Source organism: Buttiauxella izardii (assembly GCF_003601925.1).
In the GTDB taxonomy this organism is placed as follows: Bacteria; Pseudomonadota; Gammaproteobacteria; order Enterobacterales; family Enterobacteriaceae; genus Buttiauxella; species Buttiauxella izardii.
In genome coordinates, this window is record NZ_QZWH01000027.1 from 115344 (window position 1) to 173014 (window position 57671).

Sequence of the window (57671 nt, forward strand, 5' to 3'; positions counted from 1 at the left end):
CAGGCGATGGAAGATGCGTCGAATGTTGACCTGTCTCACTTCCGCCGTTGGTACAGCCAGGCGGGGACGCCAGTGGTTACCGTGCGTGATGACTACGACCCGGAAAAAGAGCTGTATACGCTGACCATCAGCCAGCACACGCCGCCAACCGCCGAGCAGCAGGAAAAGCATCCGTTACATATTCCGTTCGACATCGAACTGTATGACAACGAAGGCAAAGTGATTCCGTTGCAGAAAAATGGTCATCCGATTCACCACGTGCTGAATGTGACTCAAAATGAGCAGACGTTTGTTTTTGATAACGTCTACTTCCAGCCAGTTCCGTCTTTGCTGCGTGAATTCTCAGCGCCAGTGAAACTGGAATATAAATGGAGCGATCAGCAACTGACCTTCCTGATGCGCCACGCGCGTAACGATTTCTCGCGTTGGGATGCGGCACAAAGTCTGCTGGCGACCTACATCAAACTGAACGTTAACCGTAGCCAGCAGGGCCAGCCTTTGTCGTTGCCGCTGCACGTTGCTGATGCGTTCCGTGCGATTTTGCTCGATGAGAAAATCGACCCGGCGCTGGCGGCAGAAATTCTGACACTGCCATCGCAGAACGAAATCGCCGAACTGTTCCAGAAAATCGATCCACAAGCGATTGCTGCGGTACATGAAGCATTGACCCGCACGCTGGCGAACGAACTGGCTGATGAACTGCTCGCGGTTTACAACGCCAATAAACTGGATGCTTATCGTGTTGAGCATGCGGATATCGGCAAACGTGCTCTGCGTAACACTTGCCTGCGTTACCTGGCCTTTGGCGAGCAACAGCTTGCTGAACAACTGGTGCGTAATCAGTATCAAAGCGCTGATAACATGACCGATTCTATCGCAGCCTTGTCTGCTTCTGTTGCCGCGCAATTGCCGTGCCGCACCGAGCTGTTGGCCGCGTTTGATGAGAAATGGCATCAGGATGGTTTGGTGATGGACAAATGGTTTGTGCTGCAAGCGACCAGCCCGGCGGCGGACACACTCAGCAAAGTACGTGAGTTGCTGAACCATCGCTCGTTCAGCATGGGCAACCCGAACCGTGTTCGCTCGCTGATTGGTGCGTTTGCCTCAGCTAACCCGGCTGCGTTCCATGCGCTTGATGGCAGCGGTTATCAGTTTATGGTGGAAATGCTCAGCGAGCTGAACCACCGTAACCCGCAGGTGGCGTCCCGTCTGATTGAGCCGTTGATTCGCCTGAAACGTTATGATGAAAAACGTCAGGACATGATGCGTGCAGCGCTGGAACAGCTGAAAGGGCTGGAGAATTTGTCGGGCGATTTGTTCGAGAAGATTTCTAAAGCACTGGCGTAAAAACCACCCTCACCCTAACCCTCTCCCTGAGGGAGAGGGGATTATCCGGTGTTCTCCTGCTCCTGAGGGAGAGGGGGTTATACGATTTTCTCCTGCGCCGGGGGGAGAGGGGATTACCCGATTTTCTCCCTCTCCTGGGGGAGAGGGCCGGGGTGAGGGCGATACATCTAACCGGTGCGCACCACGCGCTCCGGTTCTTCAATAACCTGCCGTTTCATCACACGCTCAAGCACCTGCGCTTCCAGTTCAGCCAGCCGGACAGAGCCGAGCTTACGTGGGCGAGGCAAATCCACCGTCAAATCAAGGCCAATTTTCCCTTCTTCAATCAACAACACGCGATCCGCCATCGCAACAGCTTCGCTCACATCGTGCGTCACCAGCAGAACCGTAAAACCATGTTCCTGCCACAAAGAGACAATCAGTTCCTGCATCTCAATACGCGTCAACGCATCCAGCGCGCCCAACGGTTCATCGAGCAATAACAGACGTGGGCGATGAATCAACGCTCGCGCCAGCGCGACACGTTGTTTCTGGCCGCCGGACAGGGCAGCCGGCCATTCAGTCGCTCGATTTGCCAGACCCACCGCTTCCAGCGCATGAGTTGCCGCCTCTTTCCAGTTGCCTTTCAGCCCCAGACCAACATTGTTAATCACCGATTTCCACGGCAACAAACGCGCATCCTGGAACATCAAACGGGTTTCATCCTGGCTATCACGCAATGGGGCATTGCCCGCAATCAGTGAACCGCCATTTGGGTTTTCCAGCCCGGCCAATAGACGTAGTAGAGTACTTTTGCCGCCGCCGCTGCGTCCAACTACCGCCACAAATTGCCCGGCGGGAATGTGTAACTCCAGCTCATCAAGAATGGTTTTATCGCCGTAGCGTTTAGTCACGCTGTTAAGGAGTAGGGGAATCCCCTGATTTAAACGAGCGGTATTCATGCGGTTTCCTCCTGTAACTGATAAGCCGGGTGCCAGCGCAACCAGACTCGTTCGAGCAATTGCGCGGCGATGTCCGCCAGCTTGCCGAGCAGGGCGTAAAGAATAATGGCGACGACGACCACATCGGTTTGCAGGAACTCGCGGGCATTCATTGCCAGATAGCCAATTCCTGAGTTGGCGGAAATTGTTTCAGCGACAATTAAGGTCAGCCACATCAGGCCCAGGGCGAAACGAATACCGACCATAATCGAAGGCAGCGCGCCGGGCAGAATCACCTGGGCGAACAGGCTAAAGCCCGACAGCCCATAACTGCGAGCCATCTCCAGCAAACCCTGGTCGATATTACGAATGCCGTGCCAGGTATTGATGTAAATCGGGAACAGCGTGCCGAGGGCGACCAGGAAAATTTTTGCGGACTCGTCAATGCCAAACCACAAAATCACCAGCGGGATCAGCGCCAGGTGCGGGACGTTACGCAGCATCTGAATCGAACTGTCCAGCAAACGTTCCCCCCAACGCGACAGGCCGCTAATCAGCCCCAACACTAATCCCAGAGAGCCACCAATACTGAAACCGATCACCGCACGCCACGAACTTATCGCCAGGTGTTGCCACAATTCGCCGCTTGCGGAAAGACTCCAGAATGCGACCACCACTCCTTCCGGAGAAGGAAGGATGCGGCTGGAGAGCCAGCCCGCACTCGATGAGATTTGCCAAATCGCGATAATGGCGACGGGCAGCGCCCACGGAGCCAGTCTCAACAATAGTTTGTGCGTTGAAGGGGTCATTGGCGGCTCCTTAGCTTTGCGCGACTTTGCGTGGAATAAAGTCATTCGCCACCACTTCGCCTTTCTCATGAATCTGGCGCGGCTGTGGAATTTGCGGAATGGCGACATCCAGGTGCGGGAACAATAATTCGCCCACGCGATACGCCTCTTCCAGATGTGGATAACCGGAGAAAATAAAGCTGTCGATACCCAGATCCGCATATTCGTTGATGCGCGCCGCAACCGTTGGGCCATCGCCGACTAATGCCGTACCGGCACCGCCACGCACCAGGCCCACGCCCGCCCACAGATTCGGGCTGATTTCCAGATTGTCGCGCTTGCCGCCATGCAATGCCGCCATGCGGTGTTGGCCGACAGAGTCCGTGCGCGCAAAAGCGGCCTGCGCTTTGGCGATGGTTTCATCATCAAGTTGGGAAATCAGGCGATTAGCGGCATCCCACGCTTCTTCATTTGTTTCACGCACAATCACATGCAGACGAATACCGAAACGAACGGTGCGCCCATGCGCTGCGGCTTTGGCGCGAACTTGCTCGATTTTCTCTTTGACTAAATGCGGCGGTTCGCCCCAGGTGAGATAAAGATCAACCTGTTCAGCGGCAAGATCCTGCGCCACATCCGAGGAGCCACCAAAGTAGAGCGGTGGACGCGGTTGTTGAACCGGCGCGAACAGCAGTTTTGCGCCCTTGACCTTAATGTGTTTACCATCGAAATCGACGGTTTCACCTTCCAGTACACGACGCCAGACGTGGGTAAATTCTGATGACGCTTCATAGCGTTCTGCATGATTCAGAAACACGCCGTCAGCCGCTAATTCTTCCGGGTCGCTCCCCGTTACCAGGTTAAATAAAGCGCGTCCGTTTGAAAGTCGGTCGAGCGTTGCCGCCTGACGAGCCGCCACGGTGGGGGAAGTCACGCTTGGGCGCAGTGCTACGAGGAATTTCAACCGCTGCGTTACTGGGATCATGGAGGCGGCAACCAGCCAGGCATCTTCGCAAGAACGACCTGTTGGGATCAGTACGCCGGTAAAGCCGATCCTGTCTGCGGCCTGGGCAATTTGTTGCAGATAAGCATGATCAACCGGACGCGCCGCATCGTTGCTTCCTAAATAGTGGCCATCGCCGTGAGTCGGCAGGAACCAGAATAAGTTTAAGCTCATGATTTATCTCCAGTAGCGGTGGCTGATGGTTGCCAGATTCGGGTGCGGATATCGACTTTTTTAGGGACTAAATGGTTGTCATAAAACAGGTCTGCGGTTTGCTGTTGTTTGGCCGCGGTTTCTGCACTCACCGGGGTAATTACCGTTGGTGGGCGATGATCGAAATAGGTAGCGATGACGTTTTCAGGCAGGCCCATGGTTTTGGCTAACAAGGCTACGCTGGCATCGCGCTGGCTGCGGGTTAACGCATCGGCATCGCTGAATGCTTTAAGAACGTTTTGCAGGAACGGGCCATTTTTCTCCGCGTACGGACGTGAGGCGAGGTAGAACGAACCGGTTTGGTTCAGCTCGCTGCCATCAGTGAGGACACGAACGCCGCCGTTCAAAAGGGCTGAGGAATAGTACGGATCCCAAATCGCCCACGCGTCGACATTGCCTTGCTGAAATGCAGCACGCGCATCGGCTGGCGTTAAATAGGCGGGCTGAACATCAGTAAATTTCAGACCGGCCTTTTGCAGCGCACGCAGCACCAGGTTGTGGGAACTGGAGCCTTTCTGGAAAGCAATTTTATGCCCTTTAAGTTCAGCCACGGTTTTAATCGGGCTGTTCTCTGGCACCAGAATCACTTCGGCTTTCGGTTTTGCCGGTTCGGAGCCGACATACACTAAATCAGCGCCCGCCGCCTGGGCGAAAATGGGTGGAATATCGCCGGTACTGCCCAGATCGATACTGCCGATGTTCAGTGCTTCGAGCATTTGCGGGCCAGCCGGGAACTCAATCCACTGGAATTTTGTATTCGGATACTCTTTTTCCAGAAGCTGGTGGCTTTTCGCCAGCACCATACTCACCGAGCCTTTTTGGTAACCGATGCGCAGTTGTTCTGGCCCGGTTTCGGCGGCGTGAATTGTGGCGCTCAGGCTCAATGCACCCGTTAATACCAGCCAGGGAGCGGTTCGTTTGAGCAGATTAAACATGGGCGACTCCTTGCGTTTTAAAAGGGGAAGTGACGATAAAATCCCGGCGATGCAGAGCCTGCCAGAACGTATCCAGCGAGCTATCAAGACGCTGTTGTAAGTTGTTGCTGAAAACCGGTTTATGCTGGTAATCCGCGATTTGGCTGTCATCAGCAAACACGCCATGCAGAATTTCTTGTGCTTTCAGCGCGTTAAGCACCGGTTTTAAGGCGTAATCGACCGCCAACATATGTGCGACGGTGCCGCCGGTCGCCAGCGGTAGAACGACCTTTTTATCCAGCGCACGTTCAGGCAGCAGGTCGAGCAGGGTTTTCAACGCTCCAGAAAAAGACGCTTTATAAACAGGCGTTGCGATGATCACCCCATCGGCTTGCTCTAATTGTTCAATTAGTGCGAGCAATGCCGGGCTATCGAAACGGGCGTACAGCAAATCTTCAGGCGCGAAGTTTTGTAGATGCCAGTGACAGACCTCGATATCCAGGGCGCTTAACTTTTCGCGGGCATATTCCAGCAGCGCGCTGGAACGAGAGGGGAAGCGCGGGCTTCCGGCCAGGGTTATCACACGCATATTGTTTCCTTATAACTAAATGTTTGCTTTTAGGTAACATTGATAACAATTGAGTGTGATATTCGCGCAGAAGTGTTATTCCGCTAAATGATTTATCTGGTTTTCATTTGCCAGAAATCGCATAAAGGGCAAAGAGAAGAAAACGTTTGCGTTGATTCGTTGTTTTTTGTTGCAGGTCAATTCCATTCAGGGGCGTTATCGTTAATAATACTGCCCCGGTTTGCATACCGGGTATCCAGGAGAGTTCATGTACTACCCCTTCGTTCGTAAAGCCCTATTCAAGCTCGATCCAGAGCGCGCTCATGAAGTGACATTTCAGCAATTGCGTCGTGTAACAGGTACACCGCTCGAATGGCTGGTGCGGCAAAACGTGCCGTCTAAACCTGTGACTTGCATGGGACTGACGTTTAAGAACCCGCTGGGTCTGGCCGCAGGCCTGGACAAAAACGGTGAGTGCATTGATGCGCTGGGTGCCATGGGCTTCGGTTCCATTGAAATTGGCACCGTAACGCCTCGCCCACAGCCTGGAAATGATAAGCCACGCATTTTTCGCATGGTGGAAGCTGAAGGCTTAATTAACCGCATGGGATTCAATAACCATGGCGTTGATAACCTGGTCGAGAATGTCAAAAAATCCCATTTCGATGGCGTGCTGGGCATCAATATCGGCAAGAATAAAGACACTCCGGTTGAGCAAGGTAAAGACGATTATTTGATCTGTATGGATAAAATTTATCCGTATGCAGGTTATATCGCGATCAATATTTCCTCGCCAAATACTCCAGGATTACGCACGCTACAATACGGCGAAGCGTTAGACGATCTTTTATCTGCGATTAAAAATAAGCAGCAGGCGCTCCAGGCATTGCATCATAAATATGTGCCAGTGGCTGTGAAGATCGCGCCGGATCTTTCTGAAGAAGAATTGATCCAGGTTGCTGACAGTTTAGTTCGCCATAATATTGATGGGGTAATTGCCACCAATACGACATTAGATCGTAGCCTGGTTCAGGGCATGAAATATTGCGATGAAATGGGGGGATTAAGTGGTCGCCCGGTTCAGTTAAAAAGCACAGAAATTATTCGCCGCTTGTCGCAAGAATTAAATGGTCGCTTGCCGATTATTGGTGTGGGCGGGATTGATTCAGTGATTGCTGCTCGCGAGAAGATGGCGGCAGGAGCTTCACTGGTGCAAATATATTCTGGTTTCATATTTAAAGGCCCACCGCTGATTAAAGAAATCATTTCAGGTCTGTAATCATTTTACTTTCCAGACAACCGGAGCTTTATTTCCTGCTCCGGTTGTTTTATATTCCATCACTGTTGCTAATTTGAACATATTGGTCTTTTATTAATGTGTTCTTTTACGAGGCGGCGATAAGGATATTTGATATCGCAGTAATATGGATTAAAAGGTAAAGGGTAACTCATTATGCGGATTAAGCCGGACGATAATTGGCGTTGGTATTATGATGAAGAGCACGATCGTATGATGCTCGATTTAGCCAATGGTATGCTTTTCCGTTCCCGTTTCCCGCGTAAAATGCTGACACCCGATGCCTTTGAAAATACTGGGTTTTGTGTTGATGACGCCGCTCTGTATTTCTCCTTTGAAGAAAAGTGTCGCGACCTGGTATTAAGTAAAGAACAGCGCGCTGAACTGGTATTAAATGCGCTGGTCGCGATTCGTTACCTCAAACCGCAAATGCCCAAAAGCTGGCACTTTATTTCTCACGGCGATTGCTGGCAGCCTGCTTCTGGCGATGCGGCTTGCGTCTGGTTAAGCGAAGATATGCAGCAGGTGAATCTGCTGGTGGTTGAAACGGGTAACAACGCGGCGCTCTGCTTGCTGGCACAACCGGGATTACAGTTAGCTGGCCGCACAATGCAGTTGGGTGATGCAATAAAAGTGATGAATGACAGATTAAGGCCGCAACCGATAAGCGACGACCTCAATCTCGATCAGGCGGTTTAATTCCCTGCCAATTCCACGTCGCCCGCAGGAATACAGCTGCAACACAGAATTGTGCCGTCGTCATTGATAGCGCTTTTCTTCAACGCTTTGACTTCCCCGCTCACTAACTTAATTCGGCAACTGCCGCAAATTCCTGCTCTGCACGAGTAGGGCACACGAATGCCTTGCTGCTCGAGTTGCTCAAGCAAAATCTGCTGATTGTTACCGCGAAATTGCTGACCCTGCCAGTCAATGGCGACCGTGCTTTCTGGTTGCTCGAACGGTTCGAGTGATTCAACGCTGGCTCCAGCACCATAAATTTTGGCCGGTTTAGTCGCTAAAATTTCCAGTTCATCACCGACACGAATCACGCCGCTGTTACGGGCTATCAGGTTCTGGCCGAAATCGACATCACCGTTATCCTGCGCCGTACGGAATTTTTGCAGCGTAGCCAGCGGTTCGCCGCTCGGATGCTTACGTCCACGCTCAGGGCTGACGGTGGTGAAAATACAACGGCTGCAAGGTTTGGCGACATCAAACGTCACACCGCCTATTCGCACTACTTGCCAGGTATCTTCTTCCCAGGCTTGCGCGCCGGTGACTACCATATTCGGGCGAAATTGCGTCATTTTGACACTCGCCGGGCAACGGTTTTGTAAATCGCGCAGGGAAGCTTCGTTGGTCAGCAGGAAAGGATAACCGTCGGCAAAAGACAAAGGCACTTCTTGATGGCGTTTCACGCGGCGCGTTAACGTTTCGCCCAGCCAGCGTAAGTGCACCGGTCGAGAGAAAAATCCGCTCAACCACTGGTTGATTTCGTCCGGCGCGATTTGCGCGGTGAAATGATTTCCCCAGACTTCGGTCAGTTCGGCTTCAGGCTGGAAATCTGCAAAACGTACGGTGGCAGAACTACCATCAGGGGCGCTCAGGAACAGGCCATCGTGAGTAATGGCTGGAGTGAAGAGCACCATTTCAGGTGATGTACGGGCGGTAATAAAAGTGCCGTCGGGTTCCGTCACCATAAAGATGCGATCAAACGCTAAACCGCTGGTGGTTGCCTGTGCATGAGAGAGGGCCAGCCCGCGCATCGATTTCACCGGGTGGATGTAAAGCTGGGATAGGGTGATCATCGCATTCCCTGGGCAGAAATAAATAAACAATATAAGAGCCCAACTTTATGACATGCGTGGCGGATTGGCTATAATGCGCCACAATTTTCTTTTTATACCTGATTAAGTGACGATATGAATTCTCTGTTTGCCAGTACGGCGCGTGGGCTTGAAGAGCTATTAAAAACTGAACTGGAGGGCCTTGGTGCGCAAGCATGCCAGGTGGTTCAGGGCGGCGTACATTACCAGGGGGACTCACGTCTGCTCTATCAAAGCCTGATGTGGAGCCGCCTTGCGTCCCGCATTTTGCTGCCATTAAACGAATGCAGCGTCTACAGCGACCTGGATTTGTATCTCGGCGTACAGACCATCGACTGGCCTGCGCTGTTTGGCCCGGATGCCACCTTTGCGGTGCATTTCAGCGGCCTGAACGACGTCATTCGTAACAGCCAATACGGCGCGTTAAAAGTAAAGGATGCGATTGTTGACTCCTTCACGCGTAAAAATCTGCCGCGTCCGAACGTTGAGCGTGAACAGCCAGACCTGCGTATTAACGTCTGGCTGAATAAAGACACCGCCAGCATTGCGCTGGATTTAAGCGGCGAAGGCCTGCATCAGCGCGGCTACCGTGACAGCACCGGTGCGGCACCAATCAAAGAAACGCTGGCTTCAGCCATTGTGATGCGTTCAGGCTGGCAGCCGGGCACGCCGCTGCTCGATCCAATGTGTGGTTCCGGTACTTTGCTGATTGAGGCGGCAATGATCGCCACCGATCGCGCGCCTGGTTTGCATCGCAAGCATTGGGGTTTCCTGGGCTGGGCGAATCACGACGTCGATCTGTGGAAAGAAATCACCACAGAAGCGCAGGTTCGCGCCCGTAAAGGCTTAGGTGAGTACACCTCGCGTTTCTATGGTTCAGATAACGATTCACGCGTGATTGAACGCGCTCGCGCCAACACCCGCCGTGCGGGCCTAGGCGATATCATTAGTTACGAAGTTAAAGACGTAGCAAAACTGACTAACCCGCAGCCAGAAGGCCCGGCGGGTACGGTTGTCAGCAACCCGCCATACGGCGAACGTCTGGACAGCGAGCCTGCGCTGATTGCGTTGCACAGCTTGCTCGGTCGTAACATGAAGAACCATTTCGGCGGCTGGAACTTGTCACTGTTCAGCGCATCGCCAGATTTGTTGAGCTGCCTGCAATTGCGTGCCGAGCGCCAGTTCAAAGCGAAGAACGGCCCGCTGGACTGTGTGCAGAAAAACTATCAGCTGTCAGAAAACAGCACTGGCGCAGCATCAGGCCAGATTGCGGATGATTACGCCAACCGCCTGCGCAAAAATATTAAAAAGCTCGACAAATGGGCGCGCCAGGAAGGTATCGAGTGCTACCGAATTTACGATGCCGATTTGCCAGAATATAACGTTGCGGTTGACCGCTACGGCGAGTGGGTTGTGGTGCAAGAGTACGCCCCGCCGAAAACCGTTGATGCCAACAAAGCGCGCCAGCGTCTGTTTGATGTGATTGCGGCAACGCTTTCAGTTCTTGAGTTGCCATCCAACCGCCTGATCCTGAAAACCCGTGAGCGCCAGAAAGGGAAAAGTCAGTATCAGAAAATGGACGAGAAGGGCGACTTCATGGAAGTGAGCGAATACAACGCTCGTCTGTGGGTGAACCTGACGGATTATCTCGATACCGGTCTGTTCCTCGACCACCGAATTGCGCGTCACATGCTCGGTAAAATGAGCAAAGGGAAAGATTTCCTTAACCTGTTTGCTTATACCGGCAGTGCGACCGTTCATGCGGGTCTGGGCGGCGCGAAAACCACGACTACCGTGGATATGTCGCGTACTTATCTGGAATGGGCTGAACGTAACCTGCGCCTTAATGGTTTGAGTGGCCGCGCTCACCGCCTGATTCAGGCAGATTGCCTGGGCTGGCTGCGTGAAACCGATGAACAGTTTGACCTGATTTTCATCGATCCGCCGACGTTCTCAAACTCAAAACGTATGGAAGAATCTTTTGATGTCCAGCGCGACCACCTCGTGCTGATGAAAGACCTGAAGCGCCTGTTGCGCCAGGGCGGCACCATTATGTTCTCCAACAATAAACGTGGCTTCAAAATGGACTTTGACGGGCTGGCTAACCTCGGCTTGAGCGCTCAGGAAATCACCCAAAAAACTCTGTCGCAAGACTTTGCCCGTAATCGCCAAATTCATAACTGCTGGCTCGTTACTCACGTAGCCAAGGATTAATTGTCATGTCATTAATTAGTATGCACGGTGCCTGGTTGTCGTTTAGCGACGCACCGTTATTAGATAACACTGAACTCCATATCGAAGAAAACGAACGCGTTTGTCTGGTTGGCCGTAATGGCGCCGGTAAATCCACGCTGATGAAGATCCTGAATCGTGAAGTGCCGTTGGATGATGGCCGCATGATTTACGAGCAAGATCTGATCGTTGCGCGTTTGCAGCAAGATCCGCCGCGTAACGTGGCGGGCACGGTTTACGATTTCGTCGCCGAAGGCGTGGAAGAACAAGCTGAACATCTCAAGGCGTATCACGATATTTCTCATAAAGTGATGACCGATCCGAGTGATAAAAACCTCAATGAGATGGCGCGTATTCAGGAAATTCTGGACAACCAGAATCTCTGGCAGCTTGAAAGCCGCATTAATGAAGTGCTGCTGCAATTAGGCCTGGATGCGGATACCGAACTGTCAGCGCTGTCTGGCGGTTGGTTGCGTAAAGCGGCGCTGGGCCGTGCATTGGTTAGCTCTCCGCGCGTACTGCTGCTTGATGAACCGACGAACCACCTGGATATTGAAGCGATCGACTGGCTGGAAGGTTTCCTGAAAGAGTTCCAGGGCAGCATCGTGTTTATTTCCCACGACCGTTCATTCATTCGCAATATGGCGACCCGTATTGTCGATCTTGATCGTGGCAAATTGGTTTCTTACCCAGGCGACTACGACCAGTATTTGCTGGCAAAAGAAGAAGCGTTGCGCGTAGAAGATCTGCAAAACGCCGAGTTTGATCGCAAACTGGCGCAAGAAGAAGTTTGGATCCGTCAGGGTATTAAAGCGCGCCGTACACGTAACGAAGGCCGTGTTCGTGCTTTGAAAGCGATGCGTAATGAACGCAGTGCGCGTCGTGAAGTGCTGGGCAGCGCCAAAATGCAGGTCGAGGAAGCGGCCCGTTCAGGCAAAATTGTCTTCGAGATGGAAGATGTTTGTTACTCCATCGGCCAACGCCCATTGGTGAAAGACTTCTCGGCACAGGTTCAACGCAGCGACAAAATCGCGCTGGTGGGGCCAAACGGTTGTGGCAAAACCACACTGCTGAAATTGATGCTCGACCAGTTGCAGGCCGACAGTGGTCGCGTGCATTGCGGCACCAAGCTGGAAGTGGCGTACTTCGACCAACACCGTGCAGAGCTTGATCCAGACCGTACGGTGATGGACAACCTGGCAGAAGGTAAGCAAGAAGTGATGGTGAACGGCAAGCCGCGCCATGTTCTGGGCTATTTACAGGACTTCTTGTTCCATCCAAAACGTGCCATGACGCCAGTACGCGCGTTGTCGGGTGGTGAGCGTAACCGTCTGTTACTTGCCCGTTTATTCCTAAAACCAAGCAATTTACTGATTCTCGATGAACCGACAAACGACCTGGATGTCGAAACGCTCGAATTGCTGGAAGAGCTGATTGACGGTTATCAGGGTACGGTGATGTTGGTGAGCCACGATCGTCAATTCGTCGATAACACCGTGACCGAATGCTGGATTTTTGAAGGCGAAGGTAAAATTGGCCGCTACGTAGGTGGCTATCATGATGCTAAAGGCCAGCAGGCTTCTGCTCAATCTTTGCGCCAACCTGTGGCAGATAAAGCGCAAAACAACCAGCCTGCAAAGGCGGAAGTTGTTAAACGCGCTGCGAGCAAGCTAAGCTATAACCTGCAACGTGAATTAGAGCAATTACCACAGCGTCTTGAACAACTTGAGGCGGAACTGGAAGCGCTACAAGCGAAGGTCGGAGATGCGGAATTCTTTAACCAACCCCACGATGTGACGCAAAAAACTTTGGCTGATATGACCACTGCGGAAAAAGCACTGGAAGAAGCTTTTGAGCGCTGGGAATATCTGGAAGCTCTGAAAAACGGCGCGTAATACAAGGAGATCCGATATGTGTGCCACGCATCAACATCGTTCACACATATTGTGTTCGCAATGTGACTTACTTGTCGCTCTACCTGTTTTAGAAGACGGCCACAAGGCCGTCTGTCCACGTTGTGGGACAACACTTCTGACTCAGTGGGCATCACCACGTCAACGACCTACGGCCTATGCCATTGCAGCGTTATTTATGCTGTTGCTGGCCAATCTTTTCCCCTTCATCAATATGAAAGTCGCCGGCATGAGTAGTGAAGTTTCACTGCTTGAGATTCCTGGCGTCATGTTTGATGAAGACTACGCTAGTCTCGGCACTTTCTTCATGGCGTTTGTACAAGCGGTTCCCGCCTTTTGCTTGATCACTATTTTGCTACTGGTTAACCAGGCTCCATTATCACTGGCCGTGAAAAAGTGGCTGGCCCGAATCCTGTTCCAGTTAAAGTCCTGGGGCATGGCGGAAATCTTTCTTGCGGGCGTGTTGGTGAGCTTTGTCAAACTGATGGCTTACGGCGACATTGGTGTGGGAAGCAGCTTTATTCCTTGGTGTCTGTTTTGTATTTTGCAGCTACGTGCTTTCCAGTGTGTCGACCGGCGCTGGCTTTGGGACGATATCGAACCTGAGCCTGCGATTGCGGCACCGCTTAAAGTCGGTGTTGCGGGTATTCGCCAGGGGTTGCGTTCATGCCCATGCTGTACCGCCATTGTTCCTGAAGACCAAAAAATTTGCCCACGCTGTGAGACGAAAGGTTACGTCCGCCGTCGACACAGTTTGCAATGGACGCTCGCTCTGTTGCTGACATCCATTATGCTTTATCTGCCTGCCAATATTTTGCCGATCATGATCACCGAAGTGTTGGGAAGCAAAATCCCATCGACGATTATTGCCGGGGTTATTTTGTTGTGGAGTGAAGGCTCCTACCCGGTGGCAGGCGTGATTTTCATTGCCAGTATTATGGTTCCGACGCTCAAAATGTTGGCGATCGCGTGGTTATGTTGGGATGCCAAAGGCCACGGGCGTCGTGATAGTGAACGCATGCATTTAATCTACGAAGTGGTCGAATTTGTTGGGCGCTGGTCGATGATTGATGTGTTCGTGATTGCGGTTTTATCAGCGCTGGTGCGCATGGGAGGACTGATGAGTATCTACCCGGCAATCGGCGCTGTCATGTTTGCGTTAGTGGTTATTTTGACAATGTTTGCTGCGATGACCTTTGACCCTCGCTTGTCCTGGGATCGCGCACCGGATTCAACTCATGAGGAGTCGTCTGAGCATGGAAAATAAAAGCGGGGAAGCAAAAGTCGCAAAGGTTAAAAACTGGTCCCCGGTATGGATTTTCCCTATCGTTACTTTGCTGATTGGCGCGTGGATTTTATTTTATCACTACAGCCATCAGGGACCTGAAGTAACGCTGATCACCACCAATGCCGAAGGCATTGAGGGTGGGAAAACCATGATTAAAAGCCGCAGCGTTAATGTCGGCGTCGTGGAAAGCGCAGTGCTTTCAGATGATTTGCTACATGTCGAAATTACGGCTCGTTTAAATTCGGGCATGGAAAAACTGCTGCATAAAGACTCGGTGTTTTGGGTCGTGAAACCGCAGGTCGGACGCGAAGGTATTTCTGGCCTGGGTACGTTGCTTTCTGGTGCTTATATCGAACTGCAACCCGGGAATAAAGGCGCAAAAAATGAGCGCTATGATTTGCTGGATGCACCGCCACTGGCACCGCCTGATGCAAAAGGTATCCGCATTACGCTCGATAGTAACAAAGCCGGGCAACTCTCTCCGGGCGACCCGGTTCTGTTCCGTGGTTATCGCGTGGGTTCTGTTGAAACCAGCACTTTCGATGCGGCAAAACGTAGCATCAGCTATCAGCTGTTTATCAGCGCGCCAAACGATCGTCTGGTGACCAGCAATGTGCGTTTCTGGAAGGACAGCGGCATTGCCGTTGATATGTCATCCCAGGGGATGCGCGTTGAAATGGGTTCGCTCACCACGTTATTTAGCGGCGGCGTGAGTTTTGACGTGCCGGAAGGCTGGGATCTTGGTAAACCCGTTACGGCAGGGAGCGAGTTCAACCTGTTTGACGATCAGAAAAGCATTCAGGACTCCTTGTATACCGATCACATTGATTACCTGATGTTCTTCAAAGATTCGGTGCGTGGTTTGCAACCGGGTGCTCCAGTTGAATTCCGTGGTATTCGCCTCGGAACGGTCGCGAAAGTGCCATTCTTCACCGAAGGCATGCGTCAGAAAATCAACGATGACTTCCGTATACCGGTGCTGATTCGTCTTGAGCCAGAGCGTTTGCAAAATCTGGTCGGTGATGATGTCCATCTGCAGGACAACATGACTTCGCTGATCCAACGTGGTTTACGGGCTTCAATGAAAACCGGCAGCCTGGTGACGGGGGCATTGTTTATCGATCTTGATTTCAATCCTAAAGCTCCACCGGTTACCGATTTGCCGACGTTTAATGGTTATCCGATTATCCCAACGATGAGCGGTGGCCTGGCGCAAATCCAACAACGATTGCTGGAAACTCTGGATAAGATTAACAACTTGCCATTGAATCCAATGATTGAGCAAACCACGAGTTCGCTTGCGGAAAGTCAGCGCACTATGAAGCGCCTGCAGCAGACGCTCGATAATCTGAACAAGATTACCGCGAATAAGTCGATGCAATCGCTGCCTGAGGATATGCAGTCAACGCTTCGCGAGCTGAACCGCAGCATGCAAGGCTTCCAGCCGGGTTCTGCGGCGTACAACAAGATGGTGGCGGATATGCAGCGTCTTGATCAGGTTCTGCGTGAGTTGCAGCCTGTGCTGCGTACGCTGAACGATAAGAGCAATTCGCTGGTCTTTGAAGCGAAGGATAAAAAAGATCCCCAGCCGAAGAGGGCAAAAGAATGAAAAAATGGCTCCTATTGATTGCTGTATTAGCCTTAACGGCCTGTAGCAGTAGCGACGACGGAAAAACGTATTACCAACTGCCTCAGAGCTCAACGCCTGCTATGCAGGCTGTGAGCCAGCCTGGAACCCATTTATTATGGGTGGAACAGGTAGCGGTTCCTGATTACCTCGCCGGAAACGGCGTGGTTTATCAAACCAGCGATGTTCAGTATGTGATTGCGACGAGTAATTTGTGGGCGAGTCCATTGGATCAGCAACTGCGCAATACGTTGGTAAGCAATCTGAGCAGCGCATTACCCGGTTGGGTGGTGGCTTCACAACCGCTGGGCAGCCTTCAGGATACTCTGAATGTTAACGTGACGGGGTTCCACGGGCGCTATGACGGCAAAGTGATTGTGAGTGGCGAATGGTTGCTTAATCATCAGGGGCAATTGATAAAACGCCCGTTCCATTTGGAGCTCAAGCAACAAGAAGATGGTTATGATGCCATGGTAAAAACCTTAGCTCAGGCCTGGCAGCAAGAAGCGCAAAGTATCGCCAGCCAGCTAACGCGTATTAATTAATCTTCTGTGTAGCACAAAAAAGCTGCGTACTTCGATAGCAAATCGAAGCGCAGCTTTTCTTTTGGCATTAACCCATTACCCGCTTCATGTCTCATTTTTATCTCAAATTTCATCACGCGTAGCTCTCATTTATGACATTGGCGTGAATTTTGCGCATTGACGATGGCTGATTTTGAAGGTATTCGTTATATGTGCCTGCACATTTTGCAGACACTGTTTTCTTTCCACCAGATTAAAGAAATGAGGGAAACGAGGCATGAAGAGACAAAAACGAGATCGCCTGGAACGGGCTCATCAACGTGGTTATCAAGCAGGTATCGTCGGACGTTCCAAAGAGATGTGTCCGTATCAGGCACTGAATCAGAGGTCGTACTGGATGGGAGGCTGGCGAGAAGCCATGGAAGACAGGGCGGTTACCGCGTAATCACTGTCTCTTTAGAAAAAGAAACCTCCGCCATGCGGAGGTTTCGCGTTTTAGAGCTTAGAAGAACAGCTCTTAGAAAGCAGACGTATCTTTGAACAGACCCACTTTCAGATCGGTAGCGGTGTAAATCACACGGCCATCAACCAGCACTTCACCATCAGCCAGGCCCATAATCAGGCGGCGATTCACGATGCGTTTGAAGTGAATACGGTAAGTCACTTTCTTCGCGGTTGGCAGAACCTGGCCGGTAAATTTAACTTCACCCACGCCCAGTGCACGGCCTTTACCTTCGCCACCCAACCAGCCCAGGTAGAAACCAACAAGCTGCCACATCGCATCCAGACCCAGACAACCAGGCATTACAGGATCGCCGATAAAGTGGCAACCGAAGAACCACAGGTCAGGATTGATATCCAATTCTGCTTCAACGTAACCTTTATCGAAGTTACCGCCGTCTTCGGTCATCTTGACCACGCGGTCCATCATCAGCATGGATGGCGCAGGCAACTGTGGGCCTTCAGCACCAAACAGTTCGCCACGACCAGAGGCAAGAAGATCTTCTTTTGTATAGGATTCGCGTTTATCTACCATGTTTACAGTAAGCCTTTTTATAATGAAGCACGCATGTTAGCTAACACGTGTACGCTCAACAAGTCCGATCAGTTCGGGGTGAACCAGTTAAGCCAACGTAATGGCCACGGATAACGATGCCGAATATCTTGCGCGGATGCCTGAGCGATTCGCTCTTGTACCGCACGCAACAGCGTATTTTGCCCTTCGCCATCCCAGGGCAAGTTTGTTAATAAGGGTAGTGCATCTGTGACATCCTCGATGGCCCAAATGGTGAATTGCCCTTGCTCTACCGCATCCAGAACATCCTGATGCAAACAAAGGTGACGCACATTCGCAACAGGGATAATCACGCCTTGTTTGCCGTTAAATTCGCGTTGCTGGCAAATACGGAAGAAACCTTCAATTTTCTCGTTCAGACCACCAACCGGTTGTACACGACCAAACTGGTCGACTGAACCGGTCACCGCGATATGTTGATAAATCGGCACATTTGCCAGCGCACTGATTAATGCACACAGCTCGGCCATAGAAGCGCTATCGCCGTCAACTTCGCTATAAGACTGTTCAAAAGTCAGCGAAGCGGAGAAGGGGATTTGCTGGTCAAGTTGCAATTCAGACATCAAAAATGCCTGCATAATCATCATGCCTTTCGCATGAATATTGCCACCCAATTCAGCTTTGCGTTCAACGTCAGTAAATTCACCATCACCAACATGCACGACGCAACTGATTCGCGAAGGTTCGCCAAATGCGCGCGGATGGCCTGGGAATTCAATCACGGACAAGGCGTTGATCTGGCCGACCATTTCCCCTTCGGTTTCGATAAGGATTTGCTCGAGCAGGATTTCATCCTGCATGCGTTCAGCCAGATAACCTTCGCGCCATTCGCGCTGCGCTAGCATCTGCGTTAGCTCTTCGGCACCAAAGCTTTCATCTTCGGTGAAAGCGGCGACTTCACGCAGTTGGCGACCGATCCACGACGGACACAGCGGCAACGTTTCCTGATCGCCGGTATAACGCACGGCTTCACGAATTAAAACTTGCCATGCGTCATTTGCCGGGACAGGTAGCGATTTTGACTGTGCGACGGCATAAATCCACTGGCACCACAACGCCATATCATCGGCAGAAGTGATTTGTAGATTCTCTTCAAATTCGCTGTAAATAGCGGACGTCGCCAGCTCGGGTTCCATATCCTGGAAATCAGCCAACGATTCGCGCTCGCCAACCAGAACTAGCTTCAGGCTAAGTGGAAGTGAGGGAATGTTAACCGGCAGCGGACGCGTTTCATCCGGAGAAATCCAGTCGAAACGGCCTTGAATAACCATTTGTTTGAGCCGTAGCCACAATAGCGGTTGCGCTAAAACACTGCGCAACGACAGCACCAGAATGCCACCATTAGCACGGTGAACCAGACCTGGAGTCAGAGTGATTTCACCGGCGAACTGGCGCACGCATCCGAAGAGTTGGTCCGCTTCAATCCAGTCAGCCGCAACCACTTCAGAATGGCCCGCAAAGTTGTCGTCTGCTGATTCGGCAGGGCGCAACGTAATGCGCGAGCCTTCAATCAGGTAATGACCCCCTGTCAGGGCATTGTCCTGCGACCAGCATTCGCGTGCGGCAGCGGCAATGAGATTAAGGTATTCGGCTTCTTCAGCGGCTTTTACCAGCATCAGAACGGCCGAGGCTACCGGTTGGCTGAGCTGCACCAGGCCATAAGACAGGCGCGGTTGCACAGCGGAGAAAGGGGCAGTTTCGGAATCATAAGGCTGTGCGAAAATTTCCTGATAGCTTTCGGTATCAGGTACAAGAGCACGCCATTCAAGTCGATTAGTCGTCAAAGTCGCTATTTATTAATTAGATGTCAAAGGCGCGATTATACAAGAATAGCCAGGGCAGCACACGGTTTATGCGGGGCGGCAAGTTTACTTAGCTCACAGCTTTCATTTTTCAGGTAAGCGAAAATAAAAAAAACTGTTATTCTGAAGTGAGTTACACGGTCACACTGAGACAACAATGAAATATCAACAGTTGGAAAATCTCGAGAGCGGCTGGAAGTGGAAGTATCTGGTTAAAAAACACCGCGAAGGCGAGCTAATCACACGTTATATCGAGGCGAGTGCAGCGAAAGAAGCTGTTGATGAGTTGTTACGCTTAGAAAATGAACCGGTGCGTGTTTTGAGCTGGATAGAACAGCATATGAATCCAGAACTTCACAACCGCATGAAGCAAACCATCCGCGCGCGTCGTAAACGGCATTTTAATGCTGAGCATCAGCATACGCGTAAGAAATCTATCGACCTGGAATATTTGGTCTGGCAGCGTTTAGCAGGGCTTGCTCATCGGAGAGGGTGCACGCTTTCAGAAACGATTGTGCAATTGATTGAAGATGCTGAGCGTAAAGAACAATACGCCAATCAGATGTCATCGCTTAAACAGGATCTGCAGGCATTGCTCGGTAAAGAGTAAACTTCTTAAGAATTTAAAAACAAAAAACCCCGCCGAAGCGGGGTTTTTTTATAACGGTAACTTATGCCGCAGGCTGAGTTACAACGTCTTTGATACCTTTAACTTCGATCTCTACGCGACGATCTGGAGCCAGGCAATCAATCAGTTTAGCTTTAGGAGCTACGTTATCACAGGTGTTGCCAGTAACTGGGTTAGATTCGCCCATACCACGTGGGGAGATCTTGTTAGCTGGGATACCTTTAGAGATCAGGTAATCAACAACAGACTGTGCACGTTTGTCAGACAGTTTCTGGTTGTATTCGTCAGAACCGATACGGTCTGTGAAGCCCAGAACAACTACTGAACCGTCTTTTGGATCAAGGTTGCTCAGCTGAGTGTACAGCTGATCCAGTGCCTGTTGACCTTCTGGTTTCAGAGTTGCTTTGTTGAAGTTGAACAGAACATCAGACTTCAGAGTGAAGTGCTTGGTCTGTACTTCTGGAGCTGGTGCTGGAGCCGGAGCTACAACTGGAGCTGCATCGTATTGACCGAAACGGTAAGAAACACCCAGGCTCAGCATGCCGTTGTCTGGACGAGTACCAACTGTTTGTGCGTCACCGATGTTGCTAACCCACTGGTAATCCAGGCGAGTTGCGATATCACGGGTGATTGCATATTCAAGACCAACAGCAGCTAAAGGAGAAACACCGGTATCGTGATCGCTCAGGCGAGTAGCACCGTTGTTGTAGTTACCTTTAGAGTCTGCACGCCAAACCATACCACCCAGACGGGTATACAGGTCCAGATCGTCAGCAATTGGGTAGCTCAGTTTAGCAGCCAGTTGAACGCCTTGCGCTTTGAAAGCACCGTTATCAACGCTGCCTTTATATGGCATACGACCTAACCAGTCGTAACCCATTTCAAAACCAACGTACGGGTTAACCTGGTAACCACCGAACGCACCAGCACCCAGTTGGCTGTTGTGAGTTGGGCCATTGTTGTTCTGATAGCCGTTTCCGTAGAAACCGGTGTCATGGAACTGGGACCAACCCAACTTACCACCTGCATACCAGGTATTATCTTTCGGTGCGGCTTGCGCTACGGTAGCGAAGCCAGCCAGTGCCACTGCAATCGCGATAGCTGTCTTTTTCATTTTTTGCGCCTCATTATCATCCAAAAAGGCCATGAGCTTTAAAAACGCTCTAAAGCCCAGGGTTAAATCCTTCGCCCGAGTTTATGCTCACTTGTTACTCTACCGATCAATCGGTGTTATGGAAGAGCAACCCTGGCGAGCTAAAGTCTACAACGTAGTTGAAAACTTACAAGTGTGATGTCCGTCAGGCATATGAAAAAAAACGACTTGTGTACACATTTTCTAACAACTTCGCGCAGAATTTATACTCAAATATTTCTAGAGAACGCCGCTACAAGCGGCTTGAGGCTTGGTTCCCCGATGAATCACAAAGATTTGTCAGGAGCGCAAGAAAAGTTCCAGGATTTCTCTTAAATTTACTTAATGATACAAACTAGAATGAATTTTTAGGCCGGTTCGTGGTCGACACCCTGTTTTCGAGGTGTGCATAGGACGCATTATGAAGCCGATTGCATTACCCATTTCGGCTGCCGATGACAGCTGTAAATGTTCTTCATCTGTTAATTCTTTGGGCAACCAACCGATGACCACGCTGTAATTTCCAGTCTGCAATGCTTTTACCATAGCATCAACGGTGAAAAGTGGATCTAACTGGCTCACCTGCATCACTTTTGTAAGCGGCAGACCTGCCGAAAGAACCCATTGACGACTCAATTTTTGCTGTGGTGTCAGCCAAAGCTGCCAACGTGACTGTTGCCCGAGCTGTTGAAGCAGCGGCAATAATACCAATTGCGTAACCCATGGCTGATCTTCGCTATAGATCACTTCACTAATCAACCCTTTAGTATTGTTACCTGCTGATGACTGCGCCAAAGAAGACGCAGTAGAAGGAAGAGTGGCAACGTGAGTCTGAATGTTACGTGATTGCATAGTTAATCCCGCCTGATGGGTTACTGTATGAATATACAGTAATGCGTATCAGGACAAAGATCAATCTAAATTTCGGAAAGCATATCGCAATTCCAACACGTAAATCGGCGGAATGCGAAAATGTGATTGCTGTCTGTCATGAGGTTACCTATTTTCGTGTTACTGGGAACAGTAATAAGCCGTCCCGATGTGTTATAGCATGATATTTAAGGATATATTCATGAAGAAGCGATCTTATGCAAGGATTCATCAGTCGAAAGAATGCTTATCTCCGCTAGGCGATATTAGCCATCGCTCGCTGTTTGGGGGCTATAGTTTGACGGTCGAAAATGTGGTGTTTGCCATGGTTTCGGAAGGGGAGCTTTACCTGCGAGCCTGTGAGCAAACCGAGGTTTATTTTGTTAAGAAGGCGGCACCACCTTTGCTTTACAACAAACGCGGGCGAACGATTGAACTTAATTATTTCCGTGTTGATGAAGGGTTGTGGGGCGATCAAGAAAAACTCTTACAACTGTCAACGGATGCTTTGTTTAGTGCCCGCCGTGAAAAATCCCGCCATAAAGCTCAGAAACGGCTCAAAGACCTGCCAAATTTGACCCATGGCCTGGAAATGATGCTGTGGGAGGCGGGTATTGCTGATGTAAGAACGCTCCATGCCTATGGTGCAAAACGTTCCTGGATAAAGTTGAGGAATGTAAAAAAAGGTCTGGGGGTGAGAGTGCTACTTGCTTTAGCGGGGGCAATTTGCGGGATTCATGAAGCTGCACTCCCGGCGACAACGCGCCAGGAGTTAGTGGAGTGGGGGCAATTATACGAGTTGCGGCATTCCCGCTAATCGTACTGTTGCGAGACAAGCTGCTGGAGGCGAGATATTTCTGGTAGTAGTGCAACCAACAGGCCAACTTGCTGAAGGACTAATGGCTCTTTGGTCTCTGGTTGCGGCTCCAGCGAACTTATCCGCTCTGACAACCCCTGCAACGCTTTTTGAACACGTTCTTCATCTGCGGGCAAATGGTGAAGCGCATCATCGACATAACAGACGGCGTCATCAAGCAGCAATAAAATCTCTTCATTGGTCAGCTTTTCGCGGTGCGCACCCAACGCAGAGATATAACTGTTGAATGTGTGATTGAGGCACAACAAACGAAACGCCGTTTCCCGGCCTTCAGGCGTGACGCGAGGTTCTGATGACATGTTGGAAACCACCGAGGCTAATTCAGCGTCTTTGTTGTGAGCATCCCGACGGGCAATACGATACTCGAGGCGATTATCCCGGCCTTGATGATACTGCTCAAGAATGGCATCCAGATAACGGCAATTGGCATTGAATGCCCGCTCTACTACTAATGGCAGCCGACGGAAACGCCAGTCTGGCCAGATGAATGTCACCGCCGCCCATGCGATCCCACAACCCAACAGGGTGTCGAAAATTCGCGGCATGGCCACTTCAAAACCTTCGCCCAATAGGTTGAAACACAGCAACACCAGCAGCGTGATAAACATGGTGGCATGCGCGTATTGCACGTTACGAAATGCAAAGAACAGCACGCCAGTAATCACGATCAAAACGAGCTGCCCTTCGAGTGACGGCACAAAGTAGAGAACCGGCAAGCCGATCGCCACGCCGACCAGCGTGCCGATAATACGCAGCGCCAAGCGACGGCGTGTGGCGCTGTAGTTAGGTTGGCACACAAAAAGACTGGTCAGGAGTATCCAGTAGCCATGCTTGAGCCCGGTCAACTGAATAAACGCATAGCCCACGCACAGCACAACAGACATACGTACCGCGTGGCGGAACAATGCAGATTCCGGCGTCAGGTTGCGCTTCAGCCGTTGCCAGATATCGCTAAAGCCGGTTAAACGATCATCGAGCAAGCGGTTTTCAATATCACGTTCTGGTGCAGCCAGTGCCTGTTCAGATTCAATCGTCGCCAGTTGAGCATCAATAGCGCGCAAATTACTGACCAGGAAACCCAGAGCTTTTAGCTCGCTCGCCAGCGCTGGGTCAGTTTTTAACCTTTCAATCGCGGCGTCCAGATGGGTAAATGCCCGCTCAAAACGCGGATCGTGCTGATACTTCACACGGAGCAAAACAGAGCGCGAAAGCTGCAAACAGGCTTGCGATTGCAGGGTCAGCAGGCGCTGAAAGCGAAACATAATGTCGCTATAACGGAATTTATCGCGAAGGGCCTGATATTGAATATGGGATGAACTCGCGCGCTCGTGAATATCCTGGGCGACAAAATAGTAGTGCAGCGTCCGACGCGTGCCGCGCTGTCCGCGATCGCCACGCAAACGCGTCAATAAAGAGCCTTTGGTCTGGTTCAGCGTCGTGACAAGCTGACTGTTAGCCATTGCAAGCTCAAGCATCGGGGCCTGGCTTTCTTCTTCGATATCGGGGTCAAAAAGGGTGGCTTTGACTTCCAGATAGCGCGCAAGGCTTTCATAACAACGGGCCAGGTTATCTTGTAGCGGGCGGATGGGGAAAATCAGATGCCCGGCAAGCGTCAACAAGTTGTACCAGATGGCACCGGCCAACAGCAGAATCGGTTGTTGATACCAGTGCTCGTATAAAGAAATGCCCAGCATGGTATAGATGGCAATAAGCAGTGCGCCAAAGGCAATGGTGGCATAACGCTGGCCTAAACCGCCCAGCAGAATAAATCCGCTGGTGGAAACCATTAACCCAATGCCAAACAGCACGGGCCATGGGTATAGCAATTCCACAGATGCCGAAGCGATAAAGAAGCTAACCAGCGTAATCAGAAGGTTGCGTAAACGCCCGGTCAATCGGTCATCTAAATCGGCAAGCGCTGCGGCAACCACACCCAGCGTCAGCGGAATCGTGAGCTTAACTTCTCCCATCCACCAGGGCAGGGCAGCAGTGCCAGTGAGCGCAATAAAAATGCGCAAGTTATACAACCAGGCACTGTTCCAGGTATAGCGACGCAGAATTGGACTAAGCATTAATACTCACTATTCTTGTCAGAATTACTGGAAACGACGGCGGGCGTTAGCTTCGCGAGCAGCCTGTGCGACTTCAACTGAAACAACACGACGGCCTACAGGCCAAAGCGCGATGACCGCAATTTTGAAGTTAGCGATTCCCACAGGAATACCGATAATGGTGATGCATTGGGCAATGCCCGTAGCGATATGGAGTAAGCACAGCCACCAGCCGAAAAATATCAGCCAAATGATGTTCAGCAAAGTGCCGCCGGTATTCAGAATGGCGCTTTTCCCTTGAGGGTTGAGCTCGTCGACATGCACTGCTTCGTTACCGTATGGTACGAAAGAGAGTTTAGTAATCTCCCAGCAGGATCGTGTCAGCGGCAGCGTGAAAATAAAAATGATACTGACAAGCGTGGCCAGCAACCAGGATAGGGTGGTCAGAAAACCGCCGAGTACAAAGTTCAATACATTTAGGACTGTACGCATAATCACTCTTATTTAGGGTGTAAATAAATAACCACAACAATTGTAACGCGTTTTTACTCTGGAGCGTCATTCCTTCGCCGGGTAAACTTAACCACAATCACCATTCTGGATCAGGCATAGCGTAATGGAATTAAAAGCGACCTCTCTTGGCAAACATTTAGCACAACACCCGTACAATCGCGTGAAATTACTGGCTGCGGGTGTAGAGGTGAAAGGAGAACGTCACGAATACCTTATTCCATTCAATCAGTTAATAGCAATAAATTGTAAGCGCGGCCTGGTCTGGGGCGAGCTGGAATTTGTGCTGCCTGATTACAAAGTCGTGCGTTTGCATGGTACAGAATGGAACGAAACTCAGCGCTTTTATCATCATCTTGATCAGTTGTGGCAGAGCTGGAGCGCTGAAATGAGCGAAGTGGCGGCTCAGGTGTTGCATCAACAATATGCCGAGATAACACGCCAAATCCAGCAGGAAAAGTGGTTCAAACGCAGCGATATGCAGGCATTACAGCAAAATGTGCGCGCCGCTTTTTCTGCATTGCCACTGCCGCAGGCAAGGCTTGAAGATTTCGAGAATTGCCGTGAAGTCTGGCTGCAATGCAAAGCCTGGCTTGAACAAGGCGAGACGCGCCGCCATCAGCGCAACACCGCTTTTACTAATCATATGCTCGAAAAGCATGCTGAATTTTTCCAGAAAATCGAAAGTTCACCACTCAATCCATCTCAAGCGCGCGCCGTGGTCAACGGCGAAGATTCACTTTTGGTGTTAGCGGGAGCCGGGAGTGGCAAAACGTCGGTGCTGGTGGCCCGTGCGGGTTGGTTGCTGCAACGTGGCGAAGCCAGCGAAGATCAGATCTTATTATTGGCATTTGGTCGCAAAGCCGCTCAGGAGATGGACGAGCGCATCGCTGAACGCCTGCATACCGATGCGATTTCAGCCCGTACTTTCCATGCGCTGGCGCTGCATATTATCCAACAAGGCAGCAAGAAAGTGCCGAGTGTCAGCAATCTGGAATCCGATACCAGCGCGCGTCACCAGTTGCTGATTGAAAGCTGGCAACAGCAATGCCGTGAGAAAAAAGCACAGGCGAAAGGCTGGCGCGAATGGTTACGGGACGAGTTGCAATGGGATGTGCCGGAAGGTGAATACTGGAAAGATGAGCGTTTAGCAAAACGCCTGGCTAGCCGTTTAGATCGTTGGCTTGGCCTGATGCGCATGCATGGCGGCTCGCAAGCTGAAATGATTGCCGCAGCGCCGGAAGAGATTCGCGATCTTTTTGCCAAACGCGTCAAACTGATGGCACCTTTATTAAAAAGCTGGAAAACGGCGCTGAAAGCCGAAGAGGCTGTCGATTTCTCCGGGTTGATTCATCAGGCCATTAATGTCCTGGAAAAAGGGCGTTTTATCAGCCCATGGAAGCATATTTTAGTTGATGAATTTCAGGATATTTCCCCGCAACGTGCGGCTTTGCTGGCAGCATTAAGAAAGCAAAATTCCCATACTTCACTTTATGCCGTCGGAGATGACTGGCAGGCAATTTATCGTTTCAGCGGTGCCGAAATGAGCCTGACCACCGCCTTTGCCCACCACTTTGGCGAGGATGCGGACCAATGCGCGCTGGATACCACTTATCGCTTCAACGATCGCATTGGCGAAATTGCTAATCGTTTTGTGCAGCAGAACCCTCATCAACTTGCCAAGCCGCTCAATAGCCTGTCAAAAGGTGACAAAAAAGCCGTAACGTTATTGGCTGACGATCAGCTTGAAGCGCTGCTCGACAAAATGAGTGGGTACGTTAAACCGCAAGAACGCATTCTGATGCTGGCGCGTTACCATCATTTACGTCCGGCGATTCTTGAAAAAGCTTCGACGCGTTGGCCTAAATTGGCCGTCGATTTTATGACGATCCATGCCAGCAAAGGGCAGCAAGCGGATTATGTCGTGGTTCTGGGTTTGCAGGAGGGGAAAGATGGTTTCCCGGCAGTGGCACGAGAATCGGTCATGGAAGAGGCGTTGTTGCCACAACCAGAAGACTATCCAGATGCGGAAGAACGGCGGTTATTGTATGTGGCAATGACGCGGGCTCGTCATCGTGTCTGGCTGTTATTCAACAAACAGGAACCGTCCAGTTTTGTCGACATTCTCAAACAGCTAGGCGTGCCCGCGGCTAATCGACCGTAAACTACTTCAAGCGCTCTGCCAAATAGCGCGGGTAATCAGGGATCAAAATTTCTACCGATTGATCAAATCCCGGCGATTGAATAATGAAATCAGCGGTCGATAAATTGGTGGCAACCGGGATGTTCCATACGGTTGCCAGACGCAGTAACGCTTTAACGTCCGGGTCATGTGGAACGGCGTTAAGTGGATCCCAGAAGAAAATCAGCACATCAATTTTCCCTTCAGAAATCAACGCACCGACCTGCTGATCGCCGCCCATTGGGCCGCTCAGCATGGCATTCACATCAAGTCCGCTGCCGCGTTGAATCAGATTTCCTGTAGTGCCCGTTGCGTACAAGACATGCTGGTTGAGAATGGCTTTATGGCGTTCCACCCATTTCAGCAGCGCGTCTTTGCAGTGATCATGCGCAACCAGCGCAATATGTTTTCTTTCCGCGAGGGTGCGGGTCGTTAATTCCATTGCTTAATCCTGATTGATTAAAATTGCCTACAGCTTACTGGAAGCCACTGATGCTGCAAGAGAAGGGTGTCAAAAATGCAGGATTAGCAAAGCAATTATTGCGTTGGGTTATCTTTTACCCATTGCAAGAAACGGTCGCGGGTGGGTTTGTCGGCTTGTAAAAACCAATATCGCAGGCGTTGCTCGGTTAATGTTTCGGACTGGCGTGCAGGGGCATCAAGTTCAGAGGATTTTGAGAGGAGTTCACTGTCATCTGCCATCATCGTCGCAAAGCTTTTAATTGACGCCGTTTTTCCCGCTTTGTTGTAAACCTGAGTCGCTTGCTCATAATCAATTCCCTGAGAGGTGGTTTTGACCGGCAAAATATCAATTTTCAATGGGATCACCGCTGCATTGCCATCCAATAATTGCAAATGCGGAGCACGGTCAAACTCATCACTCTCTTTGTCATTCTCAAGTCGCGGCAGGTTGAAATTAACCTGGTTCACTTCTTTAGTATCGAAGCTCACCACCAATGGCGGCGAAATATACAGGCCTTGCTCACGCGCGCTGGTACGGATATTTTTCTCGACACGAAACACCAATTGATGCGGGCCATTATCCAACTCGAGGCTGTCCGCGCCTCGCAGTAATGAACTGGAAACTTTTTTTCCATCAAGAACCAGTAAATCTACATCCGTAGACAAGCGCAATGTCGTTGCCAACGTTTCAAGCGGCAAAATAAGGAAACAACCTATCGCGATTAAGAACCAGGTTCTCATCAATGACTCCTGCCTCAGGGAAATTGGACTATCCGTAGCTGAATGTATCAAAATTTTTCACATCGCCCGCTCATTAACATATAGACATATTTCCAGAGTTTGCTCTACTACGTCCGTATGGGAAAGATGGTGAGTGAGTAAGGGATGGCATACACTTTTGGTTACTGAGTCCCAGCGGAGAGTGTAATGAAACAGGCAGATATCGAAACAATTCTAAAAAACACCCGAACAATTGCTCTGGTTGGGGCGAGTGATAAGCCCGACCGGCCAAGCTATCGCGTGATGGCATATTTGCTCGATCAAGGATATGAAGTGATTCCCGTGTCACCGAAAGTGGCGGGTAAAACACTTTTGGGGCAACAGGGCTACGGCACGCTCGCTGAGATCCCTAAGAAAGTCGACATGGTCGATGTGTTCCGTAATTCAGAAGCCGCGTGGGAAGTGGCGAGAGAAGCGATTGCTATTGGCGCAAAAACGTTGTGGATGCAGTTGGGCGTGATCAATGAACAGGCGGCAGTGCTGGCGCAAGATGCGGGGCTGACTGTGGTTATGGATAAATGCCCGGCGATTGAAATCCCAAGATTGGGGCTGGCTAAATAATCCACTAATAAAAAACCCCGCAGCGCGGGGTTTTTGCTAATTACGCAGGCGAGGTGCCTGAAGCTGTTGCCGTATCGAAGCCGCCAATTCATCCATCGACGGTTGTTCGGGATGCTCGTCTTGTGACTCCCCACTTAACTGGGCTTCAGCAAGATAGGTATGCACCGCCTGGCCATCATCATCTTCCATCACTACATGATACCAGGGGGCACTACGGAGGGCATCGTTGTCGGCCAGATCATCTTCTGCTGGTTCATCCAGAGAGTATTCCGGGTCGATATCGACCACCACTCCCAGATAACCCAGCAAAGAGTGTCGAACTTGCTGGCCAATGCCGAATTTGCTGGCAATCATAGTCACCTCCTGAGAAACATCACCAGCCATTAATGTGCGGGCGACATTCCATTTTTCAAGTTACATGACGCGACAGGCAAACCCTTTCAAATACAGCCCTTCCGGATAGGTGGCGATCACCGGGTGATCTGCGGCCTGACGGAACTGCTCTATAAATTGTACATCACGCCCGGCATCTACGGCGGCATCAGCGATGATTTTCTGGAATAAATCTGTGGTCATCAGTCCAGAACAAGAGAAGGTCATCAGAATGCCACCCGGATTCAACAGCTGAATCGCCAGCATGTTGATATCTTTGTAGCCGCGGCAAGCGCCCATCAATTGGCTCTTGTTTTCGACAAATTTCGGCGGGTCCATCACGATAACGTCGAATTTCTCACCCTGGTCGCGATATTTGCGCAGCAGTTTAAACACGTCATCACGCAGGAACTCGGCTTTGCTCAAATCGAGTTTATTCAGCTCAACGTTTTGCTTCGCAACATCCAGAGCGTCTTGCGAAGTATCCACGCTGACAACCTTGCTACAGCCGCCCATCAACGCAGAAACCGCGAAACCACCGGTATAAGAGAAGCAGTTCAACACACGTTTGTCTTTCACATACTGGCGCGTGGCAAAACGGCTGTCGCGCTGGTCGAGGTAATAACCGGTTTTGTGGCCGCCTTTAATGTCGACCAGCAATTTCATGCCGTGCTCTTCAATTGGCAGCAGATCTGGTGGCAATTCGCCGCTGACGGGGCCTTGTGTGAGTTCCATGCCTTCTTTCTTGCGCACCGCGACGTCAGAACGGTCGTAAATAGCGCATTCCGGGTAAAAGCTTTGTAAGGCCGCAACCAGCGCCGGACGTTGGTATTCAGCGCCTGCTGAAAGTAATTGCAGCACTAAAAAATTACCGAAACGATCAATCGTCACACCTGGCAGGCCATCGGATTCACCGGCAATCAGGCGATAACTGTCCAGGCCATCACGCGCCGCTAGCCATTCGCGCCAGACTTGTGCCTGCTTTAAACGACGGGTGAAAAATTCGATATCGATGCTTTCGTTGGCATCGAATGTCCAGACGCGCGCACGAATTTGCGACGACGGGGAATAAGCTGCACGGGCCAACCATTTGCCCTGGCTATCGACGACATCAATCGTTTCACCAGGATTGGCTTTGCCTTCCATGCGTGCTACGGCACCAGAAAACACCCACGGATGACGGCGCAATAACGATTTTTCGCGCCCTTTGGTTAACACTAAACGTACACTCATAATTTGCTATGCTTTCTTGCTAATAATTGGGCGTCATTTTCCGGCTTACACCGGCTAAATGCAACGCAAGAACCCGAAACGGAGGAAGTTATGGCCACAGTATGTACACTTGCCTGGGTCCACGGCCTGGTTCAGGGAGTCGGTTTTCGTTACAGCACCCAGCGCGAGGGGTTAAAACTCGGTTTAACCGGTTATGCCCGCAATATGGATGACGGTAGCGTTGAGGTATTGGCCTGCGGTGAAGCTGAACAAGTTGAGAAACTTGTTGCGTGGCTAAAAGCTGGAGGGCCACGCAGTGCCAGGGTTGATAAAGTGCTGACCGAACCTCACCAACCCGACCGCCAATGGAAAGACTTTAGTATTCGCTACTAAATACATTTCACCGGTTTTGGCAGGCCAGCAATTTTTGTTGCCTGCTTAGCCGGCCCTTTTGGAAACAATCGGTACAGATAGCGGCTATTGCCTTTCTCTTCTCCGAATTTGTTTGCCATGGCTTTTACCAGCATGCGAATGGCCGGGGAAGTATTAAACTCCAGGTAAAACTCGCGCACGAATCTCACCACTTCCCAGTGCTCTACGGCAAGCGTAATGCCTTCTTTTGCGGCAATAGCTTCGGCAAGCGGTTCGCTCCACTCCTGACTATTTTTGAGATAACCATCGGCATCGGTTTCTATCTCACGACCTTCAAACATCAACATCATTATTCTTTGCTCCAGACAAACTGGGCGCAGTGTAGCAAATTTTGCTGAGCCAGAAAAAAACAAAGCCCCGCAGATGCGAGGCTTTGGTGTGGAGTGCGCTTTGCGATTAATCGCGGCTTGCGAAGCCCAGAATGCTCAACAGGCTGATAAAGATGTTGTACAGAGAAACATACAAACTCACCGTTGCGCGAATATAGTTGGTTTCGCCACCACGGATGATATTGCTGGTTTCAAACAAAATCGCGCCGGATGAAATCAGGATAAACACCGCGCTGATTGCCAGATGCAGAGCAGGCAATTGTAGGAAGATGTTAGCCACCATACCGATAAGCACAACAACCACGCCCGCCATCAGCATACCGCCGAGGAAGGACATGTCTTTTTTAGTGGTCAGCACATAAGCGGAGCAGCTAAAGAACACCAGTGCGGTGCCGCCCAGCGCCATGCCAATCACATCGCCCATACCCGCCGAAATATAAGAATTCAGCATCGGCCCAAGGATGTATCCCAGGAAGCCAGTAAAGGCGAACGCCGCCAGAATACCGGTTGGTTTATCTGCCAGGCGGTAGGTCAGGAACATCAGGCCATACATGCCGACCAGCGTCAGAATCAACCCCGGTGAAGGCAGCATCAGCACGGTGCTGGCGGTTGCAGTAATTGCAGAAAACGCCAGCGTCAGGCTGAGCAGGAAATAAGTATTACGCAGTACCTTGTGGGTACTCAGCAGTGACGAACGGTCACGCGAGGAAGTAATTATGCGATCCATTCAGAAACTCTCTCTTATAGCAGGTGGTTATAGTGACTGAGAGTAATAGCCTCCTTTATTGCAATAAAGTCCTTTTACCCATCTTTACCTTGCAAGCCTTTATTTTGCAGACCAGACATTCGTCATAAAAATCACTTATATGTGGCTGAAAATTATTGCTTTATCTATTACGGCTGCTAAGAGTGTTAACCGTACCGTCGTTAATAACTCAAATAAGGCGTGTGTAATGAAAACAAACAACCACATCACATTTATTAAATCGTTTATCGCAATTGGATTGGCTAGTGCTATTTCCGGTGCCTGGGCGGCTAACGTCCCAGCGGGTACCGAACTGGCTGCGAAACAAGAACTTGTGCGCAACAATGGCAGCGAACCGGCTTCACTCGATCCTCATAAAGTTGAGAGCAGTGTTGAGTCGGCGATTATCAGTGACTTTTTTGAAGGGCTGGTAGAGGTACGCAACGATGGTTCCATTGAGCCAAGACTGGCTGAAAAATGGGAACAAAAAAGCAGCACGGAATGGGTTTTCCATCTTCGCCCAGGCATTAAATGGTCCAATGGTGAGCCGATCACTGCTGAAGATGTGGTCTGGAGTTGGCAGCGCCTGGTTAATCCAAAAATAGGATCACCTTATGCGAGCTATCTCGGCAATATGCATGTGGAAAATGCAGCAGATATTGCGCAGGGTAAAAAATCCCCTGATACGTTAGGTGTTAAGGCATTAGATGATGCGACGCTCCAGGTTACGCTGACGCAACCTACCGCCGCATTCCTCGCAATGCTCGCACACACCTCGCTGGTGGTTGTTGATAAAGCCGCCGTTGAGAAGTTCGGCGACAAATGGACCCAGCCTGCGAATTTTGTCAGTAGTGGGCCATACACACTTTCTGATTGGGTGGTGAACGAAAAAGTTATCGGGGTGCGTAATAAAAACTATTGGTACGACAGCCACACCGTTATTAACAAAGTGACTTACTTACCCATTGCTTCCGAAACTGCCGATATCAACCGATACAAAGCGGGTGAGATTGATATTGTTTTGACTGTCCCGCAAACACTCTACGCGTCACTGAAAAAATCCATCCCCGATCAGGTTCATGTGACGCCTAAACTTGCCACTTACTATTACCAGTTTAATACGACCAAGCCGCCATTTAACGACCCGCGTGTGCGACGTGCGCTTAACATGGCACTGGATAAAGACATTATCGCGGATAAAGTGCTGGGGCAGGGGCAAATCCCGGCCTGGGTCATCAGTCAAAAAAATATTGGTGGTGTTGAACTCAAATCTCCTGAATACGCCAGCTGGAGCCATCAGAAGCGGGTAGCAGAAGCGAAAAAACTTCTGGAAGAGGCGGGTTTTAATGCCACCCATCCGTTGAAATTCAATCTTTTGTACAACACCTCTGAATCGCATCAACGTATCGCCATTGCCGCCAGCTCGATGTGGAGCAAAAATCTCGGGGTCGAAGCGAAGCTGCAAAACCAGGAGTGGAAAACCATGCTCGATACCATGCACAGCGGGACTTATGACTTAGTGCGCTATGCGTGGATTGCTGATTACGACGATGCAGCGACTTTCCTGAATAACTTCCGCACGGGTGATAGTGAAAATACCTCGAAGTACAGCAATACCGCTTTTGACGACGCACTAAAAAACGCAGCCAAAGCAGACAATGTTGAACAGCGCGGTAAGTTCTACCAACAAGCCGAGGATAAACTGGCCGAAGATGTGCCAGCCATTCCGGTTTATCACTATGTTTTAGCCCAGTTAGTGAAGCCTTACGTCGGCGGATATGCGCCAAACAATCTGGGTTTCTACTACACCAAAGATATGTACATCAAAAAACACTGATGGCTGGACGTTGCAAGCTGTTGTTAAATTACTCAAGTTGTTGGTGTTTCACTCAAACAACACAAGTTTGGTGATTTATCAGGCGAACGAACAAAATCGTGCTTTACAGGAAGTATGGGGATGTTTATAGTTCGCCTCGTTGGAAGCGTGGCCGAGTGGTTGAAGGCACCGGTCTTGAAAACCGGCGATCCGAAAGGGTTCTAGAGTTCGAATCTCTACGCTTCCACCAACATTCAAGCCCCAGCTTAGAAATAAGCTGGGGCTTTTTCGTTTTTGTTTTCAACTTGTTGATGTTTCAACCAAACAAAACGATTTTGGTTATTTTTAAAGCGAACGAACAAACACAGGCTTTACAGGAAGTTCGGAGATGTTTATAGTTCGCCTCGTTGGAAGCGTGGCCGAGTGGTTGAAGGCACCGGTCTTGAAAACCGGCGATCCGAAAGGGTTCTAGAGTTCGAATCTCTACGCTTCCACCAACATTCAAGCCCCAGCTTAGAAATAAGCTGGGGCTTTTCGTTTCTGAGCCGTCATTTTTTCAAAAAATTATTGGCTCATGAGGTCATGAAGATAAGTTTTGCGAGCATGATCTGGTTGTGCTTTGCCCCCGCAATGAATTCTTTGGTCACCGTCTGGTCGATATCGTCAAAACTTTCAATTAACGCGTGGTAACAGGACAGGGCGTCGCTTGCATAGCCATCCAGAGAAAGCTTGATGGCCCGGTTGTACATGGCTTTAGCAATATGCTCTTGAGTCTCAGAGGAAAAATCATAGCCTACATCGCAATGAGATGCAGATTCGATGCGGTTCGATTTACCTTTTGTATGCATACATTTGATAATGTGAGCATATTCCTGCGCTAAAGCGCAATTATCTTGCCTGCATTCTCGAATTTTAACTGCCATGATCTTGATTCCTGTTTTCCACTCAAGAGATTGAGTAAGGGACTGTGTTGCATGACCGTTGTTTACAGTGAAACCCGCGGGTTCTGATCAATGCATGTAGTCGACAAGTTCAGCGATAGAGCGAACATTCATTTTTCGGAACAGACTTCTGCGATGGCTGCTTGTTGTTTTCGGCGCAATGTCGAGAAGATGGGCTATTCTTGCGTTGCATTTTCCTTTGAGAATAAGGTTAAGTATTAGTGACTCACGCTCGGTTAATCGTGGTAAAATATTTCCGTCAAATTGGGTTTTATCTGAATAATCAATACTTCTATCTGCAGCAGGTGTGGAGTATTTAATATTCTGAATTGTATTTATGATGTTAGGTAGCGGGCTGTATTTGAATTGACTCCTCTTATGTATGTACCCTTTGCCTAAACTCTCAAAGCTATATTCTTTCCCGGTGGCTAATGAGAATACTTTAATTTCAGGATTGATTTTTTTTATCAGATACACTTGCCTTTTTGCCTGACTGGCTCCGTCACTCTCATCAAAAAAAATAAATCTGGATTTTTTTGCGAGTCGTAGCGCCGTCAGGTAAGATTGACACTGTTTTACCGTCATTCCATTCAGCTGGATGTGACGCGAGACCAAAAAATCCAAGCCTATATTCATATAATGATTTTTGCTATAAACAATCACATTGTTCATTTTTCTTCCTGGAAATGCCTTTGTCCAAAAAATATTAAGAGTGTCGATATGACTCTCGACATTGAATTTTAATTCTATTGTTGAGAATAAACTTAGTCATCTAAAAAGCTATTTCTATTATTTAGATTAATATGTATTCAATTGAATTTAATGGCTTTTCATAAAAAATAATTTTTTGTGTTTATTTTTACCCGCCAAAGTGATTCTCTTATTCTAAATAATAAAAATAGGAATTCGTAATTGACGTCTTTTCCACGATACTTCTTAAAGTGAATCAAGCGTCTTGCTATTGCTTTAGTTGACTAATATTCTCTCGGCGAATTAAGTGCCGTATTGAAATTAATGCGGTGCAAGCTAATTTTTATTTTTCGAAATTATCGTTTTTAAAATTTAAAATCTAATGGACGCAATCATGTTTAAAAAATTAATGGCAGAAATGTTTGGTACTTTTTGGTTGGTGTTTGGCGGTTGTGGCAGCGCCGTTTTAGCCGCAGCCTATCCTGAATTAGGTATTGGCTTTGTGGGCGTTTCGCTGGCGTTTGGTTTGACTGTATTGACGATGGCTTACGCGGTAGGTCATATCTCTGGCGGTCATTTTAACCCAGCAGTTACCTTTGGCCTTTGGGCGGGTGGGCGTTTTGGCATTCAAAATGTAGTGCCTTATATTCTCGCTCAGGTTGTCGGTGGTGTATTCGGCGCAGCAGTCCTGTATCTGATTGCCAGCGGTAAAGCAGATTTCAGCGCAGCAGCAGGTTTTGCTTCCAACGGCTTTAGTGAACACTCACCAGCAGGCTATTCGATGATGGCTGCTTTAATTGCAGAAGTGGTTCTGACCGCATTCTTCCTGATCATCATCATGGGTTCAACCGATGGCCGCGCGCCAGCAGGCTTTGCGCCAATTGCTATCGGTCTGGGCTTAACGCTTATTCACCTGATCAGCATTCCAGTAACCAATACTTCTGTGAACCCGGCACGTAGTACTGCTGTGGCAATTTTCCAGGGTAGCTGGGCGTTACATCAGCTTTGGCTGTTCTGGGTGGCACCGATTGTGGGTGGCATCCTGGGTGGTGCAATCTATAAAATGCTGCTGTCACCGAAAGAAGCATAAGATTTGTTGGGAGCGTTCTAAAAGAAGCCGGCTTAATTCAGCCGGCTTCTTTTCACTCGTAGGAAAGTAAAATGGTCGCGGTGGCATTATAAGGCGCAGCATCTGGTGCGGCCTGGGAACCCGAGTTTGTCGGATAGGCTTTCAGTTTCAATGTGGAGCTTATCGAGGTCGCGTCAACTGCAACATTCCCAGCCGTGGTGTTCGGGGGAATAATAGTGCCGCTGGCATCAGTCACGATCACCGAAACATCCGGGCTGGAAGTGGCAAAGCCTTTGCCCTGATCGTCAGTATCACCCGTCAAAACGACATCCATTGCCGCATTGGTAAAGTCACAGTCAAATCTTAGATCAACAGCACGTGGTGAATAGGACGAAGGCGACTGCGGGTAAGGACGGTCAACAAACTGTGTCTGTCTTGTTTGCCCACCCAAATCAATATTCAATACGCTACCCTGCAGCAAAGTACAGCCGCCGGGAATGGTGATATTCAGGTTCAGGTTAACCACCACCTCAACCGGGTCTGACGGGTTGATGTAGCCTGCTTTCCGGTAATGCCACATTTTAGCGACAGGGCCATTAAAAGTAATATTCCCCACGGAAGGTTTGGTGACTTTTACCGAGACATAACCCTTACTCCCCGATGCGGCAGTACCTGTCATCCCACACTTTTCAGAAGTACGGTTTGTTACCCCTGTAAAAGGAACCGGATGCTGATCGTTATTGACCGGGCCGCCCGTCGAGTTATAGATATAAAGCTCGACGCTGGCAGCCAGGTTTGGTGTCAATTGCTGCCAGTTTTGCCCGCTGATAGTGGTGTAAGGAAACATCGCCATTGAAGACCAGTAATGGGCTACGGAAGTACTGGGTGACGCGCAATAGCAGGTAAAGTTTGTGCTTCCTGAACTGGTTGTGGCTGTGCGCGGAACAATCGTCGCATTAGCAACGTTTTCTTCCTTCGATAACGTCTTGGTAATTTGAAAACTTTGTTGTGTCGGTGTCCCAGAAGTGGGATAGCAAACCTTGTCATCAACGGCATAACTTGCCGTTGAGTAACAAAATAGCGTTGCGGATAACAGGAATAGCTTTTTCATTCTCATTCTCTTGATCATGGAGCCGGGCCTGAATTATTGAATCGCGATATTTGCCGTCCGCGTTGCACCGAAGTCATCGAGATAGCTTAACGTTGCAGATGATGCTCCGCCCGCTGGGATTTTTAATTCCACGTTGCTCATTGGCGCAAAAGTCCCAACAGCCGTTTTGGTATAATTTTTACCGCCCACGGCGACGGTGGTCACGGCAAAATAGTAAGGCGTTGGGTTGGCGAAACGCAGGCCATTGGCCGTTTTGGCAATGGTGATTTTCTCTTCCGCTTGCTTACGATTTTCTTTCAGGGCTGTTGGACGAATCAGAACTTTAATTTTTGTTCTTACCGCCATAGAAAGCTGGCTGCGCCCGGTATCCGCCACTTTGGGTGGGATTTCCTGAACGTTAAGATAATAAAGCAGTTCTTTATTCTGTAGTGGAGCAAACGACAGAAGGCGCAGCACGGCTTTCTGCTTACCTTCGATTGCCTGGAAACTCGGGGTAACGACCAAAGCCTTGCCGGGATCTTTACCCGCGCTGTCTTCCACCCAGGATTGCACGCCGTAACGGCTGGTAGAGCTGTTAATGACTTCAATAGAATTGGAGGACTGACCGTCAATAATCACGCGAGTATTGCCCAGTGATAACGCGGCCTGAGCCTGTGTCATTCCCACCAGAAGCCCAATAGCTAAGCTCAGGGATGTTATTTGTTTACGCATGTCAGTTCTCCGGCGTTAATAAAGTCTTCCGCAAACTGTTTTTTCAGCACACCTGCAGAAATAGTATAGTTGCAGCCTGTAGCAACATTGTTTAGTACCACGGGCTTGATATCGTTTTTTGAGTTAACCGCTATCTGTAAAAGCAGACTGCCGCCATTACCCAAATAGTATTCCTGACCATCATCAGATTTAATCAACGAACCAAATCCCAATGGTGTTTTCATTGCATCAAGTAAAACCACGCGAACGTATTTCACTTTTTTGGTGGCAAAATCCATTTTCACTACGCTGCCGCGTTTAGGGCGCACTTTGATCAGTGAGCGATCGAGCATCATATTGTTTTGTAACGATGAGGTATCGACTGAAACGTCCTGACCCTCATAACTATCGTTCAAAGGAACCAGCGCATAACCGTTATCCTGAGTGTGAATCCCGTTAACCATTGCCCCTTCAGCCCCTTCCATTTTTACCAATGCCATGGTGGCTGACTGGCTGCTGCTGGTCATGAAATGCCCATCGGCAACGGCTACGCTGCCGCTCAATGAACCCGACACGTAAACCGAGCTGGTACCAATACTTGAACTCACCTGCGAGTTATAACGATCGTTGTAGCGGCTGTAGCTGCCGGACACCGTGTTTTCATGAGAATACGAGTCATGGGACGCCGCAACGTTATAACTGGAATTAACGTCATAGCTGTTTAAACCCACCTCGGTGCTATTACCGCTGCTATCCTGGTTGTAACGAGTGTAGGCACTTTTCCCACTGCTGCCGAAGGGAATATCAATCGACAGGGCGAGGCTGGTATCAGGTTTACGGTCATCGGTGTATGACTTTGACAGCGAGACGTTATAGCTCACGCCACGGGCGTACCCGCCGTAGTTCACCGAATAAGTGTTTCGCGCTGACTGGTTGACCCAATACTGATCGCGCAAAAAGTTGAGTGAAATCTGATTATCAAAAATCGGCTCCTGTGCCATTACCGTTGCGGTAAAGCGGTTACGCACTGAATCATGTTCCTGATCGTTGTGGCGCTTGGCTTCCATCGCTTCACTGAAAGTGTAGTAATCGCGTGTGGAATAGCGGTAACCCGCAAGCTGAATATTGATGCCGTTGGTCATATATTTCGCATAGCTAATGCTGTAACTCTGGCCGTTATCCTGCTTATCGTTATGCTTAAAACTGGAATTAGAGACTGCAAGGCCAACGGCACCCAATTTCTGCAATGGCAAAGCGGCACCCAGCGTCAGGTTTTTATAATCGCCGGAAACAATGGTGCTTAGCGTAGGCGTCCAGTGCGTAAAGCCATATGAATATTCACCGGAAGCAAAAGCATCGCCCAGCTCATTATTACCAAAACGGTAGCGTCCGGCGTTCGCCTGGTAGCTGTGGGTGCCCGGCGTTAATAAGCCCGGAACCACGGTGTTTTCGTAGTAGAAGGTATGTTCGCTACCGTTGGCTTCTTTAACTACCACGCGCAACGTTTGGTTCGACAAACCCTGAACTTCATCAATCACAAACTTCCCGGCGGCGACCGTCTTGGTATAGAGCAAGCGGCTGTCCTGGTAAACCTCGACCGTGGCGTTGCTGTTCGCAAAACCAGTGATGCTCGGCGTATACAGCCGTTCGCGGCGGCTCAGCAGTTCGTCCACATAGTTCAACTGCGCGCCCAGGAAGCTAAAGCCTTCTCCGTAGCGGCTGGTGGAGTAGGTTTGCCCAGCGGACACTTCACTTTTGATCGACGGCAACAGGTGCGAAACGCTGAGGTTATCAACGTTTACGCCTTCCTTGAGCACATCCGGGCTGGACAGATCGAGATCGATTGGGAAGTCATACATACCTAGCTGCACGTGGCTGTTAAACGGCAGGGTGGTTTGCGATTCCCCTGTCTGGCGATTGCGGTAATAGCTGCTGCTCATGTTGTAATTCATCAGCAGGGCATTAATAGACTGTGCCAGCGGCATATCGTCATTGGCATCACGCTGCACTTCGCTGTCATTAAACCAGACAGATAAAGAAGATTGCGCCGTATCTTCGGTGAGGTTATAGCGTTCGGATTCGCTATCTAAAAACATGTCCTGTTGTAATTTTGCGAGCAGATCTTTCTTTAACAATGGAGTCATTACTTGCAAAAACTCATTGGTAAAGATCAGATGGTGATCCTGGCGGCTGAAATAAAAACTACCGACGGACTGACCGTTAATTTGTACCGCATAAATTGCACTTTGGTTTAATCCTTTATCCAGCGCTTCAGACACGGCATTTTGATCGTAATGACCTTTAATAAAATCGGTATTAAATGCGTCTTCTTCACCCGCAAATGCCGGAGCACAGCAGACAATCAGCGATAATCCAACAGTATTTACAGGATGAAAACGCATGACAAAGTACCCGAATAATAAGTGAAATGACCCAATTAACGGCAACAGAAAGCCCGGCCCATCCCTTGGCCAGCGAATAAATTCTTTCTGAATTAATTGGGTGAGATATTTACTTATTTACCGTATTACAAATAAGCCACGGTATAAGCGACTGAACCCCCGATGGTGCCCGGGGCAATTGTTGCGCTCAGAGCATATGGCTGTGCAGTGAAGTGAATACCACCGTCAGCATCAAGATCTGCACTACCGGAAGCCAGATTCACGCTGCCTTTGTTCACAACGGCGGTGCCGCTTGCCAGTTCAAACAACACGCCAACGTTAGTGGTTGCGCTGTCCAGGTTGGTGACAACGCTGGTATTTGTCGCGTCAGACTGCGAAGCATCAATTTTCAGCATCGCGTCAGCACCGGCAGGAGAGATGTCGCAGCTTGCCAGGTCTGGAGTCAGTGACAGGTTGGTTGCCGTACCAAATTCACCCACAGCCGTTGCATCGCTGACCTTATAAACACCTAAGTCAACCACACCCGTTGGGGAAGTTACGCCATTAACGACCACGTTCATATTACAAGTAGAAGAAGAAATAGCGCCGGAGAATTTAATAATACCGGTGTTTGCAGATGCGGTGCCCATTGCGCCAACAGCCAGCAGAGTAGAAAGAGAAAGTGCAGTGATATAATGATTCATAAAAGTCTCTGATTTAAATAACGAGTGAATAAAAACGAGAATTAAAATATTTAAGCTTATTTTAATTCTACCTTTCAATTAAGATTTTGAAGGGGTGTCTTAATTTGTTGTTCGACAGCCTGTGTCGACGAACAAATAGTAACACGGGGAGATGGAATCACTATGCCTGTGAACTGAAATGCATATTCTGATTATTAGAATTCATGTGAAGTGGTATTTTTGTATTAGTAATCAGTAAGTTAAAAGGCCTCCAGTGACGGCGGCCAGGTATTAAATCAGGATGTAAATATTTATTTTCCTACCAGTTTATTAATTTCACCAAACACCCGATTGACGTGGGTGTCATTAAGCGACTGGTTATGGAAGTGCAGGTAGTACTCGGAATAGATATCGGCGTCAAAGGGGATGTCGACAATGTTGACCGGCAGTATGCTTTTTAAAAATTCAGAGAACACGCGGGGGATCATCATGATGTTGTCGCTATACGCGCAGAGCATAATGATATTAAGTGAGGAGGCGGAACTGACCAGTACATTACGGAAGTTACGTACCTTATTTAAGGTGACGGCATCACCTAACATTGACGTCATACCGTAATCTTCACGCGTCCAGCGAATATGCTCGAAGGTATGCCAGTCTTCTTGAGTCATATGGGTTTTAATCTTTGGGTGATTTTTACTGACCATCGCCTGACTATTGCTACCGAAAAGTTTGTAGACCGTGATGGCACTGTCTCGAGGGAGTTCGGTGCCGATATCAATGTCCACTTCACGGTTGCGTAACTTGTTGATTCGCTCAATATCAGTAAGTGGATGAGGGGCAAATTTTAGCGAAATACCTTCTTCTTTGAGCGTGCCGTTTCCAAGCAGTGACATCGACAACCAGAATTCCATGAAGGTATAGGTGCTGATAATGATCTCTTTGTTAAAACCGCTGACGGTATTTGTCGAACCGATATCCAGACCTTCGTTGATAAGCGACATAGCTTTGACATAACGAGAATTAAGGTCAAGCGCCAGCGTAGTTGGAACTACGCCGCCTTTTGAACGAGTGAAAATCGGGTTAGTGGTGATATCACGGAGTTTATTGATGGCATAGGTTATCGAGGAGGGTGACATAGTTAACATTTCTGCCGCTGCCGTCACACTTTTAGTTTCTAATACTGCATTGAGGATTTTTAGGGATTTCAGCTCAATTTTTTCATGTTTCATTGATTTCTTTCCATGTCTTCAATTAAGTCAATTTGTCTCTATTGACTATAAACAGTATGCCGAAATTCTCCATGTTCACTCAGTACCAGAGCCTGAATATATTTCCCTTAGCAGTTGTAGTTTCTGATCACATTCAGGAATCCACCTACCGAGGCGTCTTTAAGTGATGTGGTATGCGCATGGACATAAAGTGAAGCTTCCATACTATTAACAAACGGAATATCAAAAAACTTAACCGGCAATAACTCATCAATACAGCAACAAAAATACTCTGGGATCAGCATCAGTGAGTCGCTGTTAGCACACATCATCATCATATTGAGCGATGAGTCCGAGGTGATATGTGTTTTACGCACCATCATTTCTTCAATGATCTGCGCGTCGCCCATCATCGAAGAGGTCTCGCTGTTAATTCTGTTCCATTCAATGTGCTGATTTTTTGACCATTCATCCACGCTCAACGTGTCTTTAATCGACGAGTGCGCCTTGCTCACCATCACTTTGAATGGCGAACTAAACAAACGATAAGACACAATCGATGGATCGTTCGGCAGCTGCGCGCCGATATCGATATCCACTTCACGGTTACGCAACTTCATCAGCCGTTCATCGTTGGTGCCTGGATGGGTAATAAAATTCAGGATCCCGTTGTTAATGACGCTTTCTTTTTTCAGTGTCATTAATGAAATCCACAATTCGATATAGGTGTAAGTGCTGATCGTGATGGTTTTCGACACGTCAGACTCATGGTTTTCGCCTTCAATTCCAAGACCTTCATTGATCATCAGAACCGTTTTTTTATAACGCGTGTTAAGTTCATGCGCGAGAGTGGTTGGCTTCACACCCGTTTTTGAGCGCGTGAAGATAGGGTTGTCTGTTAAACGTCTCAGTTTATTAATGGCATAGGTCACAGACGAAGGAGAAATAGAGAGTCTCTGTGCAGCGATAGAAACACTACCACTTTCGACAACCGCATTGAGGATAACCAAAGAATTAAAGTCTATTTTCATAACTAACCCACTGTAGCTTAATGTTTTTGAATGGCGTTACAGCACAGGTGCATTAACGACTCGACACGCTCTTTCAAAGAAAATAAAAATCAACCTGTCAGAGGCAATGCTGCATAATTCTGGTTCAGGTATTTTATTTTTTAAAAACGACATTTATGCTCAGCAGTTACTGTGAATGATAAAAATATCATCCAGAGAAGTGGAGCAGTTTTATGCCGGTTTTTAAAAAACTGACAAATCTGATGAGGAAAAGCGATTTTCCTTCGGCTATTGTCAGAAATCGCAATCTAGTTTCAAAACGTCAAAATTACAATGAAATACAAAATTCTAATTTTTAGAATCTTCATGGCTGAAGTGGTAAATATAGGTGCGGGGCCTGTTATTGTTAGCTGGTATTATGGTTTGAATCCTTTATTTGCTATTTTTTGTTTCAGTTCAGTCTGTTGTGTTTTTTTAGGGCCAAGGCTCCAGATGGTTTTAAAAAGTAGAATATCCATTTCGATTGCCATGCTGTTACCAGGTGATTAGTATTCAGCCAGCAATGATGCCTCTGGATTTATTTTTTCTATTGGAGGCATTTTTTCATCTCTTACCAATGGAGAATAAGTGCCTGGATAGCGTTCACTTAATTTAAAGATGTAATCAAGGGACGTGGTGGTTGTTTTTGGATAGATCACTATCACAGTGAAATGTTCAAGATGAGTTTGTTAATTTTATTCAAATTTCATAATGCCAACGCCCGTAAATCTTAGTCACTATACGATGCGTGCTGTTAATACACAGTTGACGCTGGCTTTTTGCTATTTGTGAAGATCACAAAGAAATTTTTGAGAGAATTGAAATGAATAAAGTTTTCAAAGTTATCTGGAATCACAGTTTACAGTGTTTTGTTGTGACATCTGAACTTGCCCGTAACTTAGGTAAAGTTAAAAGTGCGGCAATAAACCCCGAGATTTCTGAAGCTGATATGAATAAGTCAGCTGGCCTTTCACGCTCACTATTAGCGCTGTTAATTTCCTCGGTGCTGGGAATGCATGCTACAGCGGCGAATGCGATTGAAATTACCGTTAACACAACCAATCCAGAAGATACCAATATCGGTACCATCGTCACTGATATCTCGAATCTGGTGGGCTCCTTCAATGCCATTAAGCCTGGGAAGCCTGGTTTTGAAACCATAACTTTAGGGCAAGCTCGTGATCGTGGGATCATCCTGACGCCTGAGCAGGAAAGTTATGTTGATTTAAACATCTTCAAAATTGGTGACCAAACCAATGCGATTTCGTATACCGATTTGACTACGCAAAACACTGTGACACTTAACACTTTCGCCAATGAAAAGATGCTTGATTATGCGGCTAAAGATTTTAAAATCACGCCAAGTGTTGCGGTAGGCGCGAATGGGCAATATATCGATAAGCGTTTCTTCCAGGTAAAAGATGGCGGCGAATTAACCGTGCAAGCAGGGCAATCTGTTGCCGACTGGACTAATGATTCAGCTAATCAGTTCAGTGCCTATATGAAAGGCACACAGAAAGGTGTGACGACCTCGTCTGCATTCCTGGTCAATGCAGGCTCTACTCTGAATTACGATACCAAAACGGTCGTACGCGCCGGTGATAGCCGCAGTAATATCAAAGATGAATCTCAATATGCTGCTGCTTTTACGTCCTTGACTTTCGTCGGCAAATTTAACAGCGTTTTGGGTGAGCGTACCGTCAATACGCTGGATGAGTTTAAACAATATAACTCTGATCTTATCCTGGGTATTACAACGGGCGCTCTGAAATTAAATGATGCACAGTATGCTGCGGAATTGACGAAAGCCTGGGATAATAGTATCCACGCTATCTATCTGAATAGCGGAATTTCTGCAGATGACGCCGTTAGAGCGATCATCGATAGCGATCGTGTTGCTTATATCCATGGCAATGGATCTCAGGCTGCGATCAATATTAGCAAAAATTCTAATATTGAAATGGTTGCTTCGGACATCAGTCTGGTACGTTTAGAAAATGGCGCGTCATTGGTTAACGAAGGCGTTCTCGGCAGTGTTGGTAGTAAGATCATGGGTTCTATTCTGGTAAAAGCCAGCGATAGCGGTACAACTGTAATCAATAACGGTGTGCTGGATGCTGGTACTAACCCCGATATGCTGGACTACAAGAACCCTGAAGGCGACAAATATACAGTTGCAAACATGGGTGGCGAATACTTGCAGGCAATGCGCATTCTTAACGGTGCATCAGCTATCAATAACGGTGTGATTAACGTTGCTTCACATGCAGTTAATAAGTCGAATACTGCGGTCTTTTTAAGCAATAATGCGTCGTTCTCCAACACTGGCGCAATCAATATTGCATCAACTCCTGATGTAACCGGAAGCCAGCCTGGTGTCACTGATTTCGGTATCACCATAGCCAACAGCTCAACTGCCACCAATAGCGGTGAAATCTATATTGGGCGCAGCCGAGCAGGCTCGGATATTTCCAGTACTCAGCCTTCAGTGGGTGTGAGTATTTCAAGTGGTAGTTATAACAGTCTGGCTGGTTCAAAATTAACACAGGGTACATTGACCAGAAACTCGACAGGTATCCTGGCATCTACTGCCGCGGCACATGTTAATAACGGCGGCTCAATCAATATCCTGGGTTTGACTTCTAGCTCTCCGGTCAATATCGGTATTTTGTCTCAGTCGGGTGCGATTGATGTCAAGAACTCCGGCTCAATTAATCTGAATGGCGTTAATGCTTACGGTATAAAAGTTCTTGCCGCAAGTACCGCTGAAAACACCGGTACCATTAATATCAACGGCGGCCTGGATACCAACACAAAAGAAGCTAACTACGGCATGTATGTGGATGGAACAGGTGCAAAAGGTAAGCAGTCAGGAACTGTCAACCTCGTGGGGCAAGGTACAATCGGTGTCCATGCTCGTAACACGGGTGCAATAGATATTGCGGATAACGCATCTCTGACTTTTGCCGGGGGTAATAATCAAATCGGTTACTTTGTAACAGGTAAAGGGACAACGATTGCGGGTTCGGCGAAGGGTGAAACGGATGTGGCAACGAAAGGCTCAACACTGTTCCGTGTTGAAGATGGTGCCACATTTACACGAGTTACCTCAGATCGCGCCAAAGCCATTGCTTCAGGTGAAAATAGTTCAATTATGCAGGTCACCGGCAAGGGCAGTGATGTCCACGCCACAGGCGTGGATGTCACTATTTCGGGTAAAAATGCCACCGGGATCAAAGTCGAAGGCGGCGCAGAAGGCACGCTCGAAGCAGACGTCAAAATAAAGCTCGATAACGAAGGCGCAACGGCAGGTGTTGTAGATGGTCGCTATTACGATCTGACGGGTGTTCAGATCGACAATAAAAAAGGTGACTCTGTACTGACCAGTTTTGCTGAACTGAAAAGTGACACCGGGAACGTCGCCAAAGGGGCTTATGGTTACAAAGTTCTGAATGGAGGCAAGCTGATTCATGAAGGTGACTTAGAGTTTAAATCTGATGAAAGTACCGGTGTGTTTGTCAGCGGAGGCACGCTGGAAAACCGTCGTAATATCACTGTAAACGGTACTGGTGTTCACGTAACTGGGGCCGCATCGACGGTAACAAATACCGCGACCGCGACAGTCAATGCGACCAATGGTAAAGCGGCTTATGTGGTCGATGGTGGTGCATCTCTGGCGCTGACTGGCGCTGGTACTACGACGGCTTCAGGCACGGCTCATGGGATTTTGCTGGATGATGGTGCTGTTGGCCTGACGGTGGCCGATGCCACCATTAATATGTCTGCAACTGGCACCGGAAGCGCCATTGAAAACAAAGCGGGTGTTAAAGATATCGCCCTGACAAATACCACCATCTCGGTTGATCAAGGTATTGGTGTCCATACAGCGGTCTCGATGGCCGCCAAAAACAGCGGCACTATTGCGGTTAACGGTGGTGGCACGGGCATTCAGTTTGAAAAAATAGGTGGCGGTACTACCGATCAGGCACTGGATATGTCGCAATCCCAGGGGCTGGTTATCAATGTCACTTCAGCGAATGGTAAGGGCCTTGTTACCGATACTTCAAAAGATCTGAAAACAGGCGTGAGTGTTAACGTCAAGAACGCGGCAGGAGGTTCTGCGTTGATCGTTAAAGGCACCACAGCGGCTGTTGATCAATCGGGTATCCTGACCTCCACTTCTACGACCAGCAGCGTGGTGGATATTGATAATGGTAAAGTCACCAACTTTACTAACAGCGGTACTATTCAGGCGGCAAGCAAAGATCAGAAAGCAGTCGAAACCCTGACGGGCACAGGCGTGAACTTTACCAATAAGACCGATGCTGTGATTGCGGGCCACGTAAACCTGATGTCAGGTGCCAACACCGTCAATCTGGAAGCGGGTAGTAAAGGTAACGATTTCACCACTGATGAAGGTGATGATGTCTTTAACCTGAACCACCTTAAATCTGCTGTAGCAGGAGTGTTCGATACTCTTACAGCGGGGGCCGGCACAGACACGCTTAACGTTATTGATACCAACTACATCCTGAGCAACGCCAATGTCTTCAATGGTTTTGAAAGCATTAATCTGAAGGAAAAAGCGCAACTGGTATTAAGCGGCACGTTACTTCCTTTAGGTGACAGCAAAAATGATGCAGCAGGTACTGGCTTCAATATTGACGGCGACAGCACGCTGGAAATTAACAATGTCAATGATGTGGCTTTCGCCAGCCATCTGGCAGGTACAGGTCTGGTAAAAGTTGGGTTGATGGATGATAAATCCTTCAACTTCACGGCCAATAATGCGGCTGATAAATTTGCCGGTACAGTGGCGCTTACACACGCGAAGATGGAATTGGCAGACCTGAACACCCTGGCTCTGTCCGATGCGACCCTGCGTTTAGACGGTTTCAGCAACGTGCATGTTGGCACAGGCGAGCAGACGATTGCGGGTCTGAAAATTAACGGTGGCACGCTGATATTTGACAGTGGTACTCCGGGTGAAACCGTGGCAACAGGCAGCGTTCATACCACGAAATCCATGGATCTGAGCGGTACGGGTACGGTACAGGTCAGAGTGGGTAGCGTCAGCAACGATCATCCGCTGGCTCCAACCTTGCTGGATATTCTGGCGCAGGACGATGCCAACACCATGGTGCAACTGGCGAAATCTGACACGGCCACCATCGGCAGTGGTGGTGCGTTGGTGCTCAACGATCAGGACGGTAATCTGATTAGCAGTAGCACCACGGCAAATATTGCCCAAGGCGGTAAAGATGTGGCGAAAGGCACATACGACTACCGTCTGACGGGTGGTGATAACAGCGACGGTCTGTACATCAACTACGGTCTGACACAAGTCGAACTGCTAACTTCGGGTGTGGATGCCCTGGCTCTGAACGCAACGGGCCTGAGTGGCGCAGCGGCTGACCTGAGTGCGAAAATCACCGGTCTTGGCGATCTGGCGATTGACACTGGTCTGGGCAATACCGTGTCGCTGTCCAACACGCTGAACGACTACACCGGTAACACCGATATTCGCAGCGGTAACCTGCTGATGGTCGCTGATAACGTGCTGGGCAAAACTGATGTTCTGTCATTGGCAGCGGATACGGCGTTGGACATGAACGGCAAAGCACAGACTGTAGGCTCTCTGAAGTCTGCAACTGGCTCTACTGTTGACCTGAATGGCGGCGCACTGAGCCTGAGCCAGGGCGGTCTGTCTGATGGTTCCCTCACCGGCAGCGGTGCGCTGAATGTACTGGCAGATACCCTGACTGTTAACGGTGCTAACAGCGGCCTGAGCGCCACCACCAACGTAGCAAACGGTGCCACAGTGGCACTGAATGACGCGGCAGGTCTGGGGATTGGCGATATCGTCAACGCCGGTCAAGTGGTGTTCAGTAACGCGGTTGGCACGGTGGCCAACAGTATTCGTGATGGCGTGGAAGCCACCACCCGCGCGTTGTCGGCAACGGCTGGTAGCGTAGACCTGGTTAGCAGCCAGTTGACGCTGGACGGCGACAACAGCGGCTTCAGCGGCGTGTTCAACATCGATGCCGATTCAGAGCTGACCGCGACGGCTGCATCACAACTGGGTACCGCTGATATTGCCGACGAAGGCAAACTGGTACTGAACGCAGCAGACGACTGGGCATTGGCGAACAACGTCAGCGGCGCAGGCAGCTTGACTAAACAGGGCGCAGGCGTGGTGACATTGTCTGGCAACGCAGCCTATACCGGTCTGACCGATATTCAGGAAGGCGGTTTGATGCTGGGTAGTGAACTGGCTCCGGTAACACTGGCCAGCACACAGGTTAATGTGGCGAAAGACGCATTCCTGGCGGGTTACGGCGGTGTTGCGGGTAACGTGGATAACCTGGGCACGCTGTTCGTCGGTGCACAGAACGAAACGGGTGCAGCTCAGACCTTTACTGTCGGTCAGGATCTGGTGAACAGCGGTGTGGTCAACATCGGTCACGGCGACGTGGCAGGTAATGTACTGAACGTGAACGGCAACTATGTTGGCAACAACGGTCAGCTTAACTTCAATACTGTATTGGGCGACGATAACTCCGTTACCGATAAAATGGTGGTGGCAGGTAACACCAGCGGCAACACCAACGTTAGCGTCACTAACGCAGGTGGTCAGGGTGCGCAAACGCTGAACGGCATCGAGCTAATCAGTGTGGGCGGGCAGTCTGACGGTGAGTTCAAGCAGGCAGGCCGTATTGTGGCTGGTGCTTATGACTACTCACTGGTTCGTGGCCAGGGCAGCAACAATGCCAACTGGTATTTGACCAACGCCGTGGATGGCTCTGTTCCGGTTGATCCGGGCACACCAACCGCTCCAACGGATCCGGAAGGCCCTGTAGCACCGTCGGCACCGGAGCAGGTTATTCGTCCGGAAGCGGGCGCGTACACCTCGAACCTGGCGACGGCGAACACGATGTTCATCAACCGCCTGCATGACCGTCTGGGTGAAACCCAGTATACGGACGCGCTGACCGGCGAAGAGAAAGTCACAAGCATGTGGATGCGAAATGTGGGCGGGCAAACCCGTTCGCGTGATGGCAGCGGCCAGTTGAAGACTCAGAGCAACCGTTATGTGTTGCAGATGGGCGGCGACGTGGCGCAGTGGAGCACCGATGGTCTGAACCGCCTGCACCTGGGCGTGATGGCGGGTTATGGTAACAGCCACAGCAACACCCGTTCACATGTCACGGGCTACAAAGCCGATGGTTCGGTAGACGGTTACAGCACGGGTGTTTATGCGACCTGGTATGACAACGACGCAGAGAAGAACGGTCTGTATGTTGATACCTGGGCGCAGTATAGCTGGTTCGATAACAAGGTCAGCGGTGAAAAACTGGCGACTGAATCGTACAAATCGAAAGGCGTCACGGCATCTGTTGAGACCGGTTACACCTTCAATATGGGCGAGTTCAAAGGCAGCAAAGGCACGACTAACACCTGGTACATCCAGCCACAGGCGCAGGCCATCTGGATGGGTGTTGAAGCTAACGACCACCGTGAAGCGAACGGCACCCGTGTGACCGGCAGTGATGGTAATGTGCAAACTCGTCTGGGGGCGCGTGCATACCTGAAGAGTCATACCGCAGGTGATAATGGTAAAGAGCGCGAGTTCCAGCCGTTTGTCGAAGCCAACTGGATCCACAACACCAGCAACTTCAGCACAGCACTTGACGGCGTGAATAGCAGCCAGGCGGGAACGCGTAACATCGGTGAAGTGAAAGTGGGTGTGGAAGGTCAGCTCAACAAGAACCTGAACCTGTGGGGTAACGTTGGCGTGCAGGTTGGCGATAAAGCTTACAGTGACAGCTCAGCCATGATCGGTGTGAAATATAGCTTTAAATAATAATAATAATCAGTACTTCGGCAGGTAATTTTGCCCCGGGATAAAACCCGGGGCTTTTTTATGTCTTGATATAGTCAGGACATCTAATAACATCGACTTCCTTTTTATCAGGAAATAAGATTGTAATAAAAAACATACTTTTGAAATAAAGCAATCCACATAATCCTAATTCCAATGGTTTTTTACGGTTTTTTTATGTGTTTTATTACATAGCTTGGTTTATCAAATATTCTTGACGAAAAAACCATGGTTTTGATTAAATAATAATCTATCAATCTCAGCAAAGTCTTATTATTAATGATGACAAATAAAAAACTATCATCGAATTTAGTGTGCGTTTGAAAAGTGCATATGGATGTACAACAGAGGCAATGTTGAGTGCCTGTTGAAACATTTTTTGCTGGCGTGCGTCTGGTCGCTTTGATTCCATGGCTGAATTCCATTAACTTGTTGTTATTTCTATTAATATTGGCGATTAAAATATAAAGTAGTTGCTCTTGAAAATAATTTTTAAGAAATTAAAAAGAACCACACAACACTTTCATATGAAACTGATTTAATCTACAAGAATGATTATTCATGCCCTGAATTAACGGTTAACTAGTTGATATATAAAATAAAATAATTAAAGGCGTTGTTTCTTACGATTTACGAACTCGGCTTCAGTAGCTCATTTGCTTCATAGTTAAAATGCTTATATAAATACGCCGCCAAGAAAATAATGGACGGAAATAAAAATGGATCATCGGGTTATAGTGATATTGCTCTCGGGTATATCTATATTCTCCGGGAATAGTTACGCCAGCTCATCGCAAGTGGTAATTGTTCAAGGGAGTATTTATAGCGAGGCAAAGCAAGGTGGTGCTGCATTAACCAATCTTGGGTCAGTCCTTGGAAATGGTAAGCAGAACGTTACTGTAGATGGTGTTTCGCAAACTGTTTCCATTGGTGGCTCAGTAGTCAATATATCTAAAGGCAAAGGATCTCAATCCGAGATTAATGTCGCATCAATAAATAACAGATAAAACCATTAATTAGAGGGAATTATGAATATTTTTAAATCAATCATTTCATGTGCATTAATTAGTACAGCATTGATGGCTTCTGCTCAGGCTGATGTCACCATCAAAGGCGCGAACAAGCAAACTGTAAATGTCCAGGGTGCTGTGGCTAACTCCGTCGTTGGCGCAGCTTCTAAAGCTAAACAGTCATTAGCATCAAACGTCGGTAGCGTCACAGTAAAAGGTAGCAATACACAAACAGTTGCCGTACAGGGCGCAATTGCTAACAGCGTAGTAGGGGCAGCTTCAACAGCAGAACAGCATTTGGGTTCCAACGTTGGTAACTAATTTTATTAACTAAAGGCAATTAACGGTTATGCCAGTATTTAATACTGGCATTTTGAGAGCCAGGAAATGAATAAAAATTTAGTACTCATCTTGCTACTTTTCGTCTCAGGTAAAGTTCTTTGTGCTCAGGCAAATGTTGTGCAAAGAAAGTCCCTGGAGCCGAAGGATGCGGCAATCGTGAAATCTCTTGAGGCAAAAAAATGGATTGGTTTTGGAGTTAAGCAGCAAGCACAAGATTCAACGAAGTCGAAAAATGGTATTGGCAGTGGTGTTAATTGCACTACAACGGTGGGAAATGCTGCGGAACCTTCCTTCCCTCATCCGCTAGGAAACTCAAATACGCAACCCAACGTTGTCGTTGTTACAGGGAATGTAATAAATGTCTGTGGATAAGTGTGCCGGGGAAATATGATGTTGTTCACTAAGAAAACAGCAGTCTCATCATTAGTATGTCTGATGCTTAATGGTTGTAATTCTACACCAAGAAATGAAATACCCTTTTTTGAAACTTCCCTGGTGGAAAACCAAAGCCTAATGAAGCCTATCCGGTCAATTTCTAACTTTGATGATAGCTTATCGTGCATGGATCAGTTACTGCTGAAGAAAAATATTCCAACGACTTATATTACTAGCAAGTTAATACCAGACGCATCAGGGAAAGTTTTTGTTTCAGTAAAGGATATGATTATTACTTCACTTTCGAAAATGTCCCGTTCTAGTCATTCTTTTGAATTTGTTGATTTTGAAACTGACCCGTTAAAACAAGATACTGTTCAAAATATTACCACACTGCTACTCAATAGTGGCGATATGCATATACCAAAGCCGCAACTGTATGTTTCGGGTGCGATTACAAGCATGGACCAGAACGTCATGATCAAAGGAACGGGTTTTGGTGTCGCGAGCGATGACTTTGAAATTGGGACGACCAGCGATCTTATCGCTACAAATTTCAGTCTGGAACTTCATCTTGGCGACTTTGATACCCGAACAATATTACCCGGAATAGAATCGGCAAATGAACTGGCAATAGCCGGTAAAGGAGATGCGCTTGATGGCGGTGGGCGAATTAGTAAAGCAGGCACACAGTTCAGTTTGAGTACAGCTTATAGTCAAGGGGTCGGACCAGCAACGCGTGCACTTGTTGACCTGGGAACGATCGAAATTGTCGGTAAATGGGCAGAGGTTCCTTACTGGCGGTGTCTGTCGCTTGACCAGACTCACCCCGAATTCCAACGTGAAATGCACGACTGGTTTAAAGCAATGAATATGAGTGAACAGATTAACTTTTTTGGGAATGCTCTCTACGCTGGCGGTTACTTAACTACGCCTGAAACAGAAGGTCTTACCACTACATTGAAGCAGGCCATTCTCACCTTCCAAAGAGATGAAGGTATTGTACCCACAGGAATACCCAATTTTGAAACCTATGAAAGAATCATGCGGCACTATGTCACTATCGACGAAAATGGACGCTTCAAAAATATTGGCTGGGATGAGGCTACGGAAGCGGACCGCCGGGGTGACAATATTTGGCCAGATGCTGACAAAACCAACCAAAATCCTCTGAAAGTTGAAGTAGCCACATTACCCGAAAAACCAGAATATGCATTAAATGAGAGTGTGATCTTCACGGTACGCACAAATCGTGAGGCATGGTTATATTGTTATTACAAAAATAGTAAAGGGGTCATGACGAAGGTTTATCCTTCTATATTCCAGGAAAACCCCAAAATTACCGGTTTGGGTTCGCTAACTATTCCGCCTAAAAAGACGCCAGATCTTTTTGCATTTACGATGACTAACACTGGTAATGAGTCACTATTGTGCGCTGCCGCGGAACAACAACTTGACGAGAAAAAGATACCTGACCTTTTCAAATCAGATTTCACTGCCATCAATTCGGCATTTAAAAATGTCAGTCTGCAGGACACGCTTAAAGGATTGAGTACGGGCGATATTGCTTTCGGCTCTGCGGATTGGAAGGTGAAATAATGGGGGGGTGCCATATTAAGGGATGTACAGGGAGGAGGCGGTATTTCATTTTACTGATTCTCTCTACATCTTTTGTATCTTATGCCGATGTCATCATTGGCGGTGTCAATATGAGTAAAAAAAGTGGCGGTCAATTTTTTACTTCAAATGAGACTCTATCAGAAAAGGATAATATAGAAGCCAGGGATACAACCACAACTGAACCAGAAGCGGCGCAGAAAAAAGAAGAATTATTAAGCTCCGAACCTCGTAATGAAATAGAAAACGCTGCGACTGATAGTAAGGAGAAATTAGCAACTTTAAAAGTCAGAGCAGAAGCGGGAGACAGTGATGCTGCTTACCAATTGGCGGTGATTTTTCATAAAGGCATCTCAGTAGCAGTCAACTATAGCCAGGCTATCTATTTCTATAAATTAGCTGCTGCTGGTGGCAGCTACCAGGCTCGCAAGATGATGTCCCTCATCCTGTCAGGTCCAAAAGACAAACAAGGCAATGTGACAGCACAATGGATGCAACTAATAGCGAATTCTATTCCGGTAAACAGCAAAATAGCTGAAGTGACTTCTGAAGCCCCGAACGCCTCAAAGTGATTATTTTAATAAATATTAAAAAGCAGGCTGTTTTTAACTCCGAAATATCTTATTTTTAAAGTGTTGGTCTTCTTTAAATGATGATTTTTGCTATCATTGATAGCGATGTTAAAGCGCTATGCTTTATTCATTCGAAGGCAGTTGTGATGATATTGTTTTTTCTGAGTTTCTGTTTTTTCTGTTAAAACAGCTTTGCTAGTTTTCGTGCGGTGAATCTCTTCTATGCGAAGAGGCATAAAGGTAGTGTAGTTATTGAGAGTCAGCATGCGAATCATGGTATACCTGCCAGTGATTCACCGGGAGGCACCCGGCACCGCACAGTTTTTATTTTTCCGTGTTTTAAATGATATATGTATTGATTTCAATTCTTAGAATTTCCATTTTGGATTAGCTGCATTGTAATCACTTTTCGCATTGTTTATTATTTAACCGTTGTTTTAACCGCCTCATATTACGGGTCAAGATCCAGACTTGAGGCCATCTGTCTCGCACTCTCGATTTTTATGGCTACAAGGTTGTTAGATAAAGATTTAAGTGCCAACACCAGGGTACTGTTCGATGATTTCTCATTTGATAAAAATTATTTTATTCTCGTTATTTATTATTTCACCATTGTTTGCTCACTACATTCATGCTGAGCCCTTGGAAAGAAACAGTCTATTCGCAGAGTTAAGCCTCAGACCGTCCGATATTAGCCAGACAAAAGTTTCTGATTTTTATAACAAATGGAAGGGGGTGAAGTACAAGTGGGGTGGCAGTTCTAAAGCTGGCATCGACTGCTCCGCGTTAACACAAGTGGCGTTCAAAAAACTTCATATCAACCTACCAAGAACCACCATGCAGCAAGTCAAACAAGGAACTGTTGTTGAGAAAGAAGAGCTGAAAGTCGGTGATTTAGTCTTTTTTAAAACGACACCACAACAGCGACATGTGGGAATTTATGTAGGGAAGGGTAAGTTTATGCATGCTTCAACCAGCAAAGGAGTGACGATTTCCGAGTTGGATAATCCGTACTGGCTGGCACATTATGAGCTTTCAAAACGAGTAACTTCCTGATTGGAATAAACGAAAAAGCCCCGTTGAATAAACTCAGCGGGGCTTTTTCTTACTTCTCGCTTTCTGGTTTTGCAGAATGCTGTTCTGCTATACGACGCAGATATTCGTTATTTTTAAAAGCAATCATCAGAAGTTCGAAACAGATTCGGGTACCCAGCAATCCACCAATGAGTGCCATCAGACCGACTAAAAAATTCCCTGCAAACATTGTTACTAGCGAAGATATAGTAGTCAGAATCAGACATAACCAGTAAATGAATACCAGAAACATTGGCGTGAAAAGCTTATCAAAGAAGAAAATATTTTTCATAATTGTCCATAAATGAAATTTGTTAAATGATCATATACACGAGTATAAAATCTTCTTGCCCAAATATTATTCATTATGTGAGGGTTTTTTACAATCAATAAAAGCTACATATCAAATAATATAATCACACATCATAACTATTTAAATAATTAGAAAATGCAATTTCGATGCAAATAACCTTTTTAATTGAGGGGCCTGTGCTCATAAAGGTAATGTATTACGGCAGATTAACTCAGGTAATTTATGTGCTACACAATTTATCAAGGGATTTTGAATGAAAAATATATTGAAATTTACTTTGCTGGCCGCGGTTCTGGCTACTCTGTCTGGCTGTACCGGCAGTGTTTATAACAAAGAAAAAAACTGTAGCTACGATTATTTACTGA

Annotated in this window: 51 protein-coding genes and 2 tRNA genes (2 of these 53 cut by a window edge); 26 read left to right on the forward strand and 27 right to left on the reverse strand. The window is 48.4% G+C overall.

Annotated elements, in window-relative coordinates; all coding sequences use genetic code 11:
• On the forward strand, positions 1 to 1347 hold the 3' portion of the coding sequence (gene pepN / locus D6029_RS12990; protein ID WP_120065151.1) for an aminopeptidase N. Its footprint begins 1266 nt before the window's first position; the window shows 1347 of its 2613 coding nt (coding positions 1267–2613); its start codon lies off the left edge, out of view; its stop codon occupies positions 1345 to 1347.
• 167 nt (positions 1348 to 1514) lie between these two features.
• Here pepN and ssuB read toward each other — a convergent pair whose 3' ends face one another.
• The 5 genes from ssuB to ssuE are packed head-to-tail and all read right to left on the reverse strand — an operon-like array spanning position 1515 to position 5774.
• Complete coding sequence (gene ssuB, locus D6029_RS12995) at positions 1515 to 2288, reverse strand: aliphatic sulfonates ABC transporter ATP-binding protein (RefSeq protein ID WP_120065152.1); 774 nt, start codon at positions 2286 to 2288, stop codon at positions 1515 to 1517.
• On the reverse strand, positions 2285 to 3076 hold the full coding sequence (ssuC, locus tag D6029_RS13000; RefSeq protein WP_120065153.1) for an aliphatic sulfonate ABC transporter permease SsuC: 792 nt from the start codon (positions 3074 to 3076) through the stop codon (positions 2285 to 2287). Before ssuC ends, ssuB begins: the two co-directional genes overlap by 4 nt.
• Positions 3077 to 3086: 10 nt before the next feature.
• Positions 3087 to 4232: an FMNH2-dependent alkanesulfonate monooxygenase gene (ssuD, locus tag D6029_RS13005; protein ID WP_120065154.1), complete on the reverse strand. Its 1146-nt coding sequence runs from the start codon at positions 4230 to 4232 to the stop codon at positions 3087 to 3089.
• Positions 4229 to 5206 (reverse strand): sulfonate ABC transporter substrate-binding protein, encoded by a 978-nt coding sequence (locus D6029_RS13010; protein WP_120065155.1) that lies wholly within the window; start codon positions 5204 to 5206, stop codon positions 4229 to 4231. Before D6029_RS13010 ends, ssuD begins: the two co-directional genes overlap by 4 nt.
• A complete protein-coding gene (gene ssuE / locus D6029_RS13015) occupies positions 5199 to 5774 on the reverse strand; it encodes an NADPH-dependent FMN reductase (RefSeq protein ID WP_120065156.1) in 576 nt (191 codons plus the stop codon). The genes D6029_RS13010 and ssuE overlap by 8 nt, the downstream gene beginning before the upstream one ends.
• Before the next feature lie 247 nt (positions 5775 to 6021).
• On the opposite strand from ssuE, the gene pyrD reads away from it, so the two are divergent.
• A complete protein-coding gene (gene pyrD, locus D6029_RS13020) occupies positions 6022 to 7032 on the forward strand; it encodes a quinone-dependent dihydroorotate dehydrogenase (protein ID WP_120065157.1) in 1011 nt (336 codons plus the stop codon).
• Between the two features lie 174 nt (positions 7033 to 7206).
• Positions 7207 to 7749, forward strand: a complete 543-nt coding sequence (zapC, locus tag D6029_RS13025) for a cell division protein ZapC (RefSeq protein ID WP_120065158.1) — start codon at positions 7207 to 7209, stop codon at positions 7747 to 7749.
• On the opposite strand, the gene D6029_RS13030 is transcribed toward zapC, so the two are convergent.
• The gene (locus D6029_RS13030) at positions 7746 to 8858 is read right to left on the reverse strand and encodes a YcbX family protein (protein ID WP_120065159.1); all 1113 of its coding nucleotides are present in this window, start codon (positions 8856 to 8858) and stop codon (positions 7746 to 7748) included. The genes zapC and D6029_RS13030 overlap by 4 nt on opposite strands.
• 114 nt (positions 8859 to 8972) lie before the next feature.
• Here D6029_RS13030 and rlmKL point away from each other — a divergent pair, with 114 nt between their 5' ends.
• The 6 genes from rlmKL (at position 8973) to rmf (ending at position 16905) form a co-directional block, all read left to right on the forward strand.
• Positions 8973 to 11090, forward strand: a complete 2118-nt coding sequence (gene rlmKL / locus D6029_RS13035) for a bifunctional 23S rRNA (guanine(2069)-N(7))-methyltransferase RlmK/23S rRNA (guanine(2445)-N(2))-methyltransferase RlmL (protein WP_120065160.1) — start codon at positions 8973 to 8975, stop codon at positions 11088 to 11090.
• Between the two features lie 5 nt (positions 11091 to 11095).
• Positions 11096 to 13003 carry an ABC transporter ATP-binding protein gene (locus tag D6029_RS13040; protein ID WP_120065161.1) on the forward strand — a complete coding sequence of 636 codons (1908 nt, stop codon included), beginning with the start codon at positions 11096 to 11098 and terminating at the stop codon, positions 13001 to 13003.
• Between the two features lie 16 nt (positions 13004 to 13019).
• Positions 13020 to 14288 (forward strand): membrane integrity-associated transporter subunit PqiA, encoded by a 1269-nt coding sequence (gene pqiA / locus D6029_RS13045; RefSeq protein WP_120065162.1) that lies wholly within the window; start codon positions 13020 to 13022, stop codon positions 14286 to 14288.
• Positions 14278 to 15918, forward strand: a complete 1641-nt coding sequence (gene pqiB / locus D6029_RS13050) for an intermembrane transport protein PqiB (RefSeq protein WP_120065163.1) — start codon at positions 14278 to 14280, stop codon at positions 15916 to 15918. Before pqiA ends, pqiB begins: the two co-directional genes overlap by 11 nt.
• Positions 15915 to 16481 (forward strand): membrane integrity-associated transporter subunit PqiC, encoded by a 567-nt coding sequence (pqiC, locus tag D6029_RS13055; RefSeq protein ID WP_120065164.1) that lies wholly within the window; start codon positions 15915 to 15917, stop codon positions 16479 to 16481. Before pqiB ends, pqiC begins: the two co-directional genes overlap by 4 nt.
• 256 nt (positions 16482 to 16737) lie before the next feature.
• The gene (gene rmf / locus D6029_RS13060) at positions 16738 to 16905 is read left to right on the forward strand and encodes a ribosome modulation factor (protein WP_120065165.1); all 168 of its coding nucleotides are present in this window, start codon (positions 16738 to 16740) and stop codon (positions 16903 to 16905) included.
• Between the two features lie 72 nt (positions 16906 to 16977).
• Here rmf and fabA read toward each other — a convergent pair whose 3' ends face one another.
• Together fabA and D6029_RS13070 are read right to left on the reverse strand one after the other, a co-directional pair.
• On the reverse strand, positions 16978 to 17496 hold the full coding sequence (fabA, locus tag D6029_RS13065) for a bifunctional 3-hydroxydecanoyl-ACP dehydratase/trans-2-decenoyl-ACP isomerase (RefSeq protein WP_120065166.1): 519 nt from the start codon (positions 17494 to 17496) through the stop codon (positions 16978 to 16980).
• Positions 17497 to 17564: 68 nt separating this feature from the next.
• On the reverse strand, positions 17565 to 19319 hold the full coding sequence (locus D6029_RS13070) for an AAA family ATPase (RefSeq protein ID WP_120065167.1): 1755 nt from the start codon (positions 19317 to 19319) through the stop codon (positions 17565 to 17567).
• A 175-nt stretch (positions 19320 to 19494) separates the two neighbouring features.
• On the opposite strand from D6029_RS13070, the gene matP reads away from it, so the two are divergent.
• The gene (gene matP / locus D6029_RS13075; protein ID WP_034494358.1) at positions 19495 to 19947 is read left to right on the forward strand and encodes a macrodomain Ter protein MatP; all 453 of its coding nucleotides are present in this window, start codon (positions 19495 to 19497) and stop codon (positions 19945 to 19947) included.
• Positions 19948 to 20008: 61 nt separating this feature from the next.
• On the opposite strand, the gene ompA is transcribed toward matP, so the two are convergent.
• Together ompA and sulA are read right to left on the reverse strand one after the other, a co-directional pair.
• Positions 20009 to 21079, reverse strand: a complete 1071-nt coding sequence (gene ompA / locus D6029_RS13080) for a porin OmpA (protein WP_120065212.1) — start codon at positions 21077 to 21079, stop codon at positions 20009 to 20011.
• 360 nt (positions 21080 to 21439) lie between these two features.
• A complete protein-coding gene (sulA, locus tag D6029_RS13085; protein ID WP_120065168.1) occupies positions 21440 to 21949 on the reverse strand; it encodes an SOS-induced cell division inhibitor SulA in 510 nt (169 codons plus the stop codon).
• A gap of 220 nt (positions 21950 to 22169) precedes the next feature.
• Here sulA and D6029_RS13090 point away from each other — a divergent pair, with 220 nt between their 5' ends.
• On the forward strand, positions 22170 to 22784 hold the full coding sequence (locus D6029_RS13090) for a TfoX/Sxy family DNA transformation protein (protein WP_120065169.1): 615 nt from the start codon (positions 22170 to 22172) through the stop codon (positions 22782 to 22784).
• Here the strand turns inward: D6029_RS13090 and yccS are convergent.
• Complete coding sequence (gene yccS / locus D6029_RS13095) at positions 22781 to 24916, reverse strand: YccS family putative transporter (protein ID WP_120065170.1); 2136 nt, start codon at positions 24914 to 24916, stop codon at positions 22781 to 22783. The two genes, D6029_RS13090 and yccS, sit on opposite strands and share 4 nt — an antisense overlap.
• Positions 24917 to 24940: 24 nt before the next feature.
• On the reverse strand, positions 24941 to 25387 hold the full coding sequence (locus D6029_RS13100) for a YccF domain-containing protein (RefSeq protein WP_034494361.1): 447 nt from the start codon (positions 25385 to 25387) through the stop codon (positions 24941 to 24943).
• A 124-nt stretch (positions 25388 to 25511) separates the two neighbouring features.
• Between D6029_RS13100 and helD the strand changes: the two genes are divergently transcribed.
• Positions 25512 to 27569, forward strand: coding sequence for a DNA helicase IV (gene helD, locus D6029_RS13105; RefSeq protein ID WP_120065171.1), 2058 nt, complete (start codon positions 25512 to 25514; stop codon positions 27567 to 27569).
• Position 27570: 1 nt separating this feature from the next.
• On the opposite strand, the gene mgsA is transcribed toward helD, so the two are convergent.
• Both mgsA and csgI read right to left on the reverse strand, forming a co-directional pair.
• Positions 27571 to 28029, reverse strand: a complete 459-nt coding sequence (gene mgsA, locus D6029_RS13110) for a methylglyoxal synthase (protein WP_120065172.1) — start codon at positions 28027 to 28029, stop codon at positions 27571 to 27573.
• Between the two features lie 95 nt (positions 28030 to 28124).
• Positions 28125 to 28790: a curli synthesis inhibitor gene (gene csgI / locus D6029_RS13115; protein WP_120065173.1), complete on the reverse strand. Its 666-nt coding sequence runs from the start codon at positions 28788 to 28790 to the stop codon at positions 28125 to 28127.
• A gap of 186 nt (positions 28791 to 28976) precedes the next feature.
• On the opposite strand from csgI, the gene D6029_RS13120 reads away from it, so the two are divergent.
• A complete protein-coding gene (locus tag D6029_RS13120) occupies positions 28977 to 29390 on the forward strand; it encodes a CoA-binding protein (protein ID WP_120065174.1) in 414 nt (137 codons plus the stop codon).
• Between the two features lie 36 nt (positions 29391 to 29426).
• Here the strand turns inward: D6029_RS13120 and hspQ are convergent, their stop codons facing one another.
• Positions 29427 to 29744: a heat shock protein HspQ gene (gene hspQ / locus D6029_RS13125; protein ID WP_120065175.1), complete on the reverse strand. Its 318-nt coding sequence runs from the start codon at positions 29742 to 29744 to the stop codon at positions 29427 to 29429.
• Between the two features lie 60 nt (positions 29745 to 29804).
• On the reverse strand, positions 29805 to 30995 hold the full coding sequence (gene rlmI, locus D6029_RS13130) for a 23S rRNA (cytosine(1962)-C(5))-methyltransferase RlmI (protein ID WP_120065176.1): 1191 nt from the start codon (positions 30993 to 30995) through the stop codon (positions 29805 to 29807).
• 90 nt (positions 30996 to 31085) lie between these two features.
• Between rlmI and yccX the strand changes: the two genes are divergently transcribed.
• Complete coding sequence (yccX, locus tag D6029_RS13135) at positions 31086 to 31367, forward strand: acylphosphatase (RefSeq protein ID WP_120065177.1); 282 nt, start codon at positions 31086 to 31088, stop codon at positions 31365 to 31367.
• On the opposite strand, the gene tusE is transcribed toward yccX, so the two are convergent.
• Positions 31364 to 31693 (reverse strand): sulfurtransferase TusE, encoded by a 330-nt coding sequence (tusE, locus tag D6029_RS13140; protein WP_115629731.1) that lies wholly within the window; start codon positions 31691 to 31693, stop codon positions 31364 to 31366. The two genes, yccX and tusE, sit on opposite strands and share 4 nt — an antisense overlap.
• Before the next feature lie 109 nt (positions 31694 to 31802).
• The gene (gene yccA / locus D6029_RS13145) at positions 31803 to 32462 is read right to left on the reverse strand and encodes an FtsH protease modulator YccA (protein WP_034494370.1); all 660 of its coding nucleotides are present in this window, start codon (positions 32460 to 32462) and stop codon (positions 31803 to 31805) included.
• A gap of 226 nt (positions 32463 to 32688) precedes the next feature.
• Between yccA and D6029_RS13150 the strand changes: the two genes are divergently transcribed.
• The 3 genes from D6029_RS13150 to D6029_RS13160 all read left to right on the forward strand — a co-directional run bounded on the left by D6029_RS13150 (position 32689) and on the right by D6029_RS13160 (position 34793).
• Positions 32689 to 34317, forward strand: coding sequence for an ABC transporter substrate-binding protein (locus tag D6029_RS13150; protein ID WP_120065178.1), 1629 nt, complete (start codon positions 32689 to 32691; stop codon positions 34315 to 34317).
• A 141-nt stretch (positions 34318 to 34458) separates the two neighbouring features.
• Positions 34459 to 34546 (forward strand) — tRNA-Ser (locus D6029_RS13155).
• Between the two features lie 159 nt (positions 34547 to 34705).
• Positions 34706 to 34793: transfer RNA gene (locus D6029_RS13160), tRNA-Ser, on the forward strand.
• A 75-nt stretch (positions 34794 to 34868) separates the two neighbouring features.
• Here D6029_RS13160 and D6029_RS13165 read toward each other — a convergent pair.
• A complete protein-coding gene (locus tag D6029_RS13165; protein WP_120065179.1) occupies positions 34869 to 35219 on the reverse strand; it encodes a hypothetical protein in 351 nt (116 codons plus the stop codon).
• An 87-nt stretch (positions 35220 to 35306) separates the two neighbouring features.
• A complete protein-coding gene (locus tag D6029_RS13170; protein WP_120065180.1) occupies positions 35307 to 35909 on the reverse strand; it encodes a response regulator transcription factor in 603 nt (200 codons plus the stop codon).
• A gap of 412 nt (positions 35910 to 36321) precedes the next feature.
• Here D6029_RS13170 and aqpZ point away from each other — a divergent pair, with 412 nt between their 5' ends.
• Positions 36322 to 37017 carry an aquaporin Z gene (gene aqpZ, locus D6029_RS13175; RefSeq protein WP_120065181.1) on the forward strand — a complete coding sequence of 232 codons (696 nt, stop codon included), beginning with the start codon at positions 36322 to 36324 and terminating at the stop codon, positions 37015 to 37017.
• A 52-nt stretch (positions 37018 to 37069) separates the two neighbouring features.
• Here aqpZ and D6029_RS13180 read toward each other — a convergent pair whose 3' ends face one another.
• The 6 genes from D6029_RS13180 to D6029_RS13205 all read right to left on the reverse strand — a co-directional run bounded on the left by D6029_RS13180 (position 37070) and on the right by D6029_RS13205 (position 44103).
• Positions 37070 to 38107 carry a fimbrial protein gene (locus tag D6029_RS13180; protein WP_167456000.1) on the reverse strand — a complete coding sequence of 346 codons (1038 nt, stop codon included), beginning with the start codon at positions 38105 to 38107 and terminating at the stop codon, positions 37070 to 37072.
• A 33-nt stretch (positions 38108 to 38140) separates the two neighbouring features.
• A complete protein-coding gene (locus D6029_RS13185; RefSeq protein WP_120065183.1) occupies positions 38141 to 38818 on the reverse strand; it encodes a fimbrial biogenesis chaperone in 678 nt (225 codons plus the stop codon).
• On the reverse strand, positions 38803 to 41199 hold the full coding sequence (locus D6029_RS13190; protein ID WP_120065184.1) for a fimbria/pilus outer membrane usher protein: 2397 nt from the start codon (positions 41197 to 41199) through the stop codon (positions 38803 to 38805). The genes D6029_RS13185 and D6029_RS13190 overlap by 16 nt, the downstream gene beginning before the upstream one ends.
• Positions 41200 to 41324: 125 nt before the next feature.
• A complete protein-coding gene (locus tag D6029_RS13195) occupies positions 41325 to 41882 on the reverse strand; it encodes a fimbrial protein (RefSeq protein WP_120065185.1) in 558 nt (185 codons plus the stop codon).
• 290 nt (positions 41883 to 42172) lie between these two features.
• Positions 42173 to 43093 carry a LysR family transcriptional regulator gene (locus D6029_RS13200; RefSeq protein ID WP_120065186.1) on the reverse strand — a complete coding sequence of 307 codons (921 nt, stop codon included), beginning with the start codon at positions 43091 to 43093 and terminating at the stop codon, positions 42173 to 42175.
• Positions 43094 to 43200: 107 nt separating this feature from the next.
• Positions 43201 to 44103, reverse strand: coding sequence for a LysR family transcriptional regulator (locus D6029_RS13205; RefSeq protein ID WP_120065187.1), 903 nt, complete (start codon positions 44101 to 44103; stop codon positions 43201 to 43203).
• Between the two features lie 841 nt (positions 44104 to 44944).
• Here D6029_RS13205 and D6029_RS13210 point away from each other — a divergent pair.
• The 7 genes from D6029_RS13210 to D6029_RS13240 all read left to right on the forward strand — a co-directional run bounded on the left by D6029_RS13210 (position 44945) and on the right by D6029_RS13240 (position 56975).
• Complete coding sequence (locus D6029_RS13210) at positions 44945 to 51985, forward strand: autotransporter outer membrane beta-barrel domain-containing protein (RefSeq protein ID WP_120065188.1); 7041 nt, start codon at positions 44945 to 44947, stop codon at positions 51983 to 51985.
• 737 nt (positions 51986 to 52722) lie between these two features.
• Entirely contained in the window at positions 52723 to 53010 is a 288-nt protein-coding gene (locus D6029_RS13215; protein ID WP_120065189.1) for a hypothetical protein, read from the forward strand.
• 21 nt (positions 53011 to 53031) lie between these two features.
• The gene (locus D6029_RS13220) at positions 53032 to 53334 is read left to right on the forward strand and encodes a hypothetical protein (protein WP_208642680.1); all 303 of its coding nucleotides are present in this window, start codon (positions 53032 to 53034) and stop codon (positions 53332 to 53334) included.
• 66 nt (positions 53335 to 53400) lie between these two features.
• Positions 53401 to 53727: a hypothetical protein gene (locus D6029_RS13225; protein WP_120065191.1), complete on the forward strand. Its 327-nt coding sequence runs from the start codon at positions 53401 to 53403 to the stop codon at positions 53725 to 53727.
• 15 nt (positions 53728 to 53742) lie between these two features.
• Positions 53743 to 55329, forward strand: coding sequence for a DUF4384 domain-containing protein (locus D6029_RS13230; RefSeq protein WP_120065192.1), 1587 nt, complete (start codon positions 53743 to 53745; stop codon positions 55327 to 55329).
• 110 nt (positions 55330 to 55439) lie between these two features.
• Positions 55440 to 55919, forward strand: a complete 480-nt coding sequence (locus tag D6029_RS13235) for an SEL1-like repeat protein (RefSeq protein WP_147365234.1) — start codon at positions 55440 to 55442, stop codon at positions 55917 to 55919.
• Between the two features lie 558 nt (positions 55920 to 56477).
• Entirely contained in the window at positions 56478 to 56975 is a 498-nt protein-coding gene (locus D6029_RS13240; RefSeq protein ID WP_120065194.1) for a C40 family peptidase, read from the forward strand.
• Between the two features lie 49 nt (positions 56976 to 57024).
• On the opposite strand, the gene D6029_RS13245 is transcribed toward D6029_RS13240, so the two are convergent.
• Positions 57025 to 57285, reverse strand: coding sequence for a DUF4282 domain-containing protein (locus tag D6029_RS13245; protein WP_120065195.1), 261 nt, complete (start codon positions 57283 to 57285; stop codon positions 57025 to 57027).
• A gap of 274 nt (positions 57286 to 57559) precedes the next feature.
• On the opposite strand from D6029_RS13245, the gene D6029_RS13250 reads away from it, so the two are divergent.
• Positions 57560 to 57671: the 5' portion of a YhfL family protein gene (locus D6029_RS13250; protein WP_120065196.1), read on the forward strand. 56 nt of this gene lie beyond the right edge of the window; only the first 112 of its 168 coding nucleotides appear in the window; the start codon lies at positions 57560 to 57562; the stop codon falls past the right edge of the window.

Bases quoted from the DNA above. Each gene is read 5' to 3' on its own strand.
- ssuB (WP_120065152.1), bottom strand. From the start codon at position 2,288: ATGAATACCGCTCGTTTAAATCAGGGGATTCCCCTACTCCTTAACAGC.
- ssuC (WP_120065153.1), bottom strand. From the start codon at position 3,076: ATGACCCCTTCAACGCACAAACTATTGTTGAGACTGGCTCCGTGGGCG.
- ssuD (WP_120065154.1), bottom strand. From the start codon at position 4,232: ATGAGCTTAAACTTATTCTGGTTCCTGCCGACTCACGGCGATGGCCAC.
- D6029_RS13010 (WP_120065155.1), bottom strand. From the start codon at position 5,206: ATGTTTAATCTGCTCAAACGAACCGCTCCCTGGCTGGTATTAACGGGT.
- ssuE (WP_120065156.1), bottom strand. From the start codon at position 5,774: ATGCGTGTGATAACCCTGGCCGGAAGCCCGCGCTTCCCCTCTCGTTCC.
- pyrD (WP_120065157.1), top strand. From the start codon at position 6,022: ATGTACTACCCCTTCGTTCGTAAAGCCCTATTCAAGCTCGATCCAGAG.
- zapC (WP_120065158.1), top strand. From the start codon at position 7,207: ATGCGGATTAAGCCGGACGATAATTGGCGTTGGTATTATGATGAAGAG.
- D6029_RS13030 (WP_120065159.1), bottom strand. From the start codon at position 8,858: ATGATCACCCTATCCCAGCTTTACATCCACCCGGTGAAATCGATGCGC.
- rlmKL (WP_120065160.1), top strand. From the start codon at position 8,973: ATGAATTCTCTGTTTGCCAGTACGGCGCGTGGGCTTGAAGAGCTATTA.
- D6029_RS13040 (WP_120065161.1), top strand. From the start codon at position 11,096: ATGTCATTAATTAGTATGCACGGTGCCTGGTTGTCGTTTAGCGACGCA.
- pqiA (WP_120065162.1), top strand. From the start codon at position 13,020: ATGTGTGCCACGCATCAACATCGTTCACACATATTGTGTTCGCAATGT.
- pqiB (WP_120065163.1), top strand. From the start codon at position 14,278: ATGGAAAATAAAAGCGGGGAAGCAAAAGTCGCAAAGGTTAAAAACTGG.
- pqiC (WP_120065164.1), top strand. From the start codon at position 15,915: ATGAAAAAATGGCTCCTATTGATTGCTGTATTAGCCTTAACGGCCTGT.
- rmf (WP_120065165.1), top strand. From the start codon at position 16,738: ATGAAGAGACAAAAACGAGATCGCCTGGAACGGGCTCATCAACGTGGT.
- fabA (WP_120065166.1), bottom strand. From the start codon at position 17,496: ATGGTAGATAAACGCGAATCCTATACAAAAGAAGATCTTCTTGCCTCT.
- matP (WP_034494358.1), top strand. From the start codon at position 19,495: ATGAAATATCAACAGTTGGAAAATCTCGAGAGCGGCTGGAAGTGGAAG.
- ompA (WP_120065212.1), bottom strand. From the start codon at position 21,079: ATGAAAAAGACAGCTATCGCGATTGCAGTGGCACTGGCTGGCTTCGCT.
- sulA (WP_120065168.1), bottom strand. From the start codon at position 21,949: ATGCAATCACGTAACATTCAGACTCACGTTGCCACTCTTCCTTCTACT.
- D6029_RS13090 (WP_120065169.1), top strand. From the start codon at position 22,170: ATGAAGAAGCGATCTTATGCAAGGATTCATCAGTCGAAAGAATGCTTA.
- yccS (WP_120065170.1), bottom strand. From the start codon at position 24,916: ATGCTTAGTCCAATTCTGCGTCGCTATACCTGGAACAGTGCCTGGTTG.
- D6029_RS13100 (WP_034494361.1), bottom strand. From the start codon at position 25,387: ATGCGTACAGTCCTAAATGTATTGAACTTTGTACTCGGCGGTTTTCTG.
- helD (WP_120065171.1), top strand. From the start codon at position 25,512: ATGGAATTAAAAGCGACCTCTCTTGGCAAACATTTAGCACAACACCCG.
- mgsA (WP_120065172.1), bottom strand. From the start codon at position 28,029: ATGGAATTAACGACCCGCACCCTCGCGGAAAGAAAACATATTGCGCTG.
- csgI (WP_120065173.1), bottom strand. From the start codon at position 28,790: ATGAGAACCTGGTTCTTAATCGCGATAGGTTGTTTCCTTATTTTGCCG.
- D6029_RS13120 (WP_120065174.1), top strand. From the start codon at position 28,977: ATGAAACAGGCAGATATCGAAACAATTCTAAAAAACACCCGAACAATT.
- hspQ (WP_120065175.1), bottom strand. From the start codon at position 29,744: ATGATTGCCAGCAAATTCGGCATTGGCCAGCAAGTTCGACACTCTTTG.
- rlmI (WP_120065176.1), bottom strand. From the start codon at position 30,995: ATGAGTGTACGTTTAGTGTTAACCAAAGGGCGCGAAAAATCGTTATTG.
- yccX (WP_120065177.1), top strand. From the start codon at position 31,086: ATGGCCACAGTATGTACACTTGCCTGGGTCCACGGCCTGGTTCAGGGA.
- tusE (WP_115629731.1), bottom strand. From the start codon at position 31,693: ATGTTGATGTTTGAAGGTCGTGAGATAGAAACCGATGCCGATGGTTAT.
- yccA (WP_034494370.1), bottom strand. From the start codon at position 32,462: ATGGATCGCATAATTACTTCCTCGCGTGACCGTTCGTCACTGCTGAGT.
- D6029_RS13150 (WP_120065178.1), top strand. From the start codon at position 32,689: ATGAAAACAAACAACCACATCACATTTATTAAATCGTTTATCGCAATT.
- D6029_RS13165 (WP_120065179.1), bottom strand. From the start codon at position 35,219: ATGGCAGTTAAAATTCGAGAATGCAGGCAAGATAATTGCGCTTTAGCG.
- D6029_RS13170 (WP_120065180.1), bottom strand. From the start codon at position 35,909: ATGAACAATGTGATTGTTTATAGCAAAAATCATTATATGAATATAGGC.
- aqpZ (WP_120065181.1), top strand. From the start codon at position 36,322: ATGTTTAAAAAATTAATGGCAGAAATGTTTGGTACTTTTTGGTTGGTG.
- D6029_RS13180 (WP_167456000.1), bottom strand. From the start codon at position 38,107: ATGAAAAAGCTATTCCTGTTATCCGCAACGCTATTTTGTTACTCAACG.
- D6029_RS13185 (WP_120065183.1), bottom strand. From the start codon at position 38,818: ATGCGTAAACAAATAACATCCCTGAGCTTAGCTATTGGGCTTCTGGTG.
- D6029_RS13190 (WP_120065184.1), bottom strand. From the start codon at position 41,199: ATGCGTTTTCATCCTGTAAATACTGTTGGATTATCGCTGATTGTCTGC.
- D6029_RS13195 (WP_120065185.1), bottom strand. From the start codon at position 41,882: ATGAATCATTATATCACTGCACTTTCTCTTTCTACTCTGCTGGCTGTT.
- D6029_RS13200 (WP_120065186.1), bottom strand. From the start codon at position 43,093: ATGAAACATGAAAAAATTGAGCTGAAATCCCTAAAAATCCTCAATGCA.
- D6029_RS13205 (WP_120065187.1), bottom strand. From the start codon at position 44,103: ATGAAAATAGACTTTAATTCTTTGGTTATCCTCAATGCGGTTGTCGAA.
- D6029_RS13210 (WP_120065188.1), top strand. From the start codon at position 44,945: ATGAATAAAGTTTTCAAAGTTATCTGGAATCACAGTTTACAGTGTTTT.
- D6029_RS13215 (WP_120065189.1), top strand. From the start codon at position 52,723: ATGGATCATCGGGTTATAGTGATATTGCTCTCGGGTATATCTATATTC.
- D6029_RS13220 (WP_208642680.1), top strand. From the start codon at position 53,032: ATGAATATTTTTAAATCAATCATTTCATGTGCATTAATTAGTACAGCA.
- D6029_RS13225 (WP_120065191.1), top strand. From the start codon at position 53,401: ATGAATAAAAATTTAGTACTCATCTTGCTACTTTTCGTCTCAGGTAAA.
- D6029_RS13230 (WP_120065192.1), top strand. From the start codon at position 53,743: ATGATGTTGTTCACTAAGAAAACAGCAGTCTCATCATTAGTATGTCTG.
- D6029_RS13235 (WP_147365234.1), top strand. From the start codon at position 55,440: ATGAGTAAAAAAAGTGGCGGTCAATTTTTTACTTCAAATGAGACTCTA.
- D6029_RS13240 (WP_120065194.1), top strand. From the start codon at position 56,478: ATGATTTCTCATTTGATAAAAATTATTTTATTCTCGTTATTTATTATT.
- D6029_RS13245 (WP_120065195.1), bottom strand. From the start codon at position 57,285: ATGAAAAATATTTTCTTCTTTGATAAGCTTTTCACGCCAATGTTTCTG.